Origin of the sequence: Allomuricauda ruestringensis DSM 13258 (assembly GCF_000224085.1) — a bacterium.
GTDB classification, from domain to species: domain Bacteria; phylum Bacteroidota; class Bacteroidia; order Flavobacteriales; family Flavobacteriaceae; genus Flagellimonas; species Flagellimonas ruestringensis.
Map to the genome: position 1 here is coordinate 1,797,918 of NC_015945.1, position 57,671 is coordinate 1,855,588.

The window sequence follows — 57,671 nt, forward strand, 5'->3', positions numbered from 1 at the left end:
CTTATGTAGCACAATATATCCGACCCAAAAAAGAGTTCAAGGTTAAGTTGAAAGATGCCGACAAGGAGTTTGTGTTTGATGAGACACAGGCAGACCTGAACAAGTTTGATAAACTGATTAGCGAAGTGGAGCCAGGTAGCTTACGATTGCCTGTTCTAATTAAAAAATACATTAAGCAAAACGCCAAAGTAGTGGCCTTTAACGTGGATCCGTTGTTCAATAATTCGGTGGATGGGTTAATGTATATTCGTATTGCAGACCTCCCAGAAAGTACGGTAAAGCCTGTTATGGAAGAATTTCAGGCCGAGCTGGAGCGCAAAGTGGCAGAGGGCAATGGAACTGTGGAAGAAGATTAATTCATTCCAACTTTGTTGCTACGTTTTTCAAACAATAAATTATCCTTCCAAACCCCATGGATTTTGCCGACACGTTCACGTTTTCCAATATAGCGGAAACCAGCCTTTTTATGTAATTTGATGCTGGCTGTGTTTTCTGGAAATATACCGGATTGTATGGTCCAAAAACCGGCTTTTTCACTTTCTTCGATTAAATGTTGCATCAGTAGTTTGCCAACGCCCATACCGCGACTTTTATCAGCAATGTAAACGCTGACCTCGCCCACGCCACCATATACACAACGGCTGGATACGGGCGAAAGGGCAGCCCATCCCATGATTTCACCATCCTTTTCCGCTACCAATCGGCAGTGTTCCGTGTGGGCTTTGTCCCATTGTTCGTAGCTTGGGACTTTAGCTTCAAAAGTAGCGAAGCCCGTGGCTATTCCCTCTAAATAAATTTTTGAGACATTTTCCCAATCCGAAGGTTTCATATTTCTTACGACCATATATTCCTTGCTTATCAATTGTAATATTACGATGAATAAACATTTAAAAAAACTGTCTAAAATTTAATTCTCGTCAACCTGAACTTATTTCAGGTTCTCATGATACTTTGTTAGTCCGTACGATGGGATTCTGGAATGAATTCAGAATGACGTTTTAATAGCATTTTAGACAGCCTTTGTTAATTTTATTTATAGACTCTTAAACCACTTTTGGAAGTGTTCCCCAACTAGGAAAACAGGTTTTTGAGTTCCATTGATGGCGCCAATCAGACTTATTATCCACAAAATAAATGGGAAAATCCAAGCTATAAGATTGATTACGGGTATAATGCCCAGAACTAAACCAAGTAAACCAATTCCAAGGACTTGCCTTACATAAAAAGAACCAATCTCCGTTTTGTTACTACTGTTCATTATTATTGCAATAATCCATCCAATAATTGTTAAATGGGCAATAATTGCCACCGTTTTACCACTTTCAGGGTTTTTGGGGTCAAAGGCTTCTTTTACATCCTCCTGAAAATCTTTGGCTGCTTCTTCGGCTTTGTCGCCGATGTCTTTTTTCTCTTCTTCTGACATGTTTAAAAGTGTTGGTTAATTTACTTTAAAAGTAGGAAATAATTCAATACCTAAAGAAAGGCTTTGTCAATAGGTTCCCAAAGTTCCAATTTATTACCTTCGGGATCTAGGATCCAACCAAATTTCCCATATTCATATTCTTCGATTTCGCCCACTACAGTGACCCCTTCTATTTTCAAAACTTCGAGTAGTTCTACCAAGTTTTCTACTCTAAAATTCATCATAAATTGCTTTTCACTTGGTTTAAAATATTCCGTTTTTTCATCCATCGGACTCCATTGGGTAGAGCAATCATTGTCTTCTTTATCCTTCCACCAAAATGTGCAGCCATATTGGTCGGTGTTGAGCCCCAAATGGTTTTTATACCATTGTTTGATGTAGTTTGGGTCTTTGCTTTTAAAGAAAAAACCGCCCAGTCCAGTAACTCTATTTTTCATGATTTTTTATGTTTTGTTCGTATAAGGTAATCCAATCTTGCGGCGTCATTTTTTGGCAAAGTTTGGCAATCAGCGTGTAAGGTATCTTATTGATGTTCTTGAATCGAATACAGCTTTTGCCCATATCCAATTTTGTGTTCACATGCCTGGGATATTCGGCAACAAACCAATCCAACAATGCTTTGTTGGAATAAATGCCCATGTGGTAAAGTGCTATAAATTTTTTTTGTGAAGCAATGTTGATAAAGGGAAGAGGCAGTTTTGGGTCGCAATGATACCCATCCGGATGCAAGGAGTGCGGTACTACAAAACCAATCATTTTGTAATTGATACATTCCTCGAAACCTTTTGGCAAGTTGCTTTTTATGGTCTCCCGAAGTTTGGAAACAGCTGCTTTGCGTTCCTCGGGCAACTTTTCAATGTATTCGTCCGGTACTTTGGCAAACATGGTCATATCTGGTCAGTTTTTTGTAAAATACCAGAGCCAAAAGTAGGATAGCAAAGATTTATAAAGTTAACAAAATCTTTCTTTGACTTTGTCGACAATGGTCTGGGCCAATTTTTCCTTGCTTTCCACCGTCCAACCCGCTACGTGTGGAGTAAGCAGTACATTTTTGGCCTTGCGTAAATATTTAAAAGCCTTGGGCTTTTGCACAAACATGTTCTCAAAGGACTTTTTCTCATATTCCAACACATCCAGTCCGGCACCGAGTACTTTTCCAGATTTTAAGCCTTTCACCAAATCCTTGGTCATCACACATTTGCCACGGGCGGTATTCAACAACCAAAAAGGTTTATGGAACCCTTCGATGAATTCCATATTCACCATGCCTACGGTTTGTTCGGTCTCGGGAACGTGTAAACTAACCACATCCGAGCGTTGCTGAAATTCCATGATTCCAACCTGACGGGCATTTTCGTCACCAACGCCTCCAACAATATCATAACAGATTACCTCTACATCAAAACCACGTAGTTTTTTGGCGAAGGCCTTGCCCATATTACCATAGCCAATGATTCCCACGGTTTTGCCATCCAATTCCACACCACGGTTGGCTTCGCGTTTCCACGTTCCTTTTTTTACCTGGCGGTTGGCCTTGCACATATTGTTCATAAGGGAGAGCAACATGCCCAAAGTATGTTCGCCTACGGCATTTCGGTTTCCTTCCGGGGCCGATGCAAGAAATACTTTTTTAAATTTGGCGTGTTCCACATCAATATTTTCCAATCCTGCGCCCACCCTTCCAATAAACTTAAGATTGGTAGCCTTGTCCAAAAACTGTTGGTCTATGGTAAACCTGCTTCGGATAATGATTCCATCGTACAAATGAATCTTTTCTTCTACTTGCTCTTTGGTCGAAGTGTAATCTTCGTGATTTTCGAACCCAAGTTCTGCAAATTGTTCAATAAGCAGCTGGTGATTGGTGTCTAGGTGGAGAACTTTCATGGGGGCAAATATACAATTCCTAGATTTTCGGGTAGTGGGTCTGTGTTTTTTCGTGTTGAAGGTTGCCAGTATGCGCCGTACCCATCTTTTCAAAAAGAAGCACGTGGACTTCCTCGCCATTTTTGGTCATGGGATTATGTTCGACCCCTTTGGGAACTACAATTATTTCTCCTTCATTTACCACTTCGATTCTGTCCCGAAATTGCATGTAGAGCGTGCCCTTGACCACTTGGAACAGTTCGTCTTCGTTTTCGTGGGCATGCCAAACAAATTCACCTTGGAGTTTTGCCAACAGCACTTGCATGTCGTCCACTACGGCAATTTGGTGGGGATGCCATTGTTTGCTGAACTCGGCATGCTTTTGTTTTAGGTTGATGGGTTTCATGATTTGATGGAATTTATTTGGTGGGTATAGGCAGATCGTGCATTCGCAAAAATGATAATTTGTCCCAATAGCCCCGTTGATATTTGATTTTCCCCTCAACAATATGAAAAAAACCACATCCACGAAGGCCCAATGGGTCTTTCCATTCTAAAATGGCCCATTCCCCATCTTCAAAAATATGCTCAACAATACAAACCATATCGGCTGCATCGAACTCGTTTTTGAACATCGTATAAATGGCATCTCTTCCAATTACGGGCTCACTGGCCACTTGGTGGTTTATGGCATTTGTATGATATAGCTCGGCTATTTCCCGGGCATCACCTTGGTTAAAGACTTCAACCCATTGCATCACAAGTTGTTTTGGGCTCTTGCGCATAGGATTTTGATTTTTGTTTGATGAATTAAATCCCCAGTATCATTTTTGCAATCCAAAAATAGATCAGGATACCAAAAATATCGTTGCTCGTAGTAATAAAAGGACCGGTAGCGATGGCGGGGTCAATATTTCTTTTGTGAAGGAACAAAGGAATGAATGTGCCGATGAATCCTGCTACCACAATTACCACAATCAATGAAAGTGAAATGGCCAATGCGGTGGCGAAGGCCCCTTTCCAAACCCATGTGAAGAGCAAAAGCAAAATAGATAGGATAAATCCATTTAAGAGTGCCAATAGCATTTCTTTCAACAGATGGTTCCTTACGCTTCCTTTTAAATCGTCGTTGGCCAAACCTTGCACCACAATAGCACTGGACTGCACCCCAACATTACCTGCCATCGCCGCAATTAACGGGGTAAAAAAGAACAATACGGCGTGCTTGGAGATCATATCCTCAAAAGTGCCCATAATAGCCGCAGCACCAAGTCCACCCAAAAGGCCTAAGGTCAACCAAGGGAGTCGGGCGCGGGTAAGAATCCAAATACTATCGCTTACTTCCACATCTTGGGAGATACCAGCTGCCATTTGGTAATCTTTGTCAGCTTCTTCACGGATTACATCCACAATATCATCAATGGTGATCCGTCCCACCAATCGTCCAATCTCATCCACCACCGGAATGGCTTCTAAATCGTATTTGGACATGATCTTGGCCACTTCTTCTCCTTTTTCGTTGACGTTTACAGCATCAACTTTGGAAATGTAAACATCCTTGATGTGTGTTTTGGTAGAGGCGGTGAGCAAATCCTTTAAGGAAAGCCTCCCTTTTAATTTGCCCTCATCGTCAACAACATAAATAGAGTGTACCCGGGTTACGTTTTCCGCTTGGGCACGCATTTCCTTTACACAGGTCGTTACGGTCCAATTCTCGTTGACCTTCACAAGTTCCTTGGCCATGAGTCCACCTGCGGAATCCTCTTCATACCGCAAAAGGTCCACAATGTCCTTGGCATGCTCCCGGTCTGCAATCTCGGAGATTACTTCCTGTACAAGTTCTTTGGGAAGTTCGTTGATGATATCCGCCGCATCATCCGTATCCAGTTCGGAAAGCTCTCCGGCAATTTCCTTGGCAGTAAGGTTTTTAAGTACGGCCTCACGGATATCCTCGTGCATTTCTGCTAGGATGTCCGAAGTTTTTTCGCTGTCCAGAAGTTTAATTAGGTAGGTAGCCCCTTCTACATCAAGTTCGTCCGCTATCTCGGCAATATCCGCATAGTGGAACTCCTTCATCATAGCTTGAAGTTCGGCGTCCTTGTTTTCTGCAATCAGTTGCCTGATTTCTTCTAAAAGTTCGTCTGTGAGTTTAAACGGGGTCATTGGCTATCTTCTGTGTCAACATTACAAAATCGGCTACACTTAGCTGTTCTGGGCGTTGATCAAAGATAGTATCTTCTTTTAGATTATCGGAAAGGTTGAAGGTTTTAAGACTGTTACGAATGGTTTTTCTCCTTTGGTTGAAGGCTGTTTTTACCACTTTAAAGAACAGGCGCTCATCGCAGGGGAGGCTGAGCTCTTTTTTTCGGGTCAGGCGCAAAACCCCGGAATCCACTTTTGGTGGAGGGTCAAAAACATCGGGTGGCACAGTAAACAAATATTCAGCATCGTAATAGGCTTGAACAAAAACAGAAAGTATGCCGTAAGTTTTACTTCCTGGGCCTTCACAGATACGTTTGGCCACTTCTTTTTGGAACATTCCCGAAAATTCGGGGACCTGCTTTCGCATTTCCAGCATTTTAAAAACTATCTGGCTGGAAATATTGTACGGAAAGTTGCCCGTTATGGCAAACTGTTCGTCACCGTAAAGCTGGGTCAGGTCAAATTGAAGGAAGTCCGCTTCAATAATGTTGAGACGGTTGTTATTTTTTAAGATATCTGCATGTTCCAAAGGAAAGCTATGGTTAAGGTACACGATGGACTCATCATCCAAATCCATGGCCACCAAGTCCAAATCCCGTTGTAACAAATGTTTGGTAAGGACTCCCATACCAGGACCAATTTCGATGACATTGGAATAGCCTTCCAAAGAAAGGGTCTGTGCTATTTTTTGAGCAACGGACTCATCTTTAAGAAAATGCTGTCCTAAGTGTTTTTTGGCCTTTACCGCACCATCTTCCTGCGCATATTTGTTTTTGTGCGCGGTGCCATTGGAGTACTTCTTTCTTTTCTTTTTGGACACGGATGGTTTTTTTGCAAGTTAGTTGGAATTTTCGATATAAATCCATGCTTCATCCCCAGATTCCAAAGGGAATTTTTCCCGTTTGTAAGCGCTGGTTTCATAAATGTCCGCTTTTTTCAGGTCGGAATCATTTACTTCATAAGCCATTCCCGCTACTTTGTCCTCAAGATTATTGGTATGGACAACCATCGGATAACGGCCATAAACAGCATTTTCCAGTTTTTTGAAACCAAGAGCGGCATCGGGCTTTCCTGTCAACAAACGACCAAAAATGTGCTCCTGCACCTGGAGGTCTTGAAGCGTTCCGTAGGAAAACAGGTATTCCAAAGTTTAGGGTATTTGTTGGCTGATGACTTCCAGCTCTGTTCTAAAGGCCACAAATTTATTGGGGAACATTAGTTGCGCATCGGCACGTAAACGGTCGGCATCTTCTTTGTAATAAGCTTCCAAAGTATCTCTGCTTTGAGTAGTGTATTGCACGGAGTAGGTGATTCCTCCCATATCCTCTTCCACCAAAACTTTTACCATTTTAGCATGGGAAAACTTTCCTGTGGCAAGCATATCGGGCAGGTGCTTGTCCTTCATCCATTCCAGCCATTGGTCGTGCACACTTTCATCTATATTAATGGTAACGTTGTATATGAGCATTTGGTTTCTTTTAGTTTGATAGGGTTGAAAATAGTCTAATTTTTAAAATTACGTAGTTCTGAGTGTCATTTCGAAATGAGGACCGAAGACTATCGGTACGATTGAGAAATCTGTCCATAAGATTCCCGCCTTCGCGGGAATGACAAAGCAATTAGTTGATCGCGTCCCCACGCAACCTTCTAAAATTCTTGCGCGCTTGTGGAAAATAATAACTGTCCTGATAATTGTAGATGATTTTCTCGTAATGACTTTTCGCTTTTTCGGGTTCACTCAAGATGTTTTCGTACAATTCTCCCAGAGCAAAGTGGGCATCATCGGCCAAGATTCCATCGGCGTAGAATTCCACAATTTTTTGATAGTTGAACTCGGCACTTTCATAATCTTTCTGTTCAACTTGGAGTTCGGCTTGTTTCAGCAAAGCTTCGTCCTCAATTTTCTCCCCTTTATGGTTTTGTAAAATATCTTCAAGGGCGTCTATAGCTTCCTTATTTTTATTTTGATAGGCCAACAGGTCTGCTCTGGCATATTTTTTCAAAGCAGTTTGGGTGGAATCCTCGAGGGAGTTGTCCGAAATCAAAAGACTCAATTGCATGGCATCGTTGGCAATAAGCTGGGATGTGGAACTTCTCAACACTTTAAGTTGGGTAAGGGCCCAATCAAAATCACCTTTGTAAAAACTGGTCTGTGCCACTTTAAAGCGTGCATCTTGGCCTATTACATCGTTCTTCATGCTTTTCTGCACTTGGGTAAATAAGATCAAGGCCTCATTGAACCTTTGGTCGAACACCAAAATATCGCCAAGTGCCAATTTTATATAGGCCATCGTCATTCGTCCCATGGGAAGTTCCAAACTTTGTTTGAGCATGGCAATGGCAGGTTCGGGCTGTTCTTTTCTGAACGTAAGGAAATTGGCATAGGCAATTTGTAGTTGAAGGGTCCTACTCTGGTTGCCATATTCTTCCATTAGGCCCTCAAATTGTTTTTCAACATCTTTCAATACTTTTTCCGTTGGATTCTCTAGGATAATATCGATCAGGCTGAGCTCTGCATTGAGTTTGGTCCGTGGATTTTCCGTATTGTCCACAATGTATTGATAGATGGAGTTTGCTGTTTCCAGGTCCTTATCCTCCATAGCGATGCTTCCCAAGTTTTCCAATCGATCCACGGATTGACCTTCGCTTCTTTTAAAAATGGCCTTTTCTTGACTAAAGGCGCTGCTATATTGTTTTTGCTGGACAAAGAGCCAACTCAAAAGTTCGTTCCAGAGAATGTCGGGTGCTTTCTGCGCATTTTGAAGCAGTACTTTCCGCAATAGCACATTGTTTTCGTTGGATGGGTCTTCGGAGATAAAATCATCGATGTTTCGTAGTACGTTGGAACGGGATGTCCGTCCCTCCCAAATAAGGTTGAGGTATGACTGGTACATTTTTGCAATGTCTCCCTGTTCACCGTAAATACGCGCCAATTGAAAATCGTAGTTGAGGTCGGGTTTAAGTTCCATTGCCTTGGTGTAAGCCTGGATGGCATAATCCAGCAGTGCATATTTTTGGAACCGATAGCCTACGCTGTACCCGTAGTTTGGATTGTCCTCGATTTTGTTGATGGCCTTATCGTAATAGGTGTTGGCCTTTTCTGCTTCATTCTGTAAGGTGAAATTATACCCCAGCTCAATATAAAAAGTGGGAAAGGCGTAGCTGTCCTCTATTTTTTGAAGTAAAAATGCTTCGGCATCATCATAACGTTCCAATTGTTGGTAGCAGGACACCAATCCTTCGGCATAGTCGGTGCGCCTTGGGTTGGTTTCTACCAATTTCTCGTAGAACACCACCGCTTTTTCATAATCACCATCCTGAAAGTATTGCTTGGCCAAGAAATCTTCTTGAGCCATTCCAATACTGCTGGATAGCATACATATGAAAAACAAAAGACGTCGCAATAGCTTGTTTTATTTCAAATATAACGCAGAAATGTGGGGGATTCTGTTAAGCGAATCCAAATTAATGGTTGAAATGCTTAAGTGATGGTGTCAAAACCACAATAAGGAACCAATACTTCGGGTATTTTTATGCCTTCCTCGGTCTGATAGTTTTCCAAGATTCCCGCCAAAACCCTTGGCAAAGCCAAAGCGCTACCATTCAAGGTGTGGGCCAATTGACTTTTTCCATTTTCGTCTTTGTAACGAAGTTTTAAACGGTTGGCCTGAAAGGTTTCAAAATTGGAAACGGAACTGATTTCCAACCAACGGTCCTGTGCCGTGGAAAATACCTCAAAATCAAAAGTAAGTGCGGAAGTGAAGCCTAAATCCCCGCCACAAAGACGTAGGATTCGATATGGTAATTTCAATTCACGTAGAATATTTTTAACGTGTTCCACCATTTCATCCAAAGCTTGGTATGAATTGTCGGGGTGCTCTAAGCGTACAATTTCCACCTTATCGAATTGGTGCAAGCGGTTTAAACCACGAACGTGTGCTCCGTAGCTTCCTGCCTCGCGACGGAAACAAGGGGTGTAGCCTGTGTACTTGACTGGGAAATCATTTTCCGCTAAAATGTCGCCTCTGTGTAAGTTGGTCACGGGAACTTCGGCCGTTGGGATAAGGTAAAGATTGTCTGCCTGTACGTGGTACATTTGGCCTTCTTTGTCGGGCAACTGACCTGTTCCATAACCAGAGTCTTCGTTGACCATAAGCGGCACTTGCATTTCGGTGTACCCTGCCTCGGTGTTTTTGTCCAAGAAATAGGCGATCAACGCGCGTTGCAAGCGAGCACCTTTTCCTTTGTAGACCGGAAAACCTGCCCCTGTGATTTTTACGCCAAGCTCAAAATCGATGATGTCGTATTTTTTTGCCAATTCCCAATGCGGAAGTGCTTCTTTGGACAATGTTGGGATGTCCCCTTCCTTGAAAATTTCCTCGTTGTCCTCTTCCGAGTTGCCAGTTGGGACGGATTCGTGGGGGACGTTCGGAATCAAATACAACTGCTGCTGAAGTTCATCGGCAGTAGTGTTTAAATCGTCTCCTAATTTTTTTGATGCTTCTTTGAGTCCAGCGGTTTTTTCTTTTAGGGCATTGGCTTCTTGTGCTTTTCCTGTTTTGAAAAGCATACCAATTTCTTTGGAAAGTTTGTTGGATTCGGCCAAGGTAGCATCCAGTTCGGTTTGGATGGAACGTCTTTTCTCGTCGAGTTCCAAAACCTTTGATATCATAGGTGCGGCATCGATGTTTCGCTTTTTTAAAGCGGTGATGATACTTTCCTTGTTTTCCCTGATGTTCTGTATTTGAAGCATGGCCTTGTTTTGAGCCGCAAATTTAATCCAATCTTAAGAAGTGCCCAACTTTATTCCTTGTGTGAGGGCAGAATCCAATCGTTATGGGAAAAATGTTTCCATGGAACGCTGGCCAAATCCACTGTAGGGTCTATAAATGGCTTATATGGCCCTTGGTTTACCTTGACCTTGTTCTCCACAAAAACCTGAATGTTTTCCCCTTTTCGGGTGTATTTCTTTTTGAGGCGCTGCGCAAATTGCCAGATAAAATCGGGATAGCAAGCCACTCTTCTTTGCTGCTTTTTGGTGAGATAATCGTTCAGGTTGATGTTGGTGGTGTCGTTGGTTTTGGTGTTCACTACTTTATAAGAGATTCTTCCGGTTCTGCTTCGCAGCATCATTCGCCAGCTTAATCTGTGACCCTCTTCGGTCCAGAGCACATCATCTTTAAAGAAATGATGACGTAAAGGCAACACCAATTGAAACAGAAAGTATATGCCTAAAACCGCCAAAACCACATTTTTGGTCTTCGGAATGATGATTTTGGTCTCCGGAATTATCTTTTTGGTTCTAAGAAAAATGTTTCTGATGGTCTGTGGTTCAAAAAAGAAGACTATAAGAGCTAGTGATAGGTAAGGGAAAACACCTATCTGAAATACGATACTGTTGAACAAATGAAAGAAAATGGACAGCACAAAGGCGATTTTACGCGTAGGTTTCCAAAGTAGGGCGGGTACAATCAGCAAATCAAAGCAAATACCGAAAACCGCTATTATTTTGTGCACCCATTTTTGTTGGAGGAAGTCGCCGATCAAATAATAGTTTTTCTTGGAGCTCATCAACACGTCGATCATGCTAAAATCCAACCAATCCCCATAAAGTTTTGCGACCGATGCGTAGGTGTACACGATGAAGAGTTGTAAGATGATGGTCCACCGTATCCAATTGAACATGGTCTGCGAACGTAGATTGGGATTTATTTTGGCATCCAGGGAAGCATCTTGGTTTGCTGGTAGAAATGCCATGATGTAGGCGAGCAGCATCAACAAATAATAATGGTTGTTGTACGATGTTTTTTGCATCAAATACACGCCTGACCATAATACGGCAAAGGTCAATGCGCTTAAGCGATATTTGAGTCCAAGGGCGATCAAAAGACCTAAGGTACCCATCACCGCGAAGTAGATGTACATGCCACTGCCTGGCAAGGGTTGTAACCATTCAAAACCGATAAAAGAAAAGGTGAATTTTGGTTCCACCAAGGTTCTGCGTACCCAACCAGTGGCTATAGCGCCATAACATTCCGCGCTGACCAAAAGCCCATAAAACACTCTGAAAACTACAAGTTGTGCATTGTCAATCTTCCTAAATAGAAATTGGCTCAGCATTTATTTGGAGATTAGACCCAATGAATGATTTTTGTCCTTCTTCAATTGTTCCTTGAGTTCTTCAATGGAGTTAAACTTATGCTCGTCTCGAATGCGGTGCAGTAGACTCACCTGGATTTTTTTGTCGTATAGGTTTCCTTCAAACTCAAAAAAATTGACCTCGACGCTTTTTTGGGAGCCATCTACGGTAGGGTTGAAGCCGATGTTCATCATTCCAAAGTACACTTTTCCGTCGATTTTGCTCTTTACAACGTAGACACCATTCTTAGGGATAAGTTTATACGCTTCGGCTATGTGAAGGTTGGCCGTTGGGAAACCGAATCCCTTTCCCAGACCCTTTCCTTTTTTTACGGTTCCGGTGAGCATGTAGGCATAACTTAGATAATTGTTGGCGGTCTCCACATCTCCCTCCAAAAGCGCCTTTCTAATTTTGGTAGAGCTTACGGATACATCATCTATTTCTTGGGCGGGAATCTCCTCCACTTCAAAATCCAAGGTGTTTCCAAAGGAAATAAGGTCTTGGATGTTGGCATTTCGGTTGCGCCCAAACCTATGGTCGTACCCAATTATTATTCTTTTAGACTTCAAGTTGTTCACGAGAATATCACGAACAAAATCTATGGCGGAAAGCCTTGAAAATTGTTTGGTAAAGGGGTGAATGATCAAATAATCCAATCCCAAAGTATCCAAAATCTGTTTTTTCTCTTCGAGCGTATTCAACAGTTTTATGTCCACATCTTTTTGCAGAACCATGCGCGGATGTGGGAAAAAAGTGAGTACCGTGGATTTTAACCCTGTGTTTTTGGCACTATTTGTGAGGCGTTCCAATATCTTTCGGTGCCCAAGATGTACACCATCAAAAGTGCCGATAGTCACCACTGTATGGTGCGGAATGTCCTTAAAATCAGAAATGTTGTGGATTGTTTCCAACTAATCAAGAAATAAAAAAAGGCTTACATTTGAAATTATACTATGCCCTAACCGAGTATGAAAGCTAATTTACATCTTGTTTTTTCAATAACCATATTTTTTAGCTGCTTTTGCATTTATGGGCAGCAGGGTTATTGGAAAACTATACCCAAACAGTCTAACCTGCGAAGTGCTTCCCTAACGGATATTTCGGGAGCTAAAAAGGTTTTGTCTTTGGATAAAGCGATTTTTTTCAATGAGTTGAAATCTTTTTCAACAACAAAGGCCAACAGAAAAGTTGTATATCTGCCCAATAGCGAGGGAACTATTGTTCCGTTCCATTTGAAGGAAACCCCGGTGCTGCACCCAGACCTTGCCAAAAAATATCCGAATATCAAATCTTACACGGGAGTAAGTTCGGATGGCAAATACAAAGTAAAGCTAAGTAGTTCTCACAAAGGCCTTCAAGCTATGTTGGTGGATTTGAAGGACAACAAAACAGCTTTTATGGAACCGGTTTCCAATAAATCGGATGCCTATGCTTTGTATGATAAAGAGGATGGTCTTTCCTCAAAAATGGATTTTATCTGTGAAACCAGCAAAGACCTATTCGGAACAGGAAGTAAATCATCGGGCACTACGGCAAAGACCATTGTTCCTTTGGTGGATGATCAAGTGCTACGTAAATACAGAATTGCGATTTCCGCAACTGGAGAATATACTGAAGAAATGGGCGGCACCGTAGCGGATGCTTTGGCTGGAATAAATGCTACCATAACCCGTGTGAATGAGGTGTTTGAGACCGATTTAGGGGTAACACTCGAACTGGTTGCCAATAACGACCAAATTATCTTTACCAATGCCAATACAGACCCGTATGGAAATAGTTTGAACTCGGAAGTACAGGCTACGATTACTTCTGTAATTGGAGAAGAGAACTACGATGTGGGCCATCTTTTCCATAAGGTGAACGAAGGTTTGGATAATGGTAATGCCGGTTTCATTGCTTCTGTTTGTGTGGACAACAGAAAAGGAAGTGCTTTTTCTTCAGCGAACAATCCGCAGGGGGATGTGTACGATTTGGATTTTGTGGCCCATGAGCTTGGCCATCAATTTGGAGCCAACCATACATGGTCGTTCGAACCCGAAGGAACGGGGGTGCAAGCAGAACCTGCAAGCGGTACCACTATAATGGGTTATGCGGGAATTGTTTCTGGAAATAATGTGGCGCCCAATGGGGACGATTATTTTCATTACAATAGCATTCTTCAGATTTCTACTTATCTCGCGACTACCTCATGTGCCCAAACCGAAGCACTGGTCAATTCGCCACCAGTGCTTACCCCGGTCAATGATTTTACGATTCCAAAGGGAACTGCTTTTGTTTTGGAAGGTAATGCCACCGACCCCGATGTTGGGGATGTGCTTACCTATACTTGGGAACAAATTGATGATGGTGTGGTGACAACTTCATCTTTTGGGTCCACCAATCCCGGTGGCGCCAATTTTAGATCATTACCGCCCACCACGGAGCCCATACGATATTTCCCAAGGCTAACGGAAGTGGCCCAAGGAAATTTAACGCAAACCAACCCTGCTACCGGAAGTGCATGGGAAACCGTTTCCGATATAGAACGAAACCTTAGGTTTGCCTTTACGGTCAGGGATAATGCCGAAGGTGGTGGGCAAGTGGTTTCCGATGTGTTGGATGTTAAGGTCATTAAGGCAGCCGGTCCTTTTTTGGTTACCTCCCAAGCAGCCAGTGAGGTTTATCAGGCAGGCTCGATCCAAGAAATTACATGGGACGTGGCCAATACAGACGTTGCTCCCATAAATGCCCAGAATGTAGATATTTTTCTTTCTTTGGATGGAGGTATAACCTATCCCATCACCTTATTGGAAAACACCGTTAATGATGGTTCCGAAGAAGTGCTTTTGCCAGGAGATATTACGGAAACTGCTCGAATTATGGTGAAGGCAAGCGACAATGTGTTTTTTGCCGTAAACGCCACTGACTTTACCATTGAACAATCCGAAGTGGTCCTAAATTTTGAAACGTTGGAATATGAGGTTTGTCAACCAGATGATATAGTGATTCCCTTTGTATACGAAACATACGCCGGATTCAACGAAAATGCTACATTTTCTGCAGATGTGCCGGCAGGTTTATCAGCTAGCTTCTCCCCGACGGAGGCTAGTACTGATCAAACCGCTGTAGACTTGACCTTATCCAACACCAATAGTGTTGCCCCAGGGGTATATGATATTATTGTCAGTGCTACTTCCGCATCGGTGACCAAAAGCGTGGTTGTTACTCTATCGGTACAAGATGATACTTTTTCTGATGTAGCACTGTTGTCTCCCGCTAATGGAGAAGGTGGGGTTTCTTTGGATACAGAACTCAATTGGGAGGAAGACCCGTTGTATTCAAGTTACGATGTGGAAGTGGCAACAGATGCTGGATTTGTTGATATTGTAGAGTCGGCCAACATACCCTTTACCAATTATAGGGCCACGAATTTAGAGCCGGAAACCGAGTATTTTTGGAGAGTTAGGCCGAACAACGGGTGTGGAACAGGAACTTTTGGAACCACATTCAGTTTCGTTACTACGCAAGTGGACTGTAAAAATAAGGAACCTAACGATTTGCCGCTTGCCATTTCAGCTTCAGGAACGCCAACCATTACCACATCGGTTCTATTTGTAGAAGACTTGCCCATTTCGGATGTGAATGTCAACTTGGAGTTGGACCATACCTATTTGGAGGATTTGATCATTACCCTTACATCTCCGGAAGGAACCGTGGTAACGTTAATTTCGAACACTTGTGGAGATGCGAATAACATCAACGCGGTTTTTGATGATGATGGGAGCCCTGTAACATGTGGGGATAATCCTGCCATTTCTGGAACGGTAACACCTTTAGGGTCATTGGCATCATTAAAGGGAGAATCCATATTGGGTGAGTGGATATTGGAAATACAGGATACTGCTGCAAGTGATGGGGGAAACTTGATAGGTTTCTCTTTGGATGTTTGTATAGAAGGAAACTATCGTCCAGATGAGGACGAGGATGGGGTTTTTGATGATGGGGACGACCTTTGTTTGGGAACGCCCAAAGGTGTGGAAGTGGATACCAACGGCTGTGCCATTTATAGGTTTGCTTCGGACAATTTTGAAATCGAAATTAAAAGTGAAACTTGTAGAAGCAGCAACAACGGGTCAATAACGGTAAGCCCTTTTGATACCTCCATTACCTATACTGCAGTTTTGGACGGTGCGAACGGTACGGAATCATTTGATTTTACAAACTCCCAAACCTTTACTAATTTATCTGCAGGAGAATACTCCCTTTGTATTACAGGAACCAATGGAACGATTACCTATCAAGAAGTATGTTTTAATGCCGTAATTATCCAACCCGATGTGCTGGATATAGATGCGGTGATAGATTCAGGTATTGTGAGCGTGGAATTGAATGGAGCTTCATTTTATAATGTGGAACTCAATGGATTGGTAACACAGACCGAAGCACCCAAAGTTCAACTTGCTTTAAAGGAAGGTGTCAATACATTAAGAGTGTATTCAAACTTGCCATGCCAGGGAGTGATTGAAAAGACCCTGTTCTACTCTTCAAGGCCAATTATTTCACCAAACCCAGTGGATGCTGTTACCGAGGTTTATTTGGCGGGCTATGAAGGAGATGTTGGTATACAAATATTTACTGCCAATGGTAGATTGGTTCGGACCGATAACAGAAAGGTTTATGGAAATGATTTACAATTGGATTTGTCGAACCTGCCCAAAGGAATTTATTATTTAGGTGTAGAAAAAGCGGGGATAAAAGAAATGTTTAAACTTATAAAAAGATGATTCGGAATATAATTGGGCTGTCCATAGCGGTTTTGTTGGTTTCTTGTGGGGGAGATGATGGTCCACCACCCGCTCCAAAGGGTGCAGCGTTGGTGTTTCCCGAAGAAAATTCTGAGTGCACTACGGGAACCGATATCAGCGAAACATCCACTCAGGTCACATTTCGGTGGATAGCGTCCGATAATACAGAAAGCTATACATTGAGCGTTGTAAATTTAGACACCAATGTCCCGCAAAATATATCTACCACATCCACTTCAGCGAGTCTTAACATAACAAAGGGAACGCCTTATGCTTGGTCTGTAACGTCTCGGAATTCAGCTTCGGATCAAGTAGCTTCCAGTGCAACTTGGTTGTTCTACAATGCGGGTTCTCAAACTACTTACACGCCGTTTCCAGCGCAATTGGTAAATCCTCTATCAGGATCCACAGTGCAAAAGGATATTGCAAACGAAGTGCTTTTGGAATGGTCCGGAGCAGATGTGGATAACGATATTGAATCTTTTGAAGTACTTTTCTCGGATACCGATCCACCGACAACATCAGTTGGAATCACTAATGCAAGCACCATGGAAATACCGGTAGGTGTTGAATCTGGAACTGTTTATTATTGGAGGGTGATCACAACGGATTTAGAAGGGAATACCTCCGATTCCGGGGTGTTCGACTTTAAAGTCCTCTAAACTACTTGCCATTGAATTGGTTCATGGTGTTTTTTGCACCAGCAAATACAAACGAGCGTATAAGGTCTGTAGATTTTTTCAGGCGTTCCGGCATGGCTTTTTGTTGGTCGGCATCCCATTTGCCCAAAACATAATCAATTTGGTTGCCTTTACTAAAATCGGAACCGACACCAAATCTAAAACGGTTGTATTTGGTTGTCTGTAACACATTTTGGATGTCTTTTAATCCATTGTGGCCACCATCACTTCCTTTGCCTTTTAAACGGATAGAACCAAAAGGAAGGTTTAAGTCATCGGTAATGATCAATACATTATCCAGACTAATATTTTCCTTATCCATCCAATATTTTACAGCTTTGCCGCTCAAATTCATATAAGTTGAGGGCTTTAAACAAACCACGCTTTTTCCTTTGTGCTTAAAAGTGGCAACTGCACCCAATTTGGCACTTTCAAAAGTAAAATCTTCTTGCTCCGCTAAAAAATCTAGAATCTTGAAGCCTATATTGTGACGGGTTTCCTCGTATTTGATTCCAATATTTCCAAGGCCAACAATCAGAAATTTTTTCATGGGGTCGGTTTCTTGCAGTAGTTTTTTTGATGAGCCAAAAAGCTTATTGATTAAATTGAGCATCGGCTGTGTTTCATTTGTCTAAAAATACAAAAGCATCCCAAATTTTACCAAGGTAAAAAGGGATGCTCTTGCAAAATGTTTAAAGTGCTATTCCGCAGCTTCTGCTTCAGGAGCTTCGCCACCTTCGGCAGTTTCTCCTTCTGCTCCTTCTACTCCTTCTTCATCTTCATCCTCGGCTAGCTCATCATCAATAGAAGTTCTAGATGCTTTAACCTGAACGATAGCAGTGCTATCTGGGTGCAAGAATGTGTAGTCGTCGTTAAGAATGGTTTCTACAGCAATGGTCTGTCCGATCCTCAACTTGGAAATATCAATAGTGATAAAATCAGGAAGCAAATCGGGCAGTGCTCTAATGGATAGCTTTCGCTTTCTGAAAAGCAAGCGACCACCATTTTTAACCCCTGGGGAGTTTCCTTCCAAACGTACCGGGATTCTCATGGTGATTGGTTTGTCCTCGAACAATTGATAGAAATCGATGTGAAGGATGTTGTCGGTTACAGGGTGAAATTGAATATCCTGCAATACGGCGGCAAACTTTTGGCCATCCTCCAATTCAATTACTACGGTGTGCGCATTTGGAGTGTACACCAAGTCTTTGAATGCGATTTCATCTGCTGAAAAATGCACTGGCTTATCCCCTCCGTACAGCACGCAAGGGACCTTTCCAGCATTACGTAAGGCCTTGGTAGAAACCTTGCCCACGCTTTCTCTTTGGGATCCTTTGATTGTAATTGACTTCATAACTTCTATTATAATATTTAAATTAAATTCTAAAACTAACTTTTCGAGGTGCCCGTGCTGTCAGCCTGAGCACTTCGACTCCGCTCAGTATAAACTTCGTCGAAGGCTACATTAAAAATTTTGAAGATATTGACGTGTTGTGATGTACCCGGTGCATAACATCTGCAAAGAGGTCGGCACAAGACAATACCTTTATTTTTTCTTTTTCATGATTTACCGGAATGGAATCGGTAACGATTAGTTCCGACAATTTTGATTCCTCTATTCTTTCGTAAGCCTTACCGGATAGTAATCCATGTGTTGTTACGGCACGTACGCTTTCAGCACCTCTTTCCATCATCAAATCGGCAGCTTTGGTAAGTGTGCCGGCCGTATCAACCATATCATCCACCAAAACTACGTTTTTGCCCTGAACATCGCCAATAAGTTCCATGTGCGAAATTACATTGGCCTTGGCCCTTTGCTTGTAACAGATCACTACATCGCATTCCAAAGCTTTGGAATAGGCGTAAGCTCTTTTGGAACCACCCATATCGGGAGATGCAATGCACAAATTGTCCAAATTAAGACCTCTTAAATAAGGAAGGAACAAGGTAGAGGCAAACAGATGATCCACTGGCTTTTCAAAGAAGCCCTGGATTTGGTCTGCATGCAGGTCCATGGTTATTATCCTTGTTGCGCCAGCGGTCTCCAACATTTTGGCCACCAACTTGGCGGCGATGGGAACACGTGGCTTGTCCTTTCTATCTTGTCTGGCCCAACCAAAATAAGGCATAACGGCCGTAATGTGTCTTGCGGAAGCTCTTTTGGCAGCATCCAACATCAACAACATTTCCATCAAGTTTTCCGAGCTTGGATTCGTAGAACCGATGATAAAAATCCTGGCTCCTCGAATAGATTCCTCGAACGATGGCTGGAATTCACCATCGCTATACCGTGAGAATTGGACTTTTCCCAATTCTGCACCATAAGAAGCAGCGATTTTCTTGCCCAGCTCTACACTTTGGGTACAAGCAAAAATTTTAGGTTCCGGAACTTGATAGGCCATTACAATCTCTTGTTAACTAGCGTTTTAAAGTACTTTTTTGTAAGGAGGTGCAAATTTAAGAATTAATTCGGGTTGCTAAAGGATAAATCAAAGTATTTTTTGGTGATAAATAAAAAATATTTTTTAGCTTTGCACTCGCATTTAAAAAATGTGGTACCAATGCCTTGGTGGCGGAACTGGTAGACGCGCTGGATTCAAAATCCAGTTCCTTCGGGAGTGGGGGTTCGATTCCCCCCCAAGGTACTAAAGGGATAGGCCGAGATTTAAATCTCGGCCTATTTTTTTGGTACAACATTATCGGCAGAGTGTTTTTGATGCCCGTGAAAATTGACAGCACCTCCACCTACCATAAGCATCTGAACCCCGTGTTTGTTGGTCATTTCCAAAAAAAAGGTCCATATTCCCTTTCCATTGCCTCATTTTCACGTAGTAATTTGTATGATGAATTTATTCTTGTCATGTTTGGCCTTTGTGGGAAACCGGTTGATGCCCTGCATCAGGTCCAAGAAACGGTAAAAACGCTCTGTAGGGGTGAGTGCCAGAAAATCTCTTTCCTGTTCCATATTGGCTTCATCTTTGGTACGAAATTGAACTTGCATATGTCTAATTATTACCATCCTAGATTATAAAGATATTACAAATTGGCCAGAGCCATGTTTTTTTTAAAAATAGCCACGAGTGGATAAGGCAAGAAAAAGCGGGTTCATTGCTATGTCATGTTATTTTTTTGAGGCTTGTTCTTCAGGGAGAAAACTTAACCGCTTTCCAAAAGTCTAATTTTTGCAATATGCCCGTTTTGTGTTAAATGTCGCTGGTGTTAGGCTTTCACTGTCCTTAATTATTTTTTTAACATTTTTGTTAAAAAAATGTGAAAAAAAATTTGGCAAGAATGATGCTTGTTGGATTTTTTCTGAGCCCTTATTCTGCGTTTGCTCCGACGGATTTTTACAGTTCCAAAACACAAATGTTGATAAAAGTGTTAAGAACCTAATGGGTGCAACTTAAAATTCAACAGAAGAAAATATGAATTTTACATTCAAGCTATTTTTTACAACTCCAAACCGTTTTCTTCATGCAGATTACTCAAATAACCAAGAGGGACTTTAGTACGCAAGAATTTGATTTACACAAGATTACCAATGCAATCTTGAAGGCTATGACCGCGGTAGACCATGGCCAGATCAACAATGCGCAGGCCATTGCCAGTAACGTCAACAAGGTGTTGTTGGAACGAAAGAGCCAAGACGAACATTATTTGCCTACCGTCGAAGAAGTGCAAGATGTAGTGGAGAACGAACTTATGAATAGTGAGTTCCACGATGCCGCAAAAGCCTATATTATTTATAGAAACAAAAGGGCACAAATGCGCGAATCGGATATTTTCGAGAAGCGTATCAACCTGAAGCCTTATGAGTATCCTCAATTGTATGAGTACGTACCAGCGATCCGACACTCTTATTGGATACATACTGAGTTTAATTTCACCAGTGATATCCAAGATTTTAAATCCGGGTTGAACGAAGTTGAACAGAGTGCCATCAAGAATACCATGTTGGCCATTTCCCAAATTGAGGTGGCGGTAAAATCATTCTGGGGGGATATTTATCATAGAATGCCAAAGCCGGAAATTGGTTCGGTCGGAGCTACGTTTGCCGAGAGTGAGGTGCGTCATCACGATGCATACTCCCATCTTTTGGAGATTTTGGGATTGAACCAGGAGTTTGAAAACCTGAAGAAGAAACCTGTTATCATGAAACGAGTGCAGTATTTGGAGACTGCGCTTAAAAATGCAAAAAGTGAGAACAACAAGGAATATGCAGAATCTATCTTACTTTTCTCCCTTTTCATTGAACATGTGTCCCTCTTCTCTCAGTTTTTGATCATTATGGCTTTCAATAAGCACAAAAATGTGCTGAAAGGAATTTCCAATGTGGTTGAGGCGACTTCAAAAGAAGAGCAAATTCATGGTGATTTCGGTATCGATGTAATCAACATCATCAAAAAAGAACACCCAGAGTGGTTCGATGATGCTTATAAAGAAATGATCCAGGACATCTGTGTAAAAGCATTCGATGCAGAAAGCAGAATAGTGGACTGGATTTTTGAAGCAGGTGAATTGGACTTTCTGCCAAAGAACTTGGTGAACGAATTCATCAAAAACAGATTTAACAATTCCTTGGAGAGTATTGGAATCTCCAAAATATTCGATGTCGATCAAAAGCTATTAGATCAGACCGAATGGTTCGATGACGAGATCATAGGAACAAAACACGGAGACTTTTTTGTAAAAAGATCCATCAACTACAGCAAAAGAACACAAAGTATAACAAGCGACGACCTTTTTTAAATTATGGAGAAGAGAACACAAACAACCCCGACCACCGATCAAAAGCAGGATAACAAAACGCAAGAACTTGTTAACGCAAGAAAGGATACCTTGTCTAAACTCAAAACAGAGGGAGGCAAAGGATTTGAATGGTTGAACGAATATAGCCGAAAATTTTTGGCGTCTGGATACCTTACCGAAGGTGTAAGTCCAGAGGAACGTATCCGTGAGATTGGTGATAGGGCAGAGGAGATTTTGCAGATTCCGGGGTATTCGGACAAATTCTACGGCTATATGTCCGAAGGGTTTTTCTCTTTGGCTTCTCCAGTATGGTCCAATTTTGGAAAAAAGCGTGGGTTGCCCATTAGTTGCTTTGGATCGCACATTGATGATGATATGGGGAACATCCTATACACCCAATCAGAGGTCGGAATGATGTCGAAGCTTGGTGGTGGAACATCAGGATACTTTGGTAAAATAAGGCATAGGGGGGCTCCTGTAAAAAATAACGGGCAAGCTTCTGGAGCGGTTCACATAATGCAGTTGTTCGAATCCATGGTCGATGTGGTCAGTCAAGGATCGGTACGTCGAGGTCGTTTTTCTCCATACTTACCTATTGACCATAAGGACATTATGGAGTTTTTGGAAATAGGTACGGAAGGAAACCCTATACAACAATTGACCCATGGGGTAACTGTAACCAACCAATGGATGCAGGAAATGGTCGAGGGTGATGTTGAAAAAAGAACTGTGTGGGCCAAGGTATTGCAGCGTAGGGGAGAAATGGGATACCCTTATATATTCTTCTCCGACAATGCCAATGACGGTGCCGCGGATGTCTACAAAGACAAAAACCACCGTATCCACGCTAGTAACCTGTGTACGGAAATCATGTTACCATCCAACGATGATTGGTCGTTTGTATGCGTACTTTCCAGTATCAACTTAATGCATTACGACAAATGGAAGAAGACCGATGCGGTTGAAACCATGGTTCACTTTTTGGATGCCGTAATTACCGAGTTTATCGAAAAACTGGAAGCATACAGAGATTCTTCCGATAGGGAAGATCGACAAACCTTCCTATTTATGGAGAGGGCCTACAACTTTGCCAAGCAAAACCGTTCGTTGGGCCTAGGTGCTTTGGGTTGGCACTCCTTATTGCAGTCCAAAAGATTGGCGTTCAACAGTCAAGAAGCCTACAATCTTAACAGCGAGATTTTTAGGGAAATCAAGGAGCGCTCTTACAAAGCATCCGAGCAATTGGCAGAACGTTTTGGCGAGCCAGAAGTATTGAAAGGCTACGGAAGACGCAATGCAACCTTGAACGCTATTGCGCCAACCACATCATCCGCCTTTATTTTGGGGCAGGTATCCCAAGGAATTGAGCCTATTTGGTCCAATTGCTATGTAAAAGATATCGCCAAGATCAAGGTGACCATCAAAAATCCGTTCTTAATGGATTTGTTGGAAGAAAAAGGACAGAACACTTCCGAGGTATGGAAGAGCATCCGTGATATGGATGGTTCCGTACAACACTTGGACTTTTTGACCGAAGAGGAGAAAGCGGTGTTCAAAACCTATTCAGAATTGGATCAGTTGGACATTGTGTACCAAGCGGCCAATAGACAAAACCACATTGATCAAGGACAATCGGTGAACATTATTGTACACCCCGACATGCCTACCAAGGATATCAACAAAATCCACGTAACCGCATGGAAACTCGGTTTAAAATCGTTGTACTATCAGCATAGTATGAATGCTGCACAGAAATTTAAACAAAAGAAAGATTGTGTTAGCTGTGAGGCATAGGTAAAAAACGACCGATCATAAATGAATAATAGGCCCTGGGAAATCAGGGCTTATTTTTTGTAACACACTTATATACAATGAATTAGTCATTTGTTTTTAGTTGATTGTTCCAGATAAACTTTGGCTACTAACCTATTTTGTTTTCGTATTGGGCAAAAAAGCTCAATGAACCATAAATTTAGGGTGTTTCTTTCATCAGTTATTTGTGTTTTCACAACAAAAGCATCCTCCCATACAACATAACTTCCCATTTTTACCATGTTCTTGATAAGTTTGGGTACGTCTTACTACGTAAGAACAACCTCATCAACTAAACTATGAACAAACCCCAATCCTCCCTACTTTCTAGGTGTTTTTTATTGGTAGTTTTTCTTGTGTTCGTTTCATTTCAAAAAGCGTATTCACAATCCTGTGCGGTCAATGCGGGTCCTAACCAAACTTTTGATCAGACTACCTCGGTTTTTTTAAGCGCAGATACTCCGCCAGTAGGTACGGGAACTTGGAAACAACTATCCGGCCCTACATTGGTGGATTTTGATGATGCAACCGATCCCAATACAGAAGTAACCAATGCCACATACGGAACTTACATTTTTGAGTGGACCGTTTCCGGTGCTACTTGCGATACAGCTTCGGATACGGTCGGGATTACGATTGAAGGAATTGATTTATCATTGACAAAAACAATTGATAAATCACCCCCTTTGGTGAGCGACAATGTCAGGTTTACCCTAACTGTTTTCAATGATGGTCCAAGTGATGCCACCAGTGTGGAAGTTACAGATCTTTTGCCTTCAGGGTACACCTATGTGACGGATAATGGCGATGGTGCGTACAATGAGGCCACTGGGATATGGAATGTAGGGTCTTTGGCAAGTGGAGGCTCCACAAGCCTAAATATACTTGCCAAGGTAAATGCCTCTGGAGACTACGACAACACAGCCCAAATAACGGGGCATGACCAAACGGACATTGATTCAACGCCAAATAATGATGCACCTGGCGAGGATGATCAGGACGAGGTCTCTGTAACACCGGAACCCTTGGTGGATATTTCCGTGACCAAAACTGTAGATGAGTTTGTCCCTGAAGTGGGAGAGGAGATAGTTTTTACCATAACTGTTCAAAACGATGGACCAAGCGATGCCACCAACGTGGTGGTCACCGATGTTTTGGCCTCGGGTTATCAATTGGTGAATGCCGCTCCATCTCTAGGGACTTATAATTCAACCAATGGCTCTTGGGTCGTTGGCAATTTGGCCAATGGAAATGTAGAAACCTTGGAAGTAACCTTACAGGTTCTATCAACGGGAGATTATACCAACACAGCCGAGTTGACCAATGTTGCTGAAAAAGATGTGGATTCAACCCCTAACAATAACAACGAATCTGAAGATGATCAACAGTCCATTGAACCTATTCCAATCCCTGTTGCAGATCTTCTTTTGCGTAAATCCGTGAACGTGTTGAGCCCTTATGTGGGCCAAGAAGTTATTTTTACGGTGAACATTACCAATCTGGGGCCTAGTGATGCCTCTGGTGTTGAGGTAATGGATCTATTGCCAGATGGATATACCTATGTTTCCCATACTACCACGGCAGGAATCTACAATGCAACCTCTGGAATGTGGGTGCTCAACGGCGATTTGGCAGAAGGAAGAACAGATACCTTGACCATTGTGGCCACGGTAAATAACTCAGGAGACCATTTTAATGTTGCCGAAGTATTTGCTTCCGATCAATACGATCCGAATTCCATTCCGAACAACAATAATGTTTTTGAAAACGACCAAGATAATGCTGGAACCACACCCATTCCGTCTGCCGATTTGGCCTTGAACGTAAGTGTGGACAATGATTTCCCCGATGTTGGAGCACAGGTAACGTTCACCATTACCCTGATAAACGAGGGGCCGAGCGATGCCTTGGGTGTTGAAGTTAAAAATGTGCTGCCCGATGGTTTTACCTATATCTCTGATGATTCAGGAGGACTTTTTAATTCATCCAACGGAGTTTGGAATGTCGGTACTGTTGCTTTTGAATCCCAAATGGAAATGAACATTGTAGCCGAGGTGAATCCTTCCGGAGATTATACCACTACTGCAGAAGTGGTGGATGCACTCTTTTTTGATGCGGATTCAACACCAAACAATCATATACTGGCAGAAGATGATCAAGATGAGCAAGCTGTAACACCAAGGTATATTACCGATATTTCGGTTTCCAAAACGGTGAACGATATGAACCCCGAAGTGGGCGATGAAATTGTTTTTACCATTCAGATAAGCAATAATGGTCCCAACGATGCCTCAGGATTGATCATTGAGGATAAACTTGAAAGTGGGTACGCATTTGTGTCCGCAACCGTAACATCGGGAATCTATGATGAAATTGCAGGTTCGTGGGATTTACCGGCCGTTTCCAACGGTTCGATCCAAACTTTGGAAATACGGGCAAGAGTGCTTTCCAGTGGAAGTTACCAGAATACTGCGGAACTTACCGCTTTGGATACTTATGACCCAGATTCGACCCCAAACAATAATTTGGGTTCTGAGGATGACCAAGAAACCGTAATACCAGTTCCAGGTGGGTCGAGTGATTTATCCCTCAATAAAACTGTAGATAATGCCAATCCCAATGTGGGGGATGTGGTTCGGTTTGTGGTGAGTGTCACCAACCATGGCCCATCAGATGCCAGAAATGTTGAGGTGACCGATGTGTTGCCGTCTGGTTACACCTACGAATCCCATACGTCAACGGCTGGGATTTACAATGCTGACTCAGGGATTTGGAGCGTAAACAGGACTATTCTGAATCAGGACACAGAAAGTCTGGAAATTTTGGTCTTGGTCAATGCACCAACAGGAACCGAAGACGAATATTTGAATACAGCTTTCGTTTCGGAAAGTTTGTATGCTGACCCGGACAGTGACCCTTCAATGGGGCTGGATGAAGATGATTTTGCAGATGGTATTGCAGATGATGACGAAGCCACTGCTGTTATAGTGCCTCAAACTACAGACATCGCAATCACAAAAAAAGTGGACAATGCCATGCCCAACATTGGCGATGAGGTTGTTTTTGAAATAACTGTAACCAATCAAGGTATGGATAATGCTACCCATCTTGGAATTGAGGAGCAACTGCCTTTGGGCTATAGTTATGTAAGTTCGGAAGTAACAGTGGGCGCATACGATACAGCATCATCTTTTTGGGAAATTGAATCGTTGCCTGTTGCCGAAACCGCAACATTGTTGCTTACGGTAAAGGTCTTGGATATTGAAGAATACCTAAATGTGGCAAGTTTGGCCTATATGGACCAATGGGATACCGATGAAACAAACAACTTTGCCGAAGCTTTTGTGGAACCCAGCTGTTTGGTAGTGTACAACGAGTTTTCACCCAATGGAGATGGCGTTAACGACTATTTTAAGATTGATTGTATTTCCCGTTATCCGAATAATACGCTTCAGGTGTATAACAGATGGGGCAACATTGTTTTTGAGAAACGTTCGTACAGCAATGATTGGGACGGTACGCCCAACGGACGGGCCATTGTTCAAAAAGAAGACCAATTGCCAGTAGGAACCTATTATTATGTGCTGGATTTGGGCGATGGGTCCGAACCACGAACAGATTGGTTGTATATAAATAGATAAATATGGGAATTGTTTCAAAAAAATATATAGCCAAAGGATTTAAGCAAGTTTGTGTATTGCTGGTCGTGATGTGTTCATTTTCCATTTATGCGCAACAGGACCCTCAATTTACCCAGTACATGTACAACACCATGAGTGTGAACCCGGCCTATGCGGGCGCTAATGGGCATATAACTGCTTTGCTGATGCACCGTTCCCAATGGGTTGGGGTAAATGGTGCGCCAAATACTCAAGTACTCGCGGTGGATTCTCCTCTGGAAAACAAACTTGGGATAGGGGGAATAATTGCCCGTGATGCTTTGGGACCTTCTTCCGAAATTTCTTTAGACGGCAATGTTTCTTATACCATTCAACTGGACAGTGCCGACAGAAAACTCTCCTTTGGCATGAAAGTGGGCGGGCGTATTTTTGATGTGGATTTTTCCAAAGGACTCATGGAAGAAGCCGATGTTGCCTTTCAAAACAATATAAAAAGCAAATTTTTCCCAACCATAGGGGCAGGGATTTATTACGATTCCGGAAAAGGATACTTGGGTTTTGCCATACCCAATTTTTTTTCACAAAAGCATTACGATGGGGAAGAACAGGAAATCGCCGCAGAACGTTTACATTATTATTTTATTGGTGGAAAAGTGTTTGATTTGACTCCTGATGTAAAACTGAAACCCGCTTTCTTTGTAAAATGGGTGCCAGGAGCACCTATAATAGCCGATGTGTCGGTAAATGCGCTGCTCAAGGAGACCTTTACCTTTGGTTTGGCCTATCGGTGGGACGATTCTTTCTCTACCTTGTTGGGTATGCAGATCAATCCAAACTTTAGTGCAGGTTATGCCTATGACCTTACCACTTCCAATTTGGCAAGCTACACGGGAGGGTCGCACGAGCTGTTTGTGCGGTACGAGTTCAAATCCTCCAAAAAGCAGAAAGAAACGCCAACATTTTAAATAGTAGGTAACATATCTTCACTTTAAGAAGTATTCATCAGCAAAAAATAGTCGTTATCTTTAGCATTGCAATAGGAAAGTAAGCCGCTAAAATTGATTTACAATGGAGAGGAATGAGTTGTACCCCGTTTTTTTGAAAGTTTCAAACTTGAACGTACTAATTGTGGGCGGAGGCAATGTTGGATTGGAAAAGCTGACTTTTTTATTGAAATCCAGCCCCAATGCCCAAGTTCAGATGGTAGCTCCAGAATTTTTGCCAGCTACATTGGAACTGGCCGAAAAGCACAATGTGGAAATTACAAGGGAAGCCTATTCGGAAAATTTTTTGGAAGGAAAACATATAGTTGTTGCCTGTACGGACAAGCCAGAGGTGAACGAACAGGTGTACCAGGACTGTAGGAGTAGGAGCATATTGGTAAATGTAGCGGACAACCCACCATTTTGCGATTTTTATATGGGTGGCATTGTGACCAAGGGCAATGTTAAGGTCGCCATTTCCACAAACGGAAAATCCCCGACCACGGCCAAACGGCTGCGTCAATTTTTTGAGGATGTTCTTCCTGAAAATATAGACGACCTGGTGAACAACCTTAACGAATACCGCAAAACCTTGAAAGGAGATTTTGAGCAAAAGGTAGATGCCTTGAACGAGTTCACGAAAGGGTTGGTGAACAAAAAGGATTGATCACTCGATAATCGAGACTTAAATGCTCTGAGGCTTGCCTCGAAATCAAAATATGTTTTCCTGCCAATGTCTCGTGGGCTTGCCCCGGGGTAGTTTACAGCTTCAATTTTTGGAACGATTTTCACAACCGTTTCATGGCTTCGATCAAATCATCTTTTTTTCTTGGCGAAATGTTCACTTCCAAATCATTGTCCATAACTAAGTGGCCACCTTCGGATTTAACATATTTTTTTACCTTTTTTAAGTTGATGAGGTAGCTGTTGTGGACCCTCATAAATTGGTGTTCCGAAAGTAAGTTTTCATATTCTTTTAGGTGTTTGCTCACTAAAAGGGTATTGTTGTCCTCAAGCATAAAAGAAGTGTAGGAACCATCGGCCTTGCATGCAATAATATCGTCAATGGCGATAAATTCCATGCCCGATGTTGTGGCCAAGCAAATTTTCTCGGGTCTTATCTTTCCTCTGGAAATGCTTTGCATTAAAGTATCCAATTGCTCCCGGTATACGTTGGTATCCATTCTGGTTCTGGCTTTTTCTACAGCTTGTTGCAACTCATCCAGATCAATGGGTTTTAACAAATAATCCAACGAACTAAATTTTATGGCTTTAATGGCATATTTTTCAAAGGCTGTGGTAAAGATAACCTCAAAGTTGGGATCTTTGATTTGATTCAACACATCAAATCCCACACCGGATTGTAGTTCTATATCCAAAAAAACGATATCCGGGCTATAGATGGACAGTACTTTTACCGCTTCATCAACGGTGCCTGCCATTGCAATTACTTCAACATCTTTACAGAATTCCTCCAACATGGATTTTAGGGTTTCCCTGCTGTGTTTTTCATCTTCGATTATTACTGCTTTTAGAATCATTGGGTTGTTTTTAGGGGTTATATAATCGTATTGTTACTTTGGTTCCGCTTGGTTGACTATTGGAATCGAACTTGTCTATTATTTCTATGGTGTTTTTGTGTTGATCGGATTTGTCGAGCATTTTCAGTCTTTTTTTGGTGATTTCCATTCCCCGTGATTTTTTCCTGTCCTCCTCAGATTTGAAATACTGTCTCCCAATACCATTGTCCTCGATTTCTATAACGTAGTATTCTCCTTCTTGCAAAAAGCGCAGTTCAAGGGTTTTTTCTCCATCTTTTTTACCCACCAATCCATGGATTATCGCATTTTCGACAAATGGTTGAACCAACATTAGAGGAATTTCAACACTATCCAAATCAATGGGGTCATCTACTGTAATGGTATAGGAAAATGCATTGTCAAACCGTAATGATTCGAGCTCCAAATAGGAATGTAGCAGTTCTATTTCATCGGCAAGGGTTACCGTGGTCTGGTACGAACTCTCCAACACGTTGCGTGCCAATTTACCAAACTTGGTGAGGTAATTTAAAGCGGCGGTTTTATTGTTGATCAATATTAGGTGTTGGATGGAGCTTAGTGAATTAAAGAAGAAGTGTGGATTCATTTGTGCGCGTTTGACACTGATCTCTTTTAGGGATACTTCTTTTTGAAGCTCCAATTTGCCATCATATTCCAGTTTAATTTTGTAGGCAAGCCCTAGGGAGAAGATAATGATTTCCAAAATGGAACCGCCCATCATATAATACTTGTTAGGGATAAACCAATAGGCCAGTGCTCCCAACATAAATATAAATGAACCCACAACAATGAATATGGCTAGCTTGTCCTTGGCCTTGTACAAAAGGTAGAGCATTGAGAAAAGCCCAAAAAGGGTCATAAACAATCTTTGAACGTTTAGAATGTTGCCCTGTATTTGGTGTAAACTCAAAAAATAAGTCAAAAAATGTACTACTGTCACTAAGGTTAAAAATACTACAGCTATGTTGATTATACTGTTAAGTTGGGGATAATGTTGTGCTGTAGCCAAGTAGTATTTTGCAAAGAGCAGATAAAATAAATTGATAAATACTTGTGAAATCATCACAATCCAAAAGCCTGCCTTACTTTCAAAAAGGGTATTAAAAGTAGGTGTGTCCATTCCTGCAAGATAAATAGCCGAAAAAAGCACATATAACGAATAGAATAGAAACTCAACTTTTTTGATGTTAAGGTACACGACAAGAAAGGTCAAGAATAGAATGGAACAGGCCCCTAAATAGAGTAGGGAGGGGGTTAACTTATTTATATCTTGCCCAGTATAGTAATCGGTGTAAAACCGGTTCGAGGTATTGGAAAGATATTCGAAATGGGCCGGATTTGAAGGTGGGGAGTACATGCGACATTTAATGTACAAATACCTGCCCGAAATTAAATTTTTTTGTTGGAACAAAACGCCGTTGGGGTAAATCAAGGAACCGCCTCCCCCTTTTTGATTAAACTGTCCAAAGTTTTTTTGGGTAATGGAGTCTCCACTAAGATAATACAAGGTCGCTTCGTTAAAAGGGGTTGTCCTTAAGCGCCATGATTTTTGGGTGTGAAGCGTATCCAGTTCATTCTTAAAATCAACTTCAAACCAATAGGTAGGGCCAACTTCCAGCGAAACATTTTGAACAGGTTTAAAGGAATGATTGTTTAAAACCTCTACAAGCTTTGAACCTGAATCTTTAACCATAAGATATGAAACAGGGAGTTTTTTGGTGGCTCGCTCCAACTCGGTTGTTTGAGCTGATAAGGCCGCAGATAAAAGAGATAAGAAAAGACAAATGGCCCTTGAACAAGGCTGTACTTTTTTAAAGAAAATAGTGGAAGTTGATTGTAGTGAATGACAAACAATAAGACTAATAAGGAAATTGTATTGCTTTTGTTTTGGAACAATATAGTTTGTCATTGGAATCATTCAGAAAGGAAGGAATTTAGTAATTAACCTTTTTTGGTCAGTTTTTCAGAACAATTTTTTCTTTCAATTATTGTAAGAATTAATTTATTTTTATATGTTTGGATAAAGTGGATAATATGGCTTGATATGCCAAGGTTTATTGGTGAAGAAAGTGATGGTGTTAAGGTTAGGCTCATAAAATAAGGGTATTACAATTTTATATACTCACAAGTAAAACATTAGTCTACCTTAGCATACAATTTTTTATTTACTAATGTCAACGAACCCATTATCTATTTGTAGACTTTCTTCAAGATAATGGTTTCCTCAATCTTTTTGGTTTTAGATCAAAACTTTTTAACCTCTTAAGTTAAACAATTTTTTTGGGGGAAGAATAAATATGGTCTTAAAAACAGATAGTTGGTCGTTTTAAGTTGAATAGATCAAGGCATATCTGCATGGACCTTTAACAAAAATAACTCACCATTTTCTTTTCTTGATGAACTGTTGCGCAGCATAACCCCATACTTGCTCTCAGCTGAAGAAAATACTAATGGTGAGTTTTTGATTAGTGATTTAGTATTGCTTAATATTTATTTTTTGAGTTGTGGGCTGTACTGTCTTTATCGCCAGAACTAAAGACAAGAACATTAAAGTTTCTGTACAGCCCAACATTCTTTGTTTATCATGGGCTAAATCTACTTCGGTTTCATTAAAAAAAGTGGTGCAATTTGATGAATGCACGTTTTGAGTTTATGGATGGCCATTATGGGTTTATCTGTATGTTTAGAAATGGGATAAAAGTGTAAAATGGGATTTCTATTTTAAGGAAAATCCCATCTTACGTTTACATGAGAACACTAAAGAAAGCATTAAGTATTTTGTAATTGTTTTTATGTAGTTGCAAATAGCCTCTCCTTATTAATTTGTTCCATGGGTCTGGATACGGCACGTACCTTTTTTCGTTGGGGCGTTTTTGCAACATAGTGTCCTTTAAAATCTATGGAAGCTATATTGCTGAAGTGCCCCAGGACGTCTTCAAAATCATTTATTTTTATTCCTGCTTTGGCCAAACTTTTGTGGATGGTGCAATTGCTTGGCGAGGCTCCCCAATTACCATAGATTCTTTCATCACTGAATTTTATGATCAAGACCTTAAGGTTTTTTAAATGATTGGTGGGGACATGAAAATGGGACACACCATCTTTTAATGATTTAAAGGTGACATACACTTTGCCAACATTCTTGTAAACATTCGCTTTATAGCCCATGGCCGCATTGTTCATGGGTAGCTTAAAGTAGGTGTCCTCCGATTCCAGATAAAAAAGGATTGGGTTTTTGTGAAGTACTTCTTCAGTGATTTCGGGAACCTCCAGACTTAAGGACCAACTGGGCAATTGTTCCCTAATATCAAACGATAATAACTCTACGGTATTCGGCGCCATAGGTTTATAATTATCTTTCCTCCGGACTTTTGTTAAAGAAGCGGATTTGTTCAAAAGATAAAGTGGATATCCAATAATTACGGCTGCACAAATCAATGTCCAAATAATGGTCAATAAATGCATAATTCATTTTTTTGATTAAAAATTTGGGAACTTTAATCTTGCACCAAGAAACAAATAAAAATGGGAGGTTCATCCCTATAATATACGGATGGTGCTTCTCAATTGACGAATACAAAACCATCGATTAAATGTCTATTTTAATGGATGAAACGCATAGGTACAATCAAAGAATATTTGCTCTTAGGTTCTAATTTGGACTATTTTTCCTTTTAAGAGTTTCCCTTGTCATCGTCCAGCTGCCCAACCACCCCCATAACATCGTAGTTGGCAATTTTTCTGGTACTGTAATTTCTCTTTATATGGTTTACATAAGTGTGAATTTCTAAGGTATAATAATTCTCAAGTTCAAAAACGGGATCCCTGTTAACTTCAAAACTTTCATCAATCTTCATTTTTCCATAAGCTCTGGCATGGTACACTGTTTTGTGGCTGTTGTTTTCAGAGTCCATCCACTCTATGGTAACCTCAATAAAGTCATCCATTCGTTCCCTAAGTTTATAGGTCGCATGTTTAGGGATTTTTCCAAATTCATATTCAGATTTTACAAGGTCTAAAATCCATTTTTCTAGAAAATTTCCTCTCATTGTAAATTAAGTTTTAGGTGTTCTGATTTGGGCCCGCTGCTGGGCTTTTGGTTCAAATTTTAATATTGAGGTTGATGGTTGTGCTCCCTGTTTTGAGGTATTGGAACCTTGTTTCACCAAGGTTCCGATTTATAGTATTGTACTATCTGATTTTATGGGAGCATATAAAAGCAGGAGGTTGCTGGCAGTTGGGTAACTTTTAAGAAGAACTGCTCTTTATTTAATAATTTATTCATCTATATGTAATAACTCATTAAACCAGTTGAGCGTCTTCACTCGGGCTATCGAACTTTGATTATTATCATCAAAATCAAATCCATGACCAACTCCTTCATAAAGATTGAGTTCCACAGGTAATCCTTTTTCTTTTAAGATATCAAATAAACAAAGTGTGTTCTCCGAAAGATAACCTTCGGAAGGAACTTGGTAGAGCATAGGTGCGTAGGGTTGGAATATATTTCCATCCAGGGCATTGTCGCCACATGGACTGGCTCCCCAATAATTATATCCGCCGGAACCTCCATAATAGAACACACCGCCAGCAAAACCAGTACTCGGCTTTGGTTCAGGAGGCATTACTCCCGAAGAGGTATCGTATTTTTTTCCATCAAAACTTTGGGTCCATACCCACCCTTTTGGCGTAGTGTCAGTATTATACAAAGTTGCCGCTACGGCGCTGGCACCATCGGAAAATCCCAATAGGCCTATATCTTTGGGTCTTACTACGGGGCTTCCATCGGTGAATGTTAAATTTTTGAGCATGGCCAATGCTGCATTTGCATCCCTGGGCCTTATAAATTGGGAACTTATTTTAAAGTTATCGGGAGCAGTGGTCCATTTGCCGGTTCTTGTAGTTACTCCCCTGCCCGAGTAGCTATCCACAAATGCGCCGACAATACAGTTTTCATCAAACAATTTGCGCCATTCGTTGAATTGGCCGGACATGATTCCTTTGCTGGAGTCGTGGTTTGTCCACATACCATCCGAACCATGCATCACTACAATTGCAGGGTAGTTTTTTTTATTGCAATTTTTAGGGATGGATAAATAAACGGGAACTATGCCATTATTCACTTTTAACTGAACAATGGTGTCCGTAGTTGTGGATGAAATTACAGCTTTTCCATTAATAGTGTCCGATGGAAAACCATCATCATCACTACAGGATGATGCGACGCCTAAAAGGGCCAAGAGAGCAAGTAGGTTGAGTTTTTGGAACGATTTAAGAAAATTTTTCATAGTCATATTTGTTTTAAATTAATAGGTGCAAGTGCAATTGGAAATTCCTTGGAAGAGGTCTATGCCCAAGGTTATTACATGGGTTCCGGATGAGTATCCCAATATTTCGGTCATTACGGCCTGATAGGAGTACCCAAAATAAAAGTCCCCCTTTTTAAGCCCAATGATCGGAGCTATATAAAGCGGGGATCCTAATTGATCATTTAAAAATCGGTAGGTTATTCCAGCATAGTAATAGTCTAAAAAATCAAACCATTTGAATTTTGTATTTATGTCCGTAATCGATCTCCCATCATTTTCAAAATATTGGAAGAAGACAGAAGGCTCAATTTCGAAATCGGTCCTTCTATTCTTTCTGAACTTATATCCGGAATACACATTATAGTTCCGCAACTTATCGGGTTCAAAAACAGGATTGAACTTTTCAAAATCCTTATCCAGAATGTTGGAGACATTGAGGCTAAGATAAAATCCACCACGCCTGTACAAGGTCCCCACATCAAAGTTTGGATTGCTTGAAGATCGATCGTTTACAATCGCAGGGTCTTTTTTTGAATCTGGGTCAAAGTTTTCGATATCAAACCTAATTTGATTGAGATTAAAGGAGAGTGCAAAGGAGAAATAATGGTCCTCATATTTATCAATGGTCAGGTGGTGCGCAAAGGAAACCTTACCGCCACGCTGTTTGGTTTCCCCGTTGGAATCGTTATAGAGCACCATCCCGATTCCCGATCGGTTCCCCAGTCTCACATCGGCGGACAATGATTGGGTGTCAGGAGCATCCTTGACACCCACCCATTGTGTTAGACCGTTCATCCTCACCTTTACAAAGTTGCCGATTCCCGCAAAGGAAGGCGACATCAAAAAAGGATTGTCAGATAAGTATTGCGACAATTGGGGCACAGTAAGTTCTTGCCCCTTGACGAGGAATACATTCATTAATATTAAAAAAACTACAATTCTTTTCATTGATTTTGATTTTATCTGTACAGCGTAAAGTGTCCAACAAATTCACGCCCCGATCCATCATTAAGTTTTACGATATACCAGTAATCTCCGGAAGGCATAGCTTTGGAATCGTACTCTCCATTCCATTCTTCCGATTGTCCCATGACTTTGATTTTTCTTCCGTATCTATCAAAAATGTAGGTTTCAATATCTGGGAACAATTCAGTGTTTTTTGGGTTCCAATAATCGTTTTGTCCATCATTGTTCGGAGTGAAGAAGTCTGGAATTGATATATCCACTAAATTCATCGAGGTACTTTGCACAACCTCACATCCATTACTATCCACCACTCGAGCCGAGAAAGCCCCACCTCGATCAATGGTATAGGTATTGGAAGTGGTTCCTTCATTGTCGTCAAAATAATAAGTATAAGGCGCTGTTCCGCCAGTGACATTTGCAGTTATTTGATTCACATATTCACTTGTTAGCGTTAACTCTAATTGCTCAAAGTTTTCAACTTCAAAAGGAATCTCTGTCAAACAACCATTATTGTGCATGATGGACAGCGTGTGGTTTCCTGAAGTAATATTTCCAAAGTTGGGACTTAGGACAAAATCATTGGGATCCGTGGAATCCAAAGCATAGAGTACATCATTGCTGATGGAGGGGTCGAATAAGGTAATCGCAATAGTATTTGATGGAAGGTTCGAGTCGCACAGATACATCACTTCAACCGAAGCACCAAGGTTTGGCCCTCCAGATTGGATTCCAAAACTGGTAGTGGTTTGGCAACCCGTGTCATCAATTACGATCATTTCATAATTGCCAGGAGTCAAATCGTCAATATCAAACGAATTTGTATTGAAAACTATAGGTTCCCTATTGTTCAACTGAACTGTAACAGGGAAAACTGCATTGCCAATATCCACAGATACAGAACCATTATCATTTTCCCAACACGTTTCATGCTGAACATTTGTGGTTACATTGAATCCAGTAGACGATAGCACGACATCGGGTCCTTGCTGTGAAGTACAGCTGTTGACGGTGATCTTCAGGTTGCTGTAGTTGCCTGCGGCGAGTCCGGTGACGGTGGCGGCGTTGCCTGCCACGGCCACGTTGGGGAAGCTCCCCCCGTCATAGGTTATGGTATAGCTGTCGTCGGGGACGTTCTGGAAAGTGAACTGTATCTCCCCGTCGCTTGCCCCGCATGTGGTGGGCTGTGTTGCCAGGGCGTCGATGGTGGGCGCGTCGGGCGATGAGAGGACGATGTCCGGGTCCTGCTGTGAAGTACAGCTGTTGACGGTGATCTTCAGGTTGCTGTAGTTGCCTGCGGCGAGTCCGGTGACGGTGGCGGCGTTGCCTGCCACGGCCACGTTGGGGAAGCTCCCCCCGTCATAGGTTATGGTATAGCTGTCGTCGGGGACGTTCTGGAAAGTGAACTGTATCTCCCCGTCGCTTGCCCCGCATGTGGTGGGCTGTGTTGCCAGGGCGTCGATGGTGGGCGCGTCGGGCGATGAGAGGACGATGTCCGGGTCCTGCTGTGAAGTACAGCTGTTGACGGTGACCTTCAGGTTGCTGTAGTTGCCTGCGGCGAGTCCGGTGACGGTGGCGGCGTTGCCTGCCACGGCCACGTTGGGGAAGCTCCCCCCGTCATAGGTTATGGTATAGCTGTCGTCGGGGACGTTCTGGAAAGTGAACTGTATCTCCCCGTCGCTTGCCCCGCATGTGGTGGGCTGTGTTGCCAGGGCGTCGATGGTGGGCGCGCCATAACCAATGGTAAATACTTCTCGATGATTGAGAGTTAGATTGTCAAAATAGGCGTTCCCGTCTCCATCGATGCTTGTGGCTACTATCTCGGTAATGGTTCCAGTTGTAAAATCACCATCGGTGTCGGTATCTATCAATAGTTTGATGGCGCAAGCGTCATTGTTGGTCAATATGCTGGAGCCAGAAAGATCTACCCGAACACTCACTCCAGATATGGGTGTTACTCCACCGAGTTGATTGCTCTGTACCCTCCATTCCCTTTCTATTCTGGATGTGATACCCGCCGGGTCTGTTGGGAGTTCTGTGAATATTTCGTTTATACTGCCGTTGTCGTTGGCCCAAAGGAGGTAATTGTAGTTATATGTTGGCCATCCGGGAATGGCCGGTCTGCTGGCTGGGTCGACATTATCTTCACTAAAATCTGTGTTTGTGGAGATGGTTACAATGGCATCTGAGTTTTCACTTTTGGAGATGCGTTGATCCAACGTATAGCGTAAACTAACATCAATATGAGCAAGATCATTAAATACATCTGCACCAATTCCTGCTATATCATGTTTGTAAGTGATTTCGGCCTGCCATATAATATCACCATTTGCTGCAAGGTAATTATAGGAATCATTCCCTGTAATACTTCCCAATTGGCCACCATTATATAAGGTGATGCCATATTTTATGGCCAGATAAGTTTCCACCCTTTGTATATAATTGTTTGACAGGGATACATCAGCCAAGAGGATTTCCGCTATATCGCCAGTAAGATTACGGTTGGGGTCATTGCTGTTGAAGTGTTTACCCAGTCTATTATAAAAGAAAAGGCTATTATCAGCAAGATTATTATCGAATCGAGGGGTAGAGATATCGGGAATACCATTTACAAAAGTAGTCAAAAGCTCTTCTTCAGGATTTAAAACTTCTCTGGTGAACACGCCTATTGTGGGCTGTCCCATAAGATCTACACTTCCACTTTGAAAATAGCCACCACCATCACCAGACCATGTTCTACCTACAGAAAAGCGATTTCCATCTGCAATGCCCAATGATAGGTTTGTAGTCCATTCACTTTGATTGAAGGAGGTGTGGTGCACATCTACATCACCACCAAAAAGTAGGCGTTGACTTTCTGCTGAATTTCCAGCTCCTTCCGCTTTAAAAACAATGAATACAGTAAGGTCGTCTCTAGAGTTAGAACGAAAATGTAACGCTTGTCCATCTCCGCTACCATCAAACCGTACAACAGGATTGAAGTTAATATTGTCCGTATTGTTTCTATGTAAAACAGGTAACCCAGGAGTTGATCCAGTTGGGCTAAGGAATAAAGAGTATGTTCCGCTGTTAGGATATGGATAATCAAAGCCATCAGGAGATGGCAATGGATAATTTGCAGGAACTGGATTTTGAACAGCATTTTGTTCGGTATAAGTGACAAGGTCGTACCAGATGGATACTGGTGTCCCGTCTGGTGGTGGCAAAGGATTGGAATCCCAAAAAAGATTGTTTCCAGGAGCCATGTTTACCGCCCTTCCCGCTTTAAACCATGTATCAACATCACCAGCTTGACCAAAGCTGTCATTGTTTATGATGAATATGCACAGTATAATTATACATTGGAGTGCATGTTTCAGCAAATCAGAAAAAAGAGCACTGAAGTCTTTTTTTACCGATTCCTGTTGGAAAAAGAAAAGAAGTAAAAGTTTCGTCATAACAAGTAGGTTTTAAAGATTTCTTGATGGGGCCAGTTCAAGAAATGGATTTGGTAAGTATAAAATAAGGTACTTTATACATACACAGGGTCAACCAATTAACCTATGCAGGGTTCCAATTGATGAAAGGTGCAAATGAGTTTATGAATGAAAAGTTGCTCTTATATAGAAATAGTCAATTTTGTAAGTATTGTCTTGTTATTTTTAAGAGTGATTGAGTGCTGAAAAGAATGTAGAAAACGATAATTTGATAAAAAAGGCCGCCAATTTTTTATTGGCGGCCCAACCATCTCTGTTAGTGAAGAACCAAAGAGTTACACCAAACCTAGTTCTTACATTGATTTAAAAATATGGGCAGGATGGTTATTTTATCAGATTTATTTCTACCCTTCTGTTCTGTTTTCTTCCAATTTTTGTTCCGTTGGATGCTATTGGTTTTTCTTCACCATAGCCTATGGCTGTTAATCTATTACCAGAGATTCCTTCATTGATCAGGAAATCCCTCACCGAATTGGCCCTGGCTTCCGATAATTTTTGGTTACTTTCTTTACTTCCAACACTGTCGGTATGTCCTTCCACGGTAAATTTGGCATTGGGATATTCGTTCAGAATTTGGATGATATCTACCATCACGGTAACGGATTCTGGTTTAATTGTTGCTTTTCCGGTATCAAAAAGGATGGTCTTGGCATAATCGTTCAACTGTTTTTGAACTTCCTGGGTGACTTCTGGACAACCATTATTGCTTACAGGACCTGCTATTTTAGGACAGTCATCATCCATATCGGCCAATGTATCACCGTCAAAATCTGGACATCCTTTAAGTTCTGGACTACCTGGGTCGTTGGGACAGCGGTCGTCTTGGTCTATAATTCCGTCCCCATCTGTATCGGGGCAACCATTAAATTCTTTAAGTCCCGGTGTGTTTGGACATTTGTCATCCTTGTCCAAAATACCGTCTCCATCGGTATCGGGCCATGGACAACCGTTGTTTTCTTGTGGACCAACTTCATTGGGGCAGTCATCGTCTTTGTCCAAAAGGCCATCGCCATCAGTATCCGGCCAAGGGCATCCGGTGTTTTCAATAGGGCCAGGAGTTTCAGGACATTTGTCCATATCATTTTTGAGCCCATCACCATCTTTATCGCGTAATTTGTTTTGATATATTGGAATTTTGGCTCCGGCATAAAGATCCAAGGATTTGGTCTGGCCAAAAATAGATGTTAGGATAGATCCTGATCCAACATAGAATGGGCCTGCCCTTAGACCAGCACCCCAGCGAAAACCTATTTCCCGCATCAAACTTATTGGGGAGTAGATGCTTAGCCAAGCAGTTTCCAGTCTTGGGGTCAATGACACTTGATTTTGAATATGATGTGTGTTAAGCTTGTTCTCTCCCCTTAACGATATATCGGAGTTTAGGTTCAAGTAGAACTTTGAATAGATGTTCCAGTCCACATTGGCATGCAAAGCGGTGGGCAATCCTGTTTTGGAAGATTCTTGCAAGCCACCTATTACATCAAAATTGTTTTTTAGGGCATCTTCCAGATCATCTCCTTCAAAATTATCAATGCTCTGTACTTTGTTCAGGTCATAGGTTTGCTGTTCTCCTCCTTTGTTGTTTATGCTTCCAATGTCTGTGATGGATGCACCAAATTTTAGTTTGTATTTATTGATGCCCCTGTTGGATATTTTATTTCCATTGAGGTCTACCAATTTTTGATCTTCATGGTCGGGCCTCCATTCATATACAAATCCGATATCTGAACCAAGGCCTGTGGACTGTCCAAAATTGAATGCATCTCCTAAACTATCATCGCCCCCAACATCATAACCGTGGGTAAGGGTTCCATTTGTTGCTACTTCTTCTGTGGCAGCATTGTAGTCGACCGTTACCTCGGAACCATTAAGATAGGCGTGGTGTATGCCGGACAGGTATTTTAGAGTTATACCTCCTTTTAGGAAATGTTCGTCCTTGTCCATTAAGACCCTTGCATAGGTAGCACCTATTTCTGTCCAAAGGTTGAGCTCTCCGGAGAGGTCACCTTCATTGATGGAGAAATTCTCATTTTCATCAAAACCTCCTTCTTTGTCAATGGTGGAACCATCTATATCGTCTACATTGGCAAAAATGCGAGCCCTTGTATAAAGGGCTACCGAATGTTTTTCGGAAAGACTGAGCATAGCCGATGGCCCAAGAATATCCAAGTTGGCCGCTATAAAATTGTTGCTTTTTGGAGTTGTTTTGGCATCGTCAAAGGTTTTGTCTATGTCATTGAATGCATCTCCCAAAGTAGCGCTTAAATAATTGTTGCCAAAAAAGGCACTTACACCTATTAGGTTGATGTCCAGCTTTAATCTGGAATCTGCAATATTGGCCGGGTTGGAAAGAACACCGTGCACTCCATTGTAATTGTCTGTGAGCAAACCTTCATAAGATTGTGCTCTGAGCATGTAGACTGAAAACAAAAGTAAAATGCTCAAAAGGGTATTTTTTGAATGCATGTTTTAAAAATTTAGTCCCTAAAAAAAGGCAAGGGTTATTAATTATTTTGATTAACAGACCCCAAAGAGAATATAAAAAGAGGTATTGTAGAGGGTACAATGCACGAAAGGCCCTTTTGAATTGACGGATGGGGGAGTTGGGTTTATCTGGAATCTAATTTGAAGGAATATTCTCCAGAAAAAAGATAGGAAAACGCAGGTGTTGAAAAGAACCCATCTGCACAAAAATTTAAATTCCCGCATGAATCCCAACAACTCAAGATGGGTCCAAAATAAAAAACCATTACAACCAAGGAACTACAATAGTTCCTTGGCGTAACGGAAACCTCAACTAAACTAAACACTTTTATGACCAACAGTCGTCAAAAGTGAATTGCTATATGTGCATGCGTTAAAAATTGATCTTGCTTTTTCAATTGGCTTTAACGCTTGATTGCAGAACAAACATAAGAGCAAAAAATGGAATTAACGTAGGTCGTTTTATGAATGCCCTGTTTCAACCAATGGATGCCCGTTTTCAATTGGTGGTTGCAAAAAAAGGCATAAAAAAAACAGCCCAAAGGACTGCTTTATATTGTTTAAATGATACGGTTTTTATTCGGAGACTTCCTCTACCGATGCACTTGGTGCATTCTTTTTAACTGAAGAAACACCATTTTCCATGGCAGATTCACTGGAATACATTTCACTATTGCCGATAACTTGACCGTTGGATGCTTTAAGGTTGAAGTACGGGCTTCCATCCTTTGCGGTGTTTCTTTCAAAATTTCCATCGTCCTGTGAATGAGTTCTTACAGACTCGATGCCATTTTCGCAGGCAGATTTGGAGGAGTACCCTTGACTGCTTAAAATAACTTGGCCGTTTCCAGCTTTTAAATTAAACCTAAACTTACCAGCTTTATCCGTTTTAATCTCAAATTTTCCCATATTCTTTATATTTTAAGTAATAAATCTAGATATTTTATTAAAAATTGACCAATAAATGAGGGAGAAATTACCAATAAAATAAGCTTTTACTCTTTTTAAAAGGTAAATGGGAATAGCGCCCATATTTTTTGAGACAAAAAAGGAGGCCGATCGGCCTCCTTTTGAATTATGTAAACTTATGTTTTACACCCTGATCTGACCGTCTCCAAATACATAGTATTTGTTGGTGACCAATTGATTTAGACCCAATGGTCCTCGGTGGTGCAATTTGTCCGTACTGATGGCGAGCTCTGCACCCACGCCCATTTGTCCACCATCGGTAAATCGGGTAGAGGCGTTTTGGTACACTGCTGCACAGTCCACATTTTCCATAAAGGTTTTTGCCACATCATTGTTTTCTGTCATTATGGAGGCAGAGTGCCCGCCAGAGTTTTTGTTGATTTTCTCCACGGCTTCATCAATATTGTTGACAGCACCGATAACACACTTCATAGCCAAAAACTCTTCTTGCCAAACGGAAGGATCTGGAATGATTTCCTCATCCTTCAACACTTTTTTGACTTGATCATCTACCAAAATGGATACGTTGTTGGCGGTGAGTACCTGCTTCAATTCCTTGAGCTTGTCCTCATAACCATCAATTTGGGTATCCATCAAAACTTTATCCAATGCGTTACAGGCAGAGATTTTATGGGTTTTTGCGTTCAAGATTACTTTTAAGCTCTTTTCCCAATCGGCTTCCTTGTGCACATATAGGAAATTGTTTCCTCTACCGCTTATCAAAACGGCACATTTGGCATGTTCCTTTACAAAGGCGATCAAACGTTCTCCTCCACGGGGGACAATAAGGTCCAAATCCTGGTCTGGATTCCTTAAAAAGTCCTGAGTTTGTGTCCTGTCCATTTCCAAGAACTGGATAAAATCCTCCAGTAATCCGTTTTCGGACAAGGCTTGGTGCCAAAACTTTACAAGGGCCTTATTGCTATGGTAGGCTTCTTTACCTCCTTTTAGCAATATTTTGTTGTTGGCCTTGAAAGCTAGAACGGCAGCCTCGACGGTTACATCCGGACGTGATTCGTAGATGATCATTATGGTGCCAAAAGGCGCTGTACGGTTGATGATTTTTAGCCCATTGTCGAGCTCTCTTGTAGAGATTTCCTTGTTCACGGGGTCATCTTGCAAGCGAACTTCTTTTACGGCCTGAATCATTTGATCCACCTTCTTTTGATCTACGACCAAACGATCGTACAATGCTTGGTCGTCGCGGTTAAATGCGTCAAGGTCCTTTTTGTTAGCTTGGAGCAATTCTTCTCGGTTTTGATCGAGAATACGCTCCATATCTTGTAATACTTTATTTTTTAAATCTGTTTTTAATAACTTCATTACTCTGGTTTTGAAACTTCAGTTCCTACGTTTTTTCCGTCTATAACATCTAGGATTACGTTATCCCGCTTACCGTTAACAATGTAGGATGGAATGTTATCGGCAGCAGCTTTTTGTGCGTAGCTCAATTTTGAACCCATACCACCGCGGCCTTCACCTTCTTGTTTGTTGCCCTCTTCAATATATTTATCGAGGTCTTCTTTGGGCTCAACTTTATCGATTACCTTGGAATCCGCCTTTTCTGGGTGTCCATCATACAGGCCGTCAATATCCGTCATCAGGATCAATTTATCGGCCCTCATTAATTGGGCCAACAGGGTTGCCAGTTCATCGTTGTCCGAAAACATGGACATGGATACGGAAACGGCATCATCCTCATTGGCTATTGGGATTACTCCTTCGGAAAGTAGTCCTTCAAGACAATTGATCATGTTGTCGCGGTGCACCCCAGGGTTAAAATCACGTTTTGTGGGCAGTACCTGGGCACATTTCATACCGTAATCGTTAAAGATGTTGTAATAATGCCTCATCATTCTGGGTTGCCCAATGGCAGAATACACTTGCCTACGTTGGGTTTTGTCCTTGATTTTTGCTTTTCCCAGTACCTCCTTACCGGCAATTACCGATCCAGAGGAGACCAAAATGGTCATGATGTCGCGTTCGTACAGTTCTGCAATTTGTTGTACCAAATTGTTTAGCACAGGTCTTACTATTCTGTTGTCTTTGTTGGTCATCACATTTGTGCCTACTTTGATGACCACTAGTTCTTTATACATGGTTTAGTATTCTTCGCCCAGTTCCACAGCTCTGCCAAATGCTGCGAAGGCGGCTTCTTTGATTAATTCGTTTACATTGTTATCTTCCATGGAGTCCAAGGCGGCTCTGGTTGTTCCTCCTTTAGAGGCTACCATTTCCATCCAGGTATCGGGATTTAGGTTGTTTTGGTTGAACAACTCTACCGCACCGGTAAAGGTTTGGCTCACCAATACTTTGGACACATTTTCGGAGAAGCCCATTTGTAGGGCGGCCTCCATCATGCTTTGCATAAAGTAAAAAACGTATGCAGGTCCACTTCCGGATATTCCGGTGGATGCATCAATGAATTTCTCATTTTTCACTCGGAGTGATTTTCCAGTAGTGTCCAATAAGCTTTCTACCATAAATAATTCCAATCTGGAAACTTCATCTGCAGAAACATAGCTGGTTAGCCCTTTGCCAACCTGTGCCGGCAAATTGGGCATTGCCCTTACCACTTTCTTGATTCCTAAAGCTTCTTGAATATAGTTTATGGTGACTCCCGCCATAATGGAAATGAACAATTGTTCCGGATTCACCAATTTTTTCATGCGTTGGAAGAGTTCTTCGGCATGGTAGGGTTTTACTGCCAAAAAGATGATGTCTGCCTGTGGAACACAATCTTCGATTTTGTCAATGGCATCGAAATAGGCAATTTTTCCTACTTCTTCCAATTTTTCTTTTGACTTGTCCAGCACCATAATGTTGCGTTTCTTCAACAATTTGGATTTAGACATACCTGTGGCATAGGTAAGCCCCATGTTACCTGCGCCAATAACCAATACTTTCATTTGTTTTATTAAAGGGTTATTAAATTATAATGGTGTTATGCTAATACATTACATTCTTCACAATCTTTGACCTCACCATAGTAGGTTTCACGGTATTTGTGCAAAGTGCGAACGGGAAGCCCTATAATGTACTGTTTAATATACGTAACCTGGGTGGTAAGTTCCCCCATTTTAACGCTGTAACGTTTTTCATATTTGGTTTCCCTTTTAATTTTTGAAAGTCTCATTTTATTGTTGTTGATACTAGAGTTTTTATGTTACTGGTCTTCCTGTTCGTTCAGGAATTGTTCCTTGTATTGTGCCTTTTTTAATGTTTTACGGCGTTCTACTGATTTTTTGGTGTATTCTTGACGGCTTCGTATTTGGTCCAAACGCTTGGTGTTTCTATATTTTCTTTTGTAGCGTTTTAGAGCCCTTTCAATACTTTCGCCTGGCTTAACTTCAATTTTTAGCATATAATGATTTATCTGTTCAATCTCATTTCTAAATGGGTTGCATTGAACCCTTTTTCTTCGAAAAATTTTTTGTTCGGATATTGGTTTTCACTGGTAATGTGAATGGCAACGTCCCCTTTGCAATATTGGAGCGTATAGTCCAATAGTTTCTGTTCGATGTCGTTACCCCTATAATCTCTGTGTATTACAAAGAATACAAGAAAGTTTTCGGGGATATAGTCTCCCATACCGGTTTTGTTCACAACAGCTAAACCTAGAATCTCATTTTTTTCTTCCATGGCAAAAACATATCCCCCCAATCCGGGAATGTCTTTGGTGGAATACTGAATAGCTTTTCTGATGGCTTTTTTCTCTGCCTTTTTTCCCTCTTGATGGTCAAAAAGAAAGTTGGCAAACCGATTTGCTTCCATGGTAGAAAGTCTAGTATAGGCATCGTAGGTCTTGATTACCATGCTTTTGTTTTGAACGATAATGGATTTGGTTTTTTTGTTAACGGTTACGACTAGGGCTGATGGAAAATGGCGGAAATTCTTTTTCCGTAATTCCCATTATAATGGGGTCAACTTCCTTGGTTAAGGGAAGGTAATTATAGCGTAGGCGGTATAAACTTATCTGGCTGGTTTCTAAATACCAGATAATTAAAACTTAGGATCCTGCAATTTTTTCTCTCGTGGAGCTTGACGTTCATCGGGGCAAAGATAATAAATATAGCCCTTAAATCCCAATAATACTGGGGTTTATGTTTTTTGTAACGTTTCTTTCAAGATTTTGGGTATAAATTAAAGTGGTGATTAGGTCGATTATTATAAGGATTGCTTAAAGGTCGTGTATTTAATGTTAATTGTTCTTAAAAGTCAACTTTGCCAGCAGATTGTTTAAATGTCCGATTAAGGATCATTTAACTGCTATAGATTTGGTCAGAATCCCAAATGTGTTTCCATTTAGTCTAATAATACTGGCGTAGAATGCTATCTGAAAAAGGGTGTTGGAATACTTCCAATCAACAAGCCTTAAACTTTCCCATTTAAAAAGCAACATAGAAAACCATAATTCGGTTGGGGGCAGTAAAGGCAGGGATAGAGTTATAAAGATTTTATAACGATCGGCCACTTTTGTAATTGTTTTTAACTTATAGGTTGCTTTACTCTCTTATAGACCATCAAAACCAAAAAACTTATCAAAAAGACAAAACATACTGCCCCAATAATTGCTTGTGATAGGGAGAGGGAGTGATAATAATATCTACTTAATCCATAACCGGTGATACTGCCGTAGAGGATAATGGAGTGGACAACATAAATGGCCAGGGTATGCCGACCGATATCAAGGACGATTTTGTGGTTCAATAAGTTTCTCAAGAGCATAAATATTGCAAAAACCAACAGAACCACACCCAACCGGGCAAAAAGGTAGCTTTTTCCAAGTGCGCTTTTAAAAAATTGGAGATTGGTAAGGTTTTCAACATCCCTTATGAATTCGTAGGATTGGAAAATAAGTAGAGCGGCAATGGCGAGGGTAGCCAATAATGCTTTCTTATAAAACCCCTGTTTGTTGAGGTTGTAGTGAAAGAATCCGGAAATGCAAGCACCTGCTGTTGCAAAACCAAACCAGGGTACTATGGTGAAAACCGAACCGTTTGCCCGTGTAAAATAATTTGAGATCACTTCGGGCAAGAAATTATATTCCCACTGGCCAAATGTAGCACTGGATAAGAAAAGTAGAATGGTAATAGAACCTAACAGAATTTGAAGAACATACGTTTTGAACCGATAGGAAATCAAATAAAGAATGATGATCAATATAATGGAGAGCCCTAAACATTGGAGTACGTGGACAATATCAAAGTTAGGGTTGATGGAACCTTCCCACAATCGGCCAAACCGGATTTGCAATACATAGCCGATGACAATGAGCAGGCCACCCCTTTTAAGCCCTTTTTTTACCCGGGGATTTGACCATCCCATCCCATATCTCTTGAGTAGCAGATAGGTGAATATAAATCCTGATACGGTAAAGAACACAGGGGCTGTCACGCCCCTAAGGTAACTCCAAATAAAAAAGAGTGAACTTCCTTCTTCTCGATAAGTGTCTGCCAACAACGAGGACACAAAATGTCCCTGTAACATCATCAATATAGCCCATGCACGCAGTGCATCTATAAAGTATAACCGTTCGGTTCTTAATTGATCATGTGATGAGGCCGTTATTTCATTTTTCAAGGGTAAAGCCTGTTTTTATAAATTTGAAAAGGATACATACGCTATTTGAAGTACGAAATTATTGTGCAGTTGGACGCTCAACCACAATATTAAACAGTGTTACTCGATAATCGAGATTTAAATGCTCCGACGCTTGCATCGAAATCAAACATGAGTTTCCATTCAATGCCTAGTGGGCTTGCCCCGAGGTAGTTTACTTTATTTCAATGGTAAACATAAACGAAGTAACCCTATAATCGTGTTATGTGTCCATTTAAATTATCCCGCCCATAAGACATAGGGATACCAACTCCACGCTATTTTTGCACTTGGTTTTCTTGAGCATGTTCCTTCTATGTGTACGGACAGTAAGAAAAGCTATCTTCAACTCCTCCGCAATTTCCGTGTCGTTTAGGCCCTTGGCCAAAAGCTTGGCTATTTCCCTTTCCCTTTTGGTGAGGGATTGAGCTATTCCATTGCGTACCTCCCTTCCCATACTGGGATTAAAAACACCTTTGTCTGCAGAAACGTTCAAGTAATTTTTCCCCTCATCAATGCTGAAATAGGACACTGTATCATTGTGCTGAACGCCAAGGTGGGTAATATCGGTATGTATGCCCAGATGGTGCTGTGTTGCCCCGTCTTTGGAAAGTGACAATGGCGATACCTGTATCATCATATCACGTTTTTCACCTCGATGGTTTCTATAGGGATAGGTGTACACGTATTTATAATGTAAACGTTCCTCCTTGGTGAGAAAACGATTAAAAAAATCGCTGGTGGCCGCTTCCTTTTGGGCAATGGTAGGAATAACCTCGGGCAAGGCCATGTCCAACAACAGGTCCATAGTGGTTTTCTCTGGGTCTATACCCAACAAATCCGCAACTCCAGGGGAAACATATTCCAACTCAAAGTTAAAAGTGTTAATAATGTAGAAATAAAACCGGCCTGGCGTAAAAAGTGCGGCCATGCGCACCAAGTTTGTCGGGATTTTAAACCGAGAAGGCTTTTTTATGCGGTCTTTATATCCCTTTTTCCAAGCCTGGAATACAGGAACAAGATTTGGGTCCATGTGCTTAAGTTGTTAGGTCGGTTCATCGGTTAAATTAGGGATTTATGTTAAAATTACCTAAAATGCGGTATTTACATGGGGCTTTTTATGAGGTAGTTTTGGAGTGAATAAGCATTTGGTCCGGATATCAGCTTTTTTTGTCCCATTGCTTAATTTAAATGGTATGTTCAAAACACTTCCAGTCTTTATTTTTGTAATTTCTACCTTTTCGTTGGCGGCACAGAACAGTTTTCCATGCACGGAATGTGAGGGCATTGCCGCAATGCCCAATGTTAAAATTGATTGTGACGATATAAGGGGATCCCTTGCCGGTTATGAAAATATGGAGCGGATAATCGAATGTTTGGAGTGCAGATGTAAGAAAGCGGCAGAGAAGGAAAAAAGGCAAGCTGAGATTGAGGCCATGTATGTCCAAAAGAATGCTTTGGACGATAAGGCCCAGAAAGCATGGGAAGAGGGACATAGGGCAAGCAACAAATTAACGGACAACAATCCAAATTTTGAAGCGGACAGACAAGAGGCCATTCACAACTTGGAAGCGTTCATAACTTATAAACGACAAACTATTGGTGTCCAAAAAGATATCAATCAACGTTTTGGAGGAAATGCAAGCACCAAATATGCAGAAGACGATATTCTAAGTGCACAAAACACCATTGCGAGGCTGCAAGCCAAAAAAAAGAAAAAAACTTTGGTTCTGTCCGGCATGGATGCAGGAACAAATTCCGATAATTATAAAAATTCCTCTACGTTCAATAATGATACGGCTTTAAAGACGGGGAATAACCGGTCCATTTCCACAGCTACTTCGGATTATAGCCGTCAAGGTGCCGGCCAAAATCAGGCCTACCAGAAAAAAATGGTGGAAAGACGCCGGCAAATCGCCTCAATGCGGCAAAGACTGGCCGAACAGCAACGCCAATCACAAAATTTACAAAATGCTGCCGACCAGACCATGGGCCAATGGACACAACAGATGCAAAATGGCGGAACCAATTATATAGAGGGAGTACAGCCACTGGCGGAAGAGTTTGCCCGACAGGGGAATGTGGAAGGTGCGGTCGGTGCTGTTGTAGTAGGTACAGCTGCATCTATAATCGCCGATCTCTCCCAAAGAAAAAAGCAAAGAGAAGCAGAGGAACGTGCAGAAGCAGAACGGCAACGTCGCTTAAAATTGCAACGGGAAAGGGAACAACGGTACCGGGAAGAACAGGAACGTTTAAGACGCGAAGCATTTAAAATGATCATTGACCAGCGCAATAATATCCTGCATGCCTTCAGCGAAAGCTTGCCGCTCCCCTTGTCGAGCAGCAACCTGCAAACCGACCGAATCTATTACTTTTTTTATGCCACGGATTCCAGTACCATGAACAAGAAAAATACCACTGTTTATGTTTCCAATGTCTTTGAAATAGCACAATACGACAATGGCACTTGGCCTTATCAGCGAAGAGTGGATAAGGAAATTGCAGCACTGGCCCCACACACGCCTACAATGCAAGGGTATTACCTTACTTTGGACGATGCCAAAACTATGCGCAACGAATTTGTAAATAGTTTTAAGTCCATCGAGGGCGTGAGTATCAAAGAAGTGGAATATGGGGGAAAACCAAAAAACGGGATAAAATCCAATAATGACTCCAACTCATTGGGCATTCCTTTGGGGACACTCAAAAAAGAGCACAAAAATGTTATGGATAAGCCGAATCCCAAAACAACTGGAGGGCTGGGGGTTCCTATAAAGAACAATTGATAAGTACAAACCAATGAAAAAAAGTATTCTCTTATTATTGCTATTATTAACCATTGGCGTGCAGGGGCAGGATGCCGTTACATTGCTCAAATTTGAAGAAGCCGAAAAGGCCTTTAACTCCGGTGATTTTAAAACGGTATTGGAAAAGTTGGACGAAGTGGAGGCCATGGCGCAACCCACATCAAAAACCCTTTATTTAAGAATTGCTTCCCTCAACCATTTGTTTGATGGGGACAAGCTTTTCAACAACCCGGAACAATACGAGCTTTTGGAAGGACTTAGGGATTATGTAAATACCTATTTGGAAGCTATGGGCAATTATGAACTGGATGATAGGTTTAGGGAAGTGTACCAAATTGGGGAAGACCTAAAAAACTATCCCGAGAACAGAGCGGCCTGGGAGAAGTGGAACCAAGAGGAGGACAACAGAAGAAACCCGAAAGAGTACTACCCCAGTGGCGCGTTAAAGTCGATAACCAAAACAAAGGAAGGTTCCAAGACCGTTGCTTGGCAGGCCTATTATGAAAATGGCCAACTAAAAGAAGAAGGAGAAAAGGACGGAGAGAAAAAAATAGGTCCATGGAAACATTACCACGAAAATGGACAACTGGCCGCCCAAGGAACCTACTGGGATGGAGGAAAGATTACTGGTAAAATAGGAAAATGGTACTATTATTATGATAATGGAAAAACCAAAGAAATAGCCCACTACAAGTCGGTATCCTATACCAGTGGAAGGGTTCGGTCACATTTATGGGGGCCATACAGAAGTTGGTACGAAAATGGACAGCTAAGGGAGCAGGGTACTTATAAAGAAGAGGTTACATTATTACTTGGTACGGGCTATAATGAAGACAACAATAAGAAAACCGGTGTGTGGAAGGAATATTACGAGAATGGCCAACTCAAACTAAAAGAGGGTCATGGTGACCAGTATGTTTATGAAGCCTACTACAAAAGCGGACAACTAAAGGCCATAAAAGAGTATGTAAAGGTGAACCGAAAAATACTGCTAAGAGAATTGAGAACCTATTATGAAGACGGTGATTTGAAGTCGACAAAAAAATATAGTCTATTAAGCGATAGCAATAAAGCCAGTTGGGAAGCATATCATTCCAACGGTCAACTTAAAGAAGAGGGGAAATATAAATATGGCGACAAACATGGTAAATGGAGCTATTATGACCAAAATGGAAACTTAATAAAGGAAGAAAGATTATAGAAAAGGGGAGGTCAAATATCGCTTATTTAACCCTAAAATAACACTTATCAATAGTTTGTTATCCAAAGCCAAAGCCAAAGCCAAAGCCCCCTGATGTTTAATGCAATTATGAAGAAAAAGAAATTTTTTTACTTCAAAAATTCTGAATGAATGTGGTAAGGTCTTCCGATAGGTGGAGTTTCAATTTTTTTTTCAAGCGGCTTCTCAATACCCTTAAACTTTCTTTTTTAATAATCATGATCTTGGCCACTTCGGAGGATGTCATCCCCAGTTTTATAAAGGCCAAATGCTTTATGTCCTTTTTTGATAGATTGGGATACCTCTCCAAAATCTTACCGTAGAAATCAGGATGCATCTTTTTAAAATGAATCATAAAATCTTCCCAGTTTTCATCTAAGTTCAGTGTTTCCTGAATATAGGTCAAAACACTCTTCAGTTCCTTTCGCTTACTGGGTTCCAATTCCAAAATTTTATGCTCGATTTTTTCAATGATGGCTTTTTTCTTTTCCAGTAGTACAGAAGATAATAAGAGATTCTGCTGAATAACCTCCCTTTCCTTTTTCTCTATCTCGGCAATTTTTCGGTCTTGGATGTTCCTGGTACAGCTCAATACCAACACCACCTTGTCCTTTTTGTCAAAAATGGGTTTGGTATATCCCTCAAACCATTGGTAACCATTGTGCTTTGTTCTAAATTTTAATTCCAGTTTATCGGGAACGGAGGTTATACCTTTGGTGGAGCTCGAAATATTCTTTAGGAGTATGGAATGGTGATCCGTATGGACAAAATCGTACGGGACCTTTCCCCTAAGGTTTTCAGAAGTGTACCCCATGATATCTTCGGTAGAAGGGCTCGCGTATAGGTAACGTCCGTCCACCGGATGGTGCAAACAGATTACATCAATGGTATTTTCAGCGATCAGTTTGAGTTTATCGAGCTTTTGTTCCGTTAATAATCTGGCAAGAGCTTCCCCATCAAGATTTTCATCTTCATCAAGTAGCTTTAGAAGGTTTTCTGTTTCTTCCCCCCTGGTTTGTATTTCATTTGCTTTGTTCACTTACAAGTACGTTAGTTTTTCAGATACTTTTGAGCAGTTGTTTTTATTAAGAAATGGAAACAACCGTCATTACTTATAAAAAGAGTGAATCAACAGGGCGAAGATAAGTAAAGCCCATAAAATCGTTAAGATTTTTAATTGGTAAAATTTGGGACCATCAGAAAGTAGGATTAAAACCACCCCATTTCAATTCGATCATATTAGGCTCAAATGTTTTTTTTGAGGATGTTAACGGTTTGTTAACGCTGTGTGCGATTTGCATTTGTTCGGAGCTGTCCAATGGGCTAATTTCGATTTTCCAATAAACAAAAAGCACTTTACTTTTTATTTTAAAAAATTAAAAATCAATTGATTGAATTCGATTCATTGGACGTGGATCATTGAAATATCAAATTAAGAGAAACCATTTAAATTTATTAATAAACACCTAATCTATTTACATGAAAACAACAAAAACAGCCTTATGCCTACTAATGGTCTGTATGGGTTTTATGGCCCGATCACAACAATTAAAAAATGGAACCTACTATCGCACCGCTAGCGATGGCACCATTGAAGTTTCCGACTGCTGTGACAATGGCAAGTTAACGATTACCTTTAAAAACACGGACGGAACCGAAAATACAAGGGAACTGAAATCCGTGCAAGGTACCGATGGGCTCTACCTACATGTGGGCGATGGCTTTTTCTATTTTATCGCTGAGAGCGATGGATATCTTGAACGATACATATTCAACGGCAACTTTAATTATGCCACCGCAGATCCCGCCGATTATTATGAGATATTGTCCCAAGATCAATCCTTGGTCAATTCCAAAAAGAGCACTGCGGAATTGAGACGAAATATGTTGGAAAGCGGAAAAGAAAAATTCTACTTTCCAAAACTGCTGACCAAATATGCCAAAGCACCGGCAAACGAAAGGTTTGAAGTTGATAAATATTATAGAGGTATCAGCTCAACAGGCCAGAAGAGTACCATGAACGTAAAAGTGATCGATAAAAACACAATCGATGTAGATTTTGGAGCCAAGGTAAAAATGTTCACCCTTAAAGGTAGAACGGATACCCAAAGGTTTTACAGGCACCATTTAAATCCAAATATTTTTATGTACTATGATACTCCCACGTATTGGGGAAGAAGCAGCCCTCACCAGTATATATACTTTGGAGCGGATGGCATTCACTATATCTATAATGAGGGGGGTAAATCCATATTTCTGTTCGGTGACGAAAAGAAAAAGAAATATAGCGACCAAGAGATTACGGAAATGGAGTTTAAGGCCAAAGAAGATATCGAAAAGAAATTCTGGAAGCAGGTGGGAATATTCATGGAAAGTTGGACGGAAAAGCCAAAAATGCCCACTGCTGCCATGAACGATGATGCCATTAAGGCCGAAGCTCTAAAAGCACTCCAGAAACATGCCAAGGAAAAAGGATGGAAGGAAAACTTTACCGATGTTGTAATAACTTCCGGTAGCTGGAGCGATGTGATCACGGTGTCCTATATTGGCCGTATTGTAGAGGTTGCCGCAAAGGCCACATGGCCAGATGGTCGCTGTACGTTCCAATATTTCGACTTGATGTCCATGCATGAAAATGGGGGGTATAGCAAAACACTTTTTCACTACGCCACAGGAAATCAATATGATACCGACTGTGAATGATCAACGGGTACATACTGCCCTTATTTATGATTTTTAATTCAAAACCACCGTGCAGCGCAATGTCTGCATGGTGGTTTGTTTTTAATCGGTAATGTTTAAAGCATGAAACTATTCTTTTCCATCACTGCAATTATTTTGTTGTCCGGCACTTCTTTACGGGGGCAAGAAAACCGGGTAGCACTGTTCTCTGGAAATCTTGAAGAAGGTGTTCAGCCTTTTGACACTTTGATCTACGAGAACATGACCTCCATGGTGCTGAAGATTGCTAACGTAGGGGATTTTGAAAAATATGACAAGTTAAGATTGATATTGACCTGCGAACTTCGGAACGGAGGACGTAAGGCCTTGATACCCAAAAAATATTATGCCCAGCATGAAATAACATGGGACAATGCATCCGTGAAGAATACAGACTCGATTAAAGTTATTGTTTTTGATGAAAATGGGCATTCGGACTTTGATGAAAAAATGAAAAGAAAATTCAAGAACTTTTCCATCACTCCAACAAGGAGAAGATGGCTGGAGTATTGGGCAGCCTATCAGTACCAATTTGAATTATATGGCTTTCAAAAATCAAATAATAAGAAAAGTATATCCGATAATGGAAACTCTTCTAAAGAGCAATACATACAAGATGAGATTTTAGGTAGGAGCAGCACATTCTATGTTCGTTCATCCAAAAGCAAAAGACCTCGCGTGGGAGCCTTACTTATTTTGAGGCAATTCTTTGGGGAAGCAACCTACTGACACATAGCACAAACATTGAACCTCCAATATCTGAAGTCCCACGGACAAGTAGAAAAGATCGTCTTATAAAACAATTAAAACACAGTGAAAAACATCATCCCAATATCATTTTTAGTCTTGATCCTTACTTTAGTTCCATTTTTGGGGTGCAATAATGTTCATGGATTAAAATCTCATCAATATCGAAATGGCCAAATTTCATCCACACGGGACATTTATTCAGATAGCATCCTTAAATATGTAAAGTACAACTATTCAACTTTGGCGTTGATGCATGTCAATGTTGTAGATGGAACAGGTACGGTCTTAAAGGAAGATCAAACCATTGTAATTAAACACGGTTTGTTCGAATCCATTGGCGGGCATACCGAGATTAAAGTTCCAAGGAATGCAAAAATCCTAGATCTTAAAGGAAAAACCATTATACCAGGTATTGTGGGGATGCACAACCACTTACATATTCCAAGATTTCCCTTTGTAGGCGACATCGCCGCAAAACTCTATTTGGCATCGGGCATCACCACGATCCAGACCTGCGGTGCGGCATCACCCTATAGGGAACTGGAATTGTCCAAGGAAATAGAAAACGGGAATCGGATAGGACCCGATATAATTCCAAGTGCACCGTTTATTACAGGAAAAGGCGGTAACCCCAATATGATTGTTCCAAGAGATGATAAACATTTGAGAGATACTATTCAGCATTGGATAAACCAAGGAGTAACTTGGTTTAAGGTGTACCGTAATACAACACCAAGGGACTTAAAAACAATTATTGATGTAGCTCATGGCAGTAAGGCCAAAGTGAGGGGGCATTTATGTGCCGCAACCTTTGAAGAAGCCACTAAATTGGGAATCGATGGTATTGAGCATGGCTTAAACAGTACCAGCGATTTTAGAACCAATAAAGCGTATGGCGTGTGCAATGGCGGCCGTTCTTATATGGATGAGCTTGTTGTGGAAAGTCCTAAAGTAAAAACCTTGCAACAGTTAATGATCGATAAAGAGGTGTTTTTAACATCCACGCTGTCCATTTATGAAGCCAGTATCCCCAATAGGGCTTATGCAGATAAAAGAACATTAAAGGCCATATCCCCTTCTTTATTGAACGAGTATAAAGAACGAAGGGAAAACTTTGATAAGAACATAAAAGATACCACCAGAAACAACAGATTAAAACGAATCATGCAATTTGAATACCAGTACTTTAAAATGGGCGGTTTGTTATGTAGTGGAGCGGATGCTGGTAGGCACGTACTACCAGGTTTCGGTGATCAAAGAAATTACGAATTACTCATTGAGGCTGGTTTTTCCACGCCAGAAGCTGTTCAGATTATGACGGGCAACGGTGCAAAAGCATTGGAACGTTCCGATATTGGAACCATTCAGGAAGGCAAAAGGGCCAATTTTGTAATCCTAAACGGAAGCTTGGAAAAAGATCCTACTATTATTGAAAAGGTCGAAACTGTTTTTAAAAATGGCGTTGGCTATGATTCTGATTCAATTTTGGAAACCATAGAAGGGCAGTTTGCAAAAGAATAACCCAATAGCATAATTTGAAAAACGACAAGAACCAAAA

50 protein-coding genes and 1 tRNA gene (1 of these 51 only partly in view) are annotated in these 57,671 nt (G+C 41.2%); 14 read left to right on the top strand and 37 right to left on the bottom strand.

What is annotated here, in order from left to right:
- Positions 1 to 356: the end of a GNAT family N-acyltransferase gene (locus tag MURRU_RS08115; protein WP_014032975.1), read on the top strand. Its footprint begins 1,465 nt before the window's first position; 356 of the gene's 1,821 nt are visible here — the last part of the coding sequence; the start codon falls outside the window, past its left edge; it ends in the stop codon at positions 354 to 356.
- Here the strand turns inward: MURRU_RS08115 and MURRU_RS08120 are convergent.
- The 15 genes from MURRU_RS08120 to MURRU_RS08190 all read right to left on the bottom strand — a co-directional run bounded on the left by MURRU_RS08120 (position 353) and on the right by MURRU_RS08190 (position 12,538).
- Entirely contained in the window at positions 353 to 844 is a 492-nt protein-coding gene (locus tag MURRU_RS08120) for a GNAT family N-acetyltransferase (RefSeq protein WP_014032976.1), read from the bottom strand. The two genes, MURRU_RS08115 and MURRU_RS08120, sit on opposite strands and share 4 nt — an antisense overlap.
- Before the next feature lie 189 nt (positions 845 to 1,033).
- Positions 1,034 to 1,423 carry a hypothetical protein gene (locus tag MURRU_RS08125; RefSeq protein WP_014032977.1) on the bottom strand — a complete coding sequence of 130 codons (390 nt, stop codon included), beginning with the start codon at positions 1,421 to 1,423 and terminating at the stop codon, positions 1,034 to 1,036.
- Positions 1,424 to 1,473: 50 nt separating this feature from the next.
- Complete coding sequence (locus MURRU_RS08130) at positions 1,474 to 1,860, bottom strand: VOC family protein (protein WP_014032978.1); 387 nt, start codon at positions 1,858 to 1,860, stop codon at positions 1,474 to 1,476.
- A complete protein-coding gene (locus MURRU_RS08135) occupies positions 1,850 to 2,314 on the bottom strand; it encodes a DUF1801 domain-containing protein (protein WP_014032979.1) in 465 nt (154 codons plus the stop codon). Before MURRU_RS08135 ends, MURRU_RS08130 begins: the two co-directional genes overlap by 11 nt.
- Positions 2,315 to 2,374: 60 nt before the next feature.
- Positions 2,375 to 3,307 (bottom strand): 2-hydroxyacid dehydrogenase, encoded by a 933-nt coding sequence (locus tag MURRU_RS08140; protein ID WP_014032980.1) that lies wholly within the window; start codon positions 3,305 to 3,307, stop codon positions 2,375 to 2,377.
- 19 nt (positions 3,308 to 3,326) lie between these two features.
- Complete coding sequence (locus tag MURRU_RS08145) at positions 3,327 to 3,692, bottom strand: cupin domain-containing protein (RefSeq protein WP_014032981.1); 366 nt, start codon at positions 3,690 to 3,692, stop codon at positions 3,327 to 3,329.
- Between the two features lie 13 nt (positions 3,693 to 3,705).
- Positions 3,706 to 4,071 carry an ester cyclase gene (locus tag MURRU_RS08150; RefSeq protein WP_014032982.1) on the bottom strand — a complete coding sequence of 122 codons (366 nt, stop codon included), beginning with the start codon at positions 4,069 to 4,071 and terminating at the stop codon, positions 3,706 to 3,708.
- Positions 4,072 to 4,096: 25 nt separating this feature from the next.
- Entirely contained in the window at positions 4,097 to 5,449 is a 1,353-nt protein-coding gene (gene mgtE, locus MURRU_RS08155; protein ID WP_014032983.1) for a magnesium transporter, read from the bottom strand.
- Positions 5,436 to 6,308 carry a 16S rRNA (adenine(1518)-N(6)/adenine(1519)-N(6))-dimethyltransferase RsmA gene (rsmA, locus tag MURRU_RS08160; protein ID WP_014032984.1) on the bottom strand — a complete coding sequence of 291 codons (873 nt, stop codon included), beginning with the start codon at positions 6,306 to 6,308 and terminating at the stop codon, positions 5,436 to 5,438. The genes mgtE and rsmA overlap by 14 nt, the downstream gene beginning before the upstream one ends.
- Positions 6,309 to 6,326: 18 nt before the next feature.
- Positions 6,327 to 6,635: a gamma-glutamylcyclotransferase family protein gene (locus MURRU_RS08165; protein ID WP_014032985.1), complete on the bottom strand. Its 309-nt coding sequence runs from the start codon at positions 6,633 to 6,635 to the stop codon at positions 6,327 to 6,329.
- 3 nt (positions 6,636 to 6,638) lie between these two features.
- Entirely contained in the window at positions 6,639 to 6,956 is a 318-nt protein-coding gene (locus MURRU_RS08170) for a DUF4286 family protein (RefSeq protein WP_014032986.1), read from the bottom strand.
- A 151-nt stretch (positions 6,957 to 7,107) separates the two neighbouring features.
- Positions 7,108 to 8,844 carry a tetratricopeptide repeat protein gene (locus tag MURRU_RS08175; RefSeq protein ID WP_245545074.1) on the bottom strand — a complete coding sequence of 579 codons (1,737 nt, stop codon included), beginning with the start codon at positions 8,842 to 8,844 and terminating at the stop codon, positions 7,108 to 7,110.
- 125 nt (positions 8,845 to 8,969) lie between these two features.
- A complete protein-coding gene (serS, locus tag MURRU_RS08180; RefSeq protein WP_014032988.1) occupies positions 8,970 to 10,241 on the bottom strand; it encodes a serine--tRNA ligase in 1,272 nt (423 codons plus the stop codon).
- Positions 10,242 to 10,291: 50 nt separating this feature from the next.
- Complete coding sequence (locus MURRU_RS08185; RefSeq protein ID WP_014032989.1) at positions 10,292 to 11,608, bottom strand: HTTM domain-containing protein; 1,317 nt, start codon at positions 11,606 to 11,608, stop codon at positions 10,292 to 10,294.
- Positions 11,609 to 12,538, bottom strand: coding sequence for a bifunctional riboflavin kinase/FAD synthetase (locus MURRU_RS08190; RefSeq protein WP_014032990.1), 930 nt, complete (start codon positions 12,536 to 12,538; stop codon positions 11,609 to 11,611).
- A gap of 213 nt (positions 12,539 to 12,751) precedes the next feature.
- Between MURRU_RS08190 and MURRU_RS08195 the strand changes: the two genes are divergently transcribed.
- Entirely contained in the window at positions 12,752 to 16,390 is a 3,639-nt protein-coding gene (locus MURRU_RS08195; RefSeq protein WP_245545075.1) for a zinc-dependent metalloprotease, read from the top strand.
- The gene (locus MURRU_RS08200; protein WP_014032992.1) at positions 16,387 to 17,073 is read left to right on the top strand and encodes a hypothetical protein; all 687 of its coding nucleotides are present in this window, start codon (positions 16,387 to 16,389) and stop codon (positions 17,071 to 17,073) included. The genes MURRU_RS08195 and MURRU_RS08200 overlap by 4 nt, the downstream gene beginning before the upstream one ends.
- A gap of 1 nt (position 17,074) precedes the next feature.
- Here the strand turns inward: MURRU_RS08200 and pth are convergent, their stop codons facing one another.
- The 3 genes from pth to MURRU_RS08215 form a co-directional block, all read right to left on the bottom strand.
- Positions 17,075 to 17,704: an aminoacyl-tRNA hydrolase gene (pth, locus tag MURRU_RS08205; RefSeq protein ID WP_014032993.1), complete on the bottom strand. Its 630-nt coding sequence runs from the start codon at positions 17,702 to 17,704 to the stop codon at positions 17,075 to 17,077.
- An 87-nt stretch (positions 17,705 to 17,791) separates the two neighbouring features.
- Positions 17,792 to 18,445, bottom strand: coding sequence for a 50S ribosomal protein L25/general stress protein Ctc (locus MURRU_RS08210; RefSeq protein ID WP_014032994.1), 654 nt, complete (start codon positions 18,443 to 18,445; stop codon positions 17,792 to 17,794).
- 106 nt (positions 18,446 to 18,551) lie between these two features.
- On the bottom strand, positions 18,552 to 19,493 hold the full coding sequence (locus tag MURRU_RS08215) for a ribose-phosphate pyrophosphokinase (protein WP_014032995.1): 942 nt from the start codon (positions 19,491 to 19,493) through the stop codon (positions 18,552 to 18,554).
- Between the two features lie 161 nt (positions 19,494 to 19,654).
- Between MURRU_RS08215 and MURRU_RS08220 the strand changes: the two genes are divergently transcribed.
- Positions 19,655 to 19,736: transfer RNA gene (locus MURRU_RS08220), tRNA-Leu, on the top strand.
- 179 nt (positions 19,737 to 19,915) lie between these two features.
- On the opposite strand, the gene MURRU_RS17935 is transcribed toward MURRU_RS08220, so the two are convergent.
- Entirely contained in the window at positions 19,916 to 20,092 is a 177-nt protein-coding gene (locus tag MURRU_RS17935; protein ID WP_014032996.1) for a hypothetical protein, read from the bottom strand.
- Positions 20,093 to 20,565: 473 nt separating this feature from the next.
- On the opposite strand from MURRU_RS17935, the gene MURRU_RS08225 reads away from it, so the two are divergent.
- From MURRU_RS08225 to MURRU_RS08245, 5 genes are all read left to right on the top strand, one after another.
- Positions 20,566 to 21,840 carry a ribonucleotide-diphosphate reductase subunit beta gene (locus MURRU_RS08225; protein ID WP_014032997.1) on the top strand — a complete coding sequence of 425 codons (1,275 nt, stop codon included), beginning with the start codon at positions 20,566 to 20,568 and terminating at the stop codon, positions 21,838 to 21,840.
- Positions 21,841 to 21,843: 3 nt separating this feature from the next.
- Positions 21,844 to 23,634, top strand: coding sequence for a ribonucleoside-diphosphate reductase subunit alpha (locus MURRU_RS08230; protein WP_014032998.1), 1,791 nt, complete (start codon positions 21,844 to 21,846; stop codon positions 23,632 to 23,634).
- Positions 23,635 to 23,951: 317 nt separating this feature from the next.
- Positions 23,952 to 27,293: a T9SS type B sorting domain-containing protein gene (locus MURRU_RS08235; protein ID WP_014033000.1), complete on the top strand. Its 3,342-nt coding sequence runs from the start codon at positions 23,952 to 23,954 to the stop codon at positions 27,291 to 27,293.
- Between the two features lie 2 nt (positions 27,294 to 27,295).
- Positions 27,296 to 28,237 (top strand): PorP/SprF family type IX secretion system membrane protein, encoded by a 942-nt coding sequence (locus MURRU_RS08240; RefSeq protein ID WP_014033001.1) that lies wholly within the window; start codon positions 27,296 to 27,298, stop codon positions 28,235 to 28,237.
- A gap of 103 nt (positions 28,238 to 28,340) precedes the next feature.
- Positions 28,341 to 28,922 (top strand): precorrin-2 dehydrogenase/sirohydrochlorin ferrochelatase family protein, encoded by a 582-nt coding sequence (locus tag MURRU_RS08245; protein ID WP_014033002.1) that lies wholly within the window; start codon positions 28,341 to 28,343, stop codon positions 28,920 to 28,922.
- Between the two features lie 121 nt (positions 28,923 to 29,043).
- Here MURRU_RS08245 and MURRU_RS08250 read toward each other — a convergent pair whose 3' ends face one another.
- The 17 genes from MURRU_RS08250 to MURRU_RS08330 form a co-directional block, all read right to left on the bottom strand.
- Positions 29,044 to 29,796, bottom strand: coding sequence for a LytR/AlgR family response regulator transcription factor (locus tag MURRU_RS08250; RefSeq protein WP_014033003.1), 753 nt, complete (start codon positions 29,794 to 29,796; stop codon positions 29,044 to 29,046).
- Positions 29,797 to 29,806: 10 nt separating this feature from the next.
- A complete protein-coding gene (locus MURRU_RS08255; protein ID WP_187289881.1) occupies positions 29,807 to 31,507 on the bottom strand; it encodes a sensor histidine kinase in 1,701 nt (566 codons plus the stop codon).
- Between the two features lie 1,097 nt (positions 31,508 to 32,604).
- Complete coding sequence (locus MURRU_RS08260) at positions 32,605 to 33,279, bottom strand: hypothetical protein (protein WP_014033005.1); 675 nt, start codon at positions 33,277 to 33,279, stop codon at positions 32,605 to 32,607.
- A gap of 209 nt (positions 33,280 to 33,488) precedes the next feature.
- Entirely contained in the window at positions 33,489 to 33,863 is a 375-nt protein-coding gene (locus MURRU_RS08265) for a hypothetical protein (protein ID WP_014033006.1), read from the bottom strand.
- Positions 33,864 to 34,091: 228 nt separating this feature from the next.
- A complete protein-coding gene (locus MURRU_RS08270; RefSeq protein WP_014033007.1) occupies positions 34,092 to 35,102 on the bottom strand; it encodes a dienelactone hydrolase family protein in 1,011 nt (336 codons plus the stop codon).
- 18 nt (positions 35,103 to 35,120) lie between these two features.
- Positions 35,121 to 36,071, bottom strand: coding sequence for a PorP/SprF family type IX secretion system membrane protein (locus tag MURRU_RS08275; RefSeq protein ID WP_014033008.1), 951 nt, complete (start codon positions 36,069 to 36,071; stop codon positions 35,121 to 35,123).
- An 11-nt stretch (positions 36,072 to 36,082) separates the two neighbouring features.
- Positions 36,083 to 39,523 carry a T9SS type B sorting domain-containing protein gene (locus MURRU_RS08280; protein WP_014033009.1) on the bottom strand — a complete coding sequence of 1,147 codons (3,441 nt, stop codon included), beginning with the start codon at positions 39,521 to 39,523 and terminating at the stop codon, positions 36,083 to 36,085.
- A 363-nt stretch (positions 39,524 to 39,886) separates the two neighbouring features.
- Positions 39,887 to 42,028 carry a DUF5723 family protein gene (locus tag MURRU_RS08285; RefSeq protein ID WP_014033010.1) on the bottom strand — a complete coding sequence of 714 codons (2,142 nt, stop codon included), beginning with the start codon at positions 42,026 to 42,028 and terminating at the stop codon, positions 39,887 to 39,889.
- Between the two features lie 594 nt (positions 42,029 to 42,622).
- Complete coding sequence (locus tag MURRU_RS08290; protein ID WP_014033011.1) at positions 42,623 to 42,955, bottom strand: YegP family protein; 333 nt, start codon at positions 42,953 to 42,955, stop codon at positions 42,623 to 42,625.
- A gap of 183 nt (positions 42,956 to 43,138) precedes the next feature.
- Positions 43,139 to 44,338 (bottom strand): glutamate-5-semialdehyde dehydrogenase, encoded by a 1,200-nt coding sequence (locus MURRU_RS08295; RefSeq protein ID WP_014033012.1) that lies wholly within the window; start codon positions 44,336 to 44,338, stop codon positions 43,139 to 43,141.
- A complete protein-coding gene (gene proB / locus MURRU_RS08300; protein ID WP_014033013.1) occupies positions 44,338 to 45,114 on the bottom strand; it encodes a glutamate 5-kinase in 777 nt (258 codons plus the stop codon). Before proB ends, MURRU_RS08295 begins: the two co-directional genes overlap by 1 nt.
- 3 nt (positions 45,115 to 45,117) lie before the next feature.
- A complete protein-coding gene (proC, locus tag MURRU_RS08305) occupies positions 45,118 to 45,924 on the bottom strand; it encodes a pyrroline-5-carboxylate reductase (RefSeq protein ID WP_014033014.1) in 807 nt (268 codons plus the stop codon).
- A gap of 35 nt (positions 45,925 to 45,959) precedes the next feature.
- On the bottom strand, positions 45,960 to 46,151 hold the full coding sequence (locus MURRU_RS08310; protein WP_014033015.1) for a hypothetical protein: 192 nt from the start codon (positions 46,149 to 46,151) through the stop codon (positions 45,960 to 45,962).
- A 30-nt stretch (positions 46,152 to 46,181) separates the two neighbouring features.
- Entirely contained in the window at positions 46,182 to 46,379 is a 198-nt protein-coding gene (gene rpsU, locus MURRU_RS08315) for a 30S ribosomal protein S21 (protein WP_014033016.1), read from the bottom strand.
- Between the two features lie 8 nt (positions 46,380 to 46,387).
- Positions 46,388 to 46,831, bottom strand: coding sequence for a GNAT family N-acetyltransferase (locus MURRU_RS08320; RefSeq protein WP_014033017.1), 444 nt, complete (start codon positions 46,829 to 46,831; stop codon positions 46,388 to 46,390).
- Positions 46,832 to 47,503: 672 nt separating this feature from the next.
- Positions 47,504 to 48,598: a heparan-alpha-glucosaminide N-acetyltransferase domain-containing protein gene (locus MURRU_RS08325; protein WP_014033018.1), complete on the bottom strand. Its 1,095-nt coding sequence runs from the start codon at positions 48,596 to 48,598 to the stop codon at positions 47,504 to 47,506.
- Positions 48,599 to 48,851: 253 nt separating this feature from the next.
- Positions 48,852 to 49,649, bottom strand: a complete 798-nt coding sequence (locus MURRU_RS08330; RefSeq protein ID WP_014033019.1) for a LuxR C-terminal-related transcriptional regulator — start codon at positions 49,647 to 49,649, stop codon at positions 48,852 to 48,854.
- A 163-nt stretch (positions 49,650 to 49,812) separates the two neighbouring features.
- Here MURRU_RS08330 and MURRU_RS08335 point away from each other — a divergent pair, with 163 nt between their 5' ends.
- Both MURRU_RS08335 and MURRU_RS08340 read left to right on the top strand, forming a co-directional pair.
- On the top strand, positions 49,813 to 51,402 hold the full coding sequence (locus MURRU_RS08335) for a hypothetical protein (protein WP_014033020.1): 1,590 nt from the start codon (positions 49,813 to 49,815) through the stop codon (positions 51,400 to 51,402).
- 13 nt (positions 51,403 to 51,415) lie between these two features.
- Positions 51,416 to 52,624 carry a toxin-antitoxin system YwqK family antitoxin gene (locus MURRU_RS08340; RefSeq protein WP_014033021.1) on the top strand — a complete coding sequence of 403 codons (1,209 nt, stop codon included), beginning with the start codon at positions 51,416 to 51,418 and terminating at the stop codon, positions 52,622 to 52,624.
- Between the two features lie 133 nt (positions 52,625 to 52,757).
- On the opposite strand, the gene MURRU_RS08345 is transcribed toward MURRU_RS08340, so the two are convergent.
- Positions 52,758 to 53,681 (bottom strand): PAS domain-containing protein, encoded by a 924-nt coding sequence (locus tag MURRU_RS08345; protein WP_014033022.1) that lies wholly within the window; start codon positions 53,679 to 53,681, stop codon positions 52,758 to 52,760.
- 440 nt (positions 53,682 to 54,121) lie between these two features.
- On the opposite strand from MURRU_RS08345, the gene MURRU_RS08350 reads away from it, so the two are divergent.
- The 3 genes from MURRU_RS08350 (at position 54,122) to MURRU_RS08360 (ending at position 57,634) form a co-directional block, all read left to right on the top strand.
- Positions 54,122 to 55,345, top strand: a complete 1,224-nt coding sequence (locus MURRU_RS08350) for a hypothetical protein (protein ID WP_014033023.1) — start codon at positions 54,122 to 54,124, stop codon at positions 55,343 to 55,345.
- A gap of 102 nt (positions 55,346 to 55,447) precedes the next feature.
- Positions 55,448 to 56,092: a hypothetical protein gene (locus MURRU_RS08355; RefSeq protein WP_014033024.1), complete on the top strand. Its 645-nt coding sequence runs from the start codon at positions 55,448 to 55,450 to the stop codon at positions 56,090 to 56,092.
- A gap of 270 nt (positions 56,093 to 56,362) precedes the next feature.
- A complete protein-coding gene (locus tag MURRU_RS08360) occupies positions 56,363 to 57,634 on the top strand; it encodes an amidohydrolase family protein (protein ID WP_148261493.1) in 1,272 nt (423 codons plus the stop codon).
- Positions 57,635 to 57,671: the final 37 nt, after the last annotated feature.

Bases quoted from the DNA above. Each gene is read 5' to 3' on its own strand.
- MURRU_RS08235 (WP_014033000.1), top strand. From the start codon at position 23,952: ATGAACAAACCCCAATCCTCCCTACTTTCTAGGTGTTTTTTATTGGTA.
- MURRU_RS08350 (WP_014033023.1), top strand. From the start codon at position 54,122: ATGAAAACAACAAAAACAGCCTTATGCCTACTAATGGTCTGTATGGGT.
- MURRU_RS08260 (WP_014033005.1), bottom strand. From the start codon at position 33,279: ATGCATTTATTGACCATTATTTGGACATTGATTTGTGCAGCCGTAATT.
- MURRU_RS08120 (WP_014032976.1), bottom strand. From the start codon at position 844: ATGGTCGTAAGAAATATGAAACCTTCGGATTGGGAAAATGTCTCAAAA.
- MURRU_RS08280 (WP_014033009.1), bottom strand. From the start codon at position 39,523: ATGACGAAACTTTTACTTCTTTTCTTTTTCCAACAGGAATCGGTAAAA.
- MURRU_RS08330 (WP_014033019.1), bottom strand. From the start codon at position 49,649: ATGGACCCAAATCTTGTTCCTGTATTCCAGGCTTGGAAAAAGGGATAT.
- proB (WP_014033013.1), bottom strand. From the start codon at position 45,114: ATGTATAAAGAACTAGTGGTCATCAAAGTAGGCACAAATGTGATGACC.
- MURRU_RS08135 (WP_014032979.1), bottom strand. From the start codon at position 2,314: ATGACCATGTTTGCCAAAGTACCGGACGAATACATTGAAAAGTTGCCC.
- MURRU_RS08130 (WP_014032978.1), bottom strand. From the start codon at position 1,860: ATGAAAAATAGAGTTACTGGACTGGGCGGTTTTTTCTTTAAAAGCAAA.
- MURRU_RS17935 (WP_014032996.1), bottom strand. From the start codon at position 20,092: ATGCAAGTTCAATTTCGTACCAAAGATGAAGCCAATATGGAACAGGAA.
- MURRU_RS08355 (WP_014033024.1), top strand. From the start codon at position 55,448: ATGAAACTATTCTTTTCCATCACTGCAATTATTTTGTTGTCCGGCACT.
- MURRU_RS08340 (WP_014033021.1), top strand. From the start codon at position 51,416: ATGAAAAAAAGTATTCTCTTATTATTGCTATTATTAACCATTGGCGTG.
- MURRU_RS08145 (WP_014032981.1), bottom strand. From the start codon at position 3,692: ATGAAACCCATCAACCTAAAACAAAAGCATGCCGAGTTCAGCAAACAA.
- MURRU_RS08150 (WP_014032982.1), bottom strand. From the start codon at position 4,071: ATGCGCAAGAGCCCAAAACAACTTGTGATGCAATGGGTTGAAGTCTTT.
- MURRU_RS08265 (WP_014033006.1), bottom strand. From the start codon at position 33,863: ATGAGAGGAAATTTTCTAGAAAAATGGATTTTAGACCTTGTAAAATCT.
- MURRU_RS08225 (WP_014032997.1), top strand. From the start codon at position 20,566: ATGCAGATTACTCAAATAACCAAGAGGGACTTTAGTACGCAAGAATTT.
- MURRU_RS08270 (WP_014033007.1), bottom strand. From the start codon at position 35,102: ATGAAAAATTTTCTTAAATCGTTCCAAAAACTCAACCTACTTGCTCTC.
- serS (WP_014032988.1), bottom strand. From the start codon at position 10,241: ATGCTTCAAATACAGAACATCAGGGAAAACAAGGAAAGTATCATCACC.
- mgtE (WP_014032983.1), bottom strand. From the start codon at position 5,449: ATGACCCCGTTTAAACTCACAGACGAACTTTTAGAAGAAATCAGGCAA.
- MURRU_RS08295 (WP_014033012.1), bottom strand. From the start codon at position 44,338: ATGAAGTTATTAAAAACAGATTTAAAAAATAAAGTATTACAAGATATG.
- MURRU_RS08285 (WP_014033010.1), bottom strand. From the start codon at position 42,028: ATGCATTCAAAAAATACCCTTTTGAGCATTTTACTTTTGTTTTCAGTC.
- MURRU_RS08335 (WP_014033020.1), top strand. From the start codon at position 49,813: ATGTTCAAAACACTTCCAGTCTTTATTTTTGTAATTTCTACCTTTTCG.
- MURRU_RS08140 (WP_014032980.1), bottom strand. From the start codon at position 3,307: ATGAAAGTTCTCCACCTAGACACCAATCACCAGCTGCTTATTGAACAA.
- MURRU_RS08360 (WP_148261493.1), top strand. From the start codon at position 56,363: ATGCATGTCAATGTTGTAGATGGAACAGGTACGGTCTTAAAGGAAGAT.
- MURRU_RS08255 (WP_187289881.1), bottom strand. From the start codon at position 31,507: ATGGTTAAAGATTCAGGTTCAAAGCTTGTAGAGGTTTTAAACAATCAT.
- proC (WP_014033014.1), bottom strand. From the start codon at position 45,924: ATGAAAGTATTGGTTATTGGCGCAGGTAACATGGGGCTTACCTATGCC.
- MURRU_RS08320 (WP_014033017.1), bottom strand. From the start codon at position 46,831: ATGGTAATCAAGACCTACGATGCCTATACTAGACTTTCTACCATGGAA.
- MURRU_RS08215 (WP_014032995.1), bottom strand. From the start codon at position 19,493: ATGGCCTATCAAGTTCCGGAACCTAAAATTTTTGCTTGTACCCAAAGT.
- MURRU_RS08240 (WP_014033001.1), top strand. From the start codon at position 27,296: ATGGGAATTGTTTCAAAAAAATATATAGCCAAAGGATTTAAGCAAGTT.
- MURRU_RS08290 (WP_014033011.1), bottom strand. From the start codon at position 42,955: ATGGGAAAATTTGAGATTAAAACGGATAAAGCTGGTAAGTTTAGGTTT.
- MURRU_RS08200 (WP_014032992.1), top strand. From the start codon at position 16,387: ATGATTCGGAATATAATTGGGCTGTCCATAGCGGTTTTGTTGGTTTCT.
- rpsU (WP_014033016.1), bottom strand. From the start codon at position 46,379: ATGCTAAAAATTGAAGTTAAGCCAGGCGAAAGTATTGAAAGGGCTCTA.
- MURRU_RS08245 (WP_014033002.1), top strand. From the start codon at position 28,341: ATGGAGAGGAATGAGTTGTACCCCGTTTTTTTGAAAGTTTCAAACTTG.
- MURRU_RS08250 (WP_014033003.1), bottom strand. From the start codon at position 29,796: ATGATTCTAAAAGCAGTAATAATCGAAGATGAAAAACACAGCAGGGAA.
- MURRU_RS08275 (WP_014033008.1), bottom strand. From the start codon at position 36,071: ATGAAAAGAATTGTAGTTTTTTTAATATTAATGAATGTATTCCTCGTC.
- MURRU_RS08210 (WP_014032994.1), bottom strand. From the start codon at position 18,445: ATGAAGTCAATTACAATCAAAGGATCCCAAAGAGAAAGCGTGGGCAAG.
- MURRU_RS08175 (WP_245545074.1), bottom strand. From the start codon at position 8,844: ATGGCTCAAGAAGATTTCTTGGCCAAGCAATACTTTCAGGATGGTGAT.
- MURRU_RS08185 (WP_014032989.1), bottom strand. From the start codon at position 11,608: ATGCTGAGCCAATTTCTATTTAGGAAGATTGACAATGCACAACTTGTA.
- pth (WP_014032993.1), bottom strand. From the start codon at position 17,704: ATGCTCAATTTAATCAATAAGCTTTTTGGCTCATCAAAAAAACTACTG.
- MURRU_RS08230 (WP_014032998.1), top strand. From the start codon at position 21,844: ATGGAGAAGAGAACACAAACAACCCCGACCACCGATCAAAAGCAGGAT.
- MURRU_RS08310 (WP_014033015.1), bottom strand. From the start codon at position 46,151: ATGAGACTTTCAAAAATTAAAAGGGAAACCAAATATGAAAAACGTTAC.
- MURRU_RS08170 (WP_014032986.1), bottom strand. From the start codon at position 6,956: ATGCTCATATACAACGTTACCATTAATATAGATGAAAGTGTGCACGAC.
- MURRU_RS08125 (WP_014032977.1), bottom strand. From the start codon at position 1,423: ATGTCAGAAGAAGAGAAAAAAGACATCGGCGACAAAGCCGAAGAAGCA.